At 60.7% G+C, this 57,671-nt stretch carries 36 protein-coding genes, 1 tRNA gene, 1 other RNA gene and 3 pseudogenes (2 of these 41 running past the window's edge); 33 read left to right on the top strand and 8 right to left on the bottom strand.

The window, feature by feature from the left end; genetic code table 11:
- From eptB to LB453_RS21305, 16 genes and pseudogenes are all read left to right on the top strand, one after another.
- A pseudogene (gene eptB, locus LB453_RS21380) lies at positions 1-1,550 on the top strand (kdo(2)-lipid A phosphoethanolamine 7''-transferase); its annotated part reaches 124 nt to the left of the window's first position; the annotation flags it as partial.
- Between the two features lie 131 nt (positions 1,551-1,681).
- Positions 1,682-1,758: transfer RNA gene (locus LB453_RS21375), tRNA-Pro, on the top strand.
- 33 nt (positions 1,759-1,791) lie between these two features.
- Positions 1,792-1,920: non-coding RNA, RtT sRNA (locus LB453_RS21370), on the top strand.
- A gap of 97 nt (positions 1,921-2,017) precedes the next feature.
- Positions 2,018-2,272: a hypothetical protein gene (locus LB453_RS21365; protein ID WP_146053866.1), complete on the top strand. Its 255-nt coding sequence runs from the start codon at positions 2,018-2,020 to the stop codon at positions 2,270-2,272.
- 758 nt (positions 2,273-3,030) lie between these two features.
- A complete protein-coding gene (dppA, locus tag LB453_RS21360) occupies positions 3,031-4,641 on the top strand; it encodes a dipeptide ABC transporter periplasmic-binding protein DppA (protein ID WP_103797255.1) in 1,611 nt (536 codons plus the stop codon).
- 298 nt (positions 4,642-4,939) lie between these two features.
- Entirely contained in the window at positions 4,940-5,959 is a 1,020-nt protein-coding gene (gene dppB, locus LB453_RS21355; protein WP_103797254.1) for a dipeptide ABC transporter permease DppB, read from the top strand.
- A gap of 9 nt (positions 5,960-5,968) precedes the next feature.
- Positions 5,969-6,871, top strand: coding sequence for a dipeptide ABC transporter permease DppC (dppC, locus tag LB453_RS21350; protein ID WP_103797253.1), 903 nt, complete (start codon positions 5,969-5,971; stop codon positions 6,869-6,871).
- Positions 6,872-6,882: 11 nt separating this feature from the next.
- The gene (gene dppD / locus LB453_RS21345) at positions 6,883-7,869 is read left to right on the top strand and encodes a dipeptide ABC transporter ATP-binding protein (RefSeq protein ID WP_103797252.1); all 987 of its coding nucleotides are present in this window, start codon (positions 6,883-6,885) and stop codon (positions 7,867-7,869) included.
- Positions 7,859-8,881 carry a dipeptide ABC transporter ATP-binding subunit DppF gene (gene dppF / locus LB453_RS21340; protein WP_103797251.1) on the top strand — a complete coding sequence of 341 codons (1,023 nt, stop codon included), beginning with the start codon at positions 7,859-7,861 and terminating at the stop codon, positions 8,879-8,881. The genes dppD and dppF overlap by 11 nt, the downstream gene beginning before the upstream one ends.
- Positions 8,882-9,331: 450 nt before the next feature.
- A complete protein-coding gene (gene bcsO, locus LB453_RS21335) occupies positions 9,332-9,958 on the top strand; it encodes a cellulose biosynthesis protein BcsO (protein WP_103797250.1) in 627 nt (208 codons plus the stop codon).
- Complete coding sequence (gene bcsQ / locus LB453_RS21330) at positions 9,949-10,752, top strand: cellulose biosynthesis protein BcsQ (protein ID WP_224481571.1); 804 nt, start codon at positions 9,949-9,951, stop codon at positions 10,750-10,752. The genes bcsO and bcsQ (LB453_RS21330) overlap by 10 nt, the downstream gene beginning before the upstream one ends.
- 51 nt (positions 10,753-10,803) lie before the next feature.
- Entirely contained in the window at positions 10,804-12,903 is a 2,100-nt protein-coding gene (bcsA, locus tag LB453_RS21325; RefSeq protein WP_103797248.1) for a UDP-forming cellulose synthase catalytic subunit, read from the top strand.
- The gene (gene bcsB / locus LB453_RS21320; protein ID WP_103797247.1) at positions 12,900-15,617 is read left to right on the top strand and encodes a cellulose biosynthesis cyclic di-GMP-binding regulatory protein BcsB; all 2,718 of its coding nucleotides are present in this window, start codon (positions 12,900-12,902) and stop codon (positions 15,615-15,617) included. The genes bcsA (LB453_RS21325) and bcsB (LB453_RS21320) overlap by 4 nt, the downstream gene beginning before the upstream one ends.
- 5 nt (positions 15,618-15,622) lie before the next feature.
- The gene (locus LB453_RS21315) at positions 15,623-19,435 is read left to right on the top strand and encodes a cellulose synthase subunit BcsC-related outer membrane protein (RefSeq protein ID WP_411970180.1); all 3,813 of its coding nucleotides are present in this window, start codon (positions 15,623-15,625) and stop codon (positions 19,433-19,435) included.
- Positions 19,435-19,878 carry a cellulose biosynthesis protein BcsD gene (gene bcsD / locus LB453_RS21310; RefSeq protein WP_103797245.1) on the top strand — a complete coding sequence of 148 codons (444 nt, stop codon included), beginning with the start codon at positions 19,435-19,437 and terminating at the stop codon, positions 19,876-19,878. Before LB453_RS21315 ends, bcsD begins: the two co-directional genes overlap by 1 nt.
- A gap of 12 nt (positions 19,879-19,890) precedes the next feature.
- Positions 19,891-20,895, top strand: coding sequence for a glycosyl hydrolase family 8 (locus tag LB453_RS21305; protein WP_103797244.1), 1,005 nt, complete (start codon positions 19,891-19,893; stop codon positions 20,893-20,895).
- Between the two features lie 1,234 nt (positions 20,896-22,129).
- On the opposite strand, the gene bcsG is transcribed toward LB453_RS21305, so the two are convergent.
- From bcsG to bcsE, 3 genes are read right to left on the bottom strand one after another with little or no spacing between them, the layout of a single operon-like run.
- Positions 22,130-23,797 carry a cellulose biosynthesis protein BcsG gene (bcsG, locus tag LB453_RS21300; protein ID WP_103797242.1) on the bottom strand — a complete coding sequence of 556 codons (1,668 nt, stop codon included), beginning with the start codon at positions 23,795-23,797 and terminating at the stop codon, positions 22,130-22,132.
- Positions 23,797-23,985, bottom strand: coding sequence for a cellulose biosynthesis protein BcsF (bcsF, locus tag LB453_RS21295; protein WP_103797241.1), 189 nt, complete (start codon positions 23,983-23,985; stop codon positions 23,797-23,799). The genes bcsG and bcsF overlap by 1 nt, the downstream gene beginning before the upstream one ends.
- Complete coding sequence (gene bcsE / locus LB453_RS21290) at positions 23,985-25,523, bottom strand: cellulose biosynthesis protein BcsE (protein WP_103797240.1); 1,539 nt, start codon at positions 25,521-25,523, stop codon at positions 23,985-23,987. The genes bcsF and bcsE overlap by 1 nt, the downstream gene beginning before the upstream one ends.
- A 197-nt stretch (positions 25,524-25,720) precedes the next feature.
- Between bcsE and bcsR the strand changes: the two genes are divergently transcribed.
- The 8 genes and pseudogenes from bcsR to LB453_RS21250 all read left to right on the top strand — a co-directional run bounded on the left by bcsR (position 25,721) and on the right by LB453_RS21250 (position 40,441).
- Positions 25,721-25,918: a cellulose biosynthesis protein BcsR gene (gene bcsR, locus LB453_RS21285; protein ID WP_033754498.1), complete on the top strand. Its 198-nt coding sequence runs from the start codon at positions 25,721-25,723 to the stop codon at positions 25,916-25,918.
- On the top strand, positions 25,918-26,649 hold the full coding sequence (gene bcsQ, locus LB453_RS21280) for a cellulose biosynthesis protein BcsQ (RefSeq protein WP_224481570.1): 732 nt from the start codon (positions 25,918-25,920) through the stop codon (positions 26,647-26,649). Before bcsR ends, bcsQ (LB453_RS21280) begins: the two co-directional genes overlap by 1 nt.
- Positions 26,646-29,268 (top strand): annotated as a pseudogene (gene bcsA / locus LB453_RS21275) (UDP-forming cellulose synthase catalytic subunit). Before bcsQ (LB453_RS21280) ends, bcsA (LB453_RS21275) begins: the two are co-directional and overlap by 4 nt.
- A 4-nt stretch (positions 29,269-29,272) precedes the next feature.
- Entirely contained in the window at positions 29,273-31,564 is a 2,292-nt protein-coding gene (bcsB, locus tag LB453_RS21270) for a cellulose biosynthesis cyclic di-GMP-binding regulatory protein BcsB (protein WP_224481569.1), read from the top strand.
- Complete coding sequence (gene bcsC / locus LB453_RS21265; protein ID WP_103797425.1) at positions 31,557-35,027, top strand: cellulose synthase complex outer membrane protein BcsC; 3,471 nt, start codon at positions 31,557-31,559, stop codon at positions 35,025-35,027. The genes bcsB (LB453_RS21270) and bcsC overlap by 8 nt, the downstream gene beginning before the upstream one ends.
- A 115-nt stretch (positions 35,028-35,142) precedes the next feature.
- Positions 35,143-37,170, top strand: coding sequence for a biofilm formation regulator HmsP (hmsP, locus tag LB453_RS21260; protein ID WP_199187368.1), 2,028 nt, complete (start codon positions 35,143-35,145; stop codon positions 37,168-37,170).
- A 259-nt stretch (positions 37,171-37,429) separates the two neighbouring features.
- Complete coding sequence (locus tag LB453_RS21255; RefSeq protein ID WP_103797426.1) at positions 37,430-38,716, top strand: dicarboxylate/amino acid:cation symporter; 1,287 nt, start codon at positions 37,430-37,432, stop codon at positions 38,714-38,716.
- A 240-nt stretch (positions 38,717-38,956) separates the two neighbouring features.
- Entirely contained in the window at positions 38,957-40,441 is a 1,485-nt protein-coding gene (locus tag LB453_RS21250; RefSeq protein ID WP_103797427.1) for a M16 family metallopeptidase, read from the top strand.
- Between the two features lie 4 nt (positions 40,442-40,445).
- Here the strand turns inward: LB453_RS21250 and LB453_RS21245 are convergent, their stop codons facing one another.
- Positions 40,446-41,318 (bottom strand): alpha/beta hydrolase, encoded by an 873-nt coding sequence (locus LB453_RS21245; RefSeq protein WP_103797428.1) that lies wholly within the window; start codon positions 41,316-41,318, stop codon positions 40,446-40,448.
- Between the two features lie 334 nt (positions 41,319-41,652).
- Complete coding sequence (locus tag LB453_RS21240; protein WP_103797429.1) at positions 41,653-42,585, bottom strand: sugar kinase; 933 nt, start codon at positions 42,583-42,585, stop codon at positions 41,653-41,655.
- Between the two features lie 280 nt (positions 42,586-42,865).
- Here LB453_RS21240 and pdeH point away from each other — a divergent pair, with 280 nt between their 5' ends.
- Together pdeH and LB453_RS21230 are read left to right on the top strand one after the other, a co-directional pair.
- Positions 42,866-43,639, top strand: coding sequence for a cyclic-guanylate-specific phosphodiesterase (gene pdeH, locus LB453_RS21235; protein ID WP_103797430.1), 774 nt, complete (start codon positions 42,866-42,868; stop codon positions 43,637-43,639).
- Between the two features lie 63 nt (positions 43,640-43,702).
- Positions 43,703-45,763 (top strand): annotated as a pseudogene (locus tag LB453_RS21230) (AsmA family protein).
- Here the strand turns inward: LB453_RS21230 and ppiC are convergent.
- Entirely contained in the window at positions 45,764-46,045 is a 282-nt protein-coding gene (ppiC, locus tag LB453_RS21225) for a peptidylprolyl isomerase PpiC (protein ID WP_033754522.1), read from the bottom strand.
- 74 nt (positions 46,046-46,119) lie between these two features.
- Between ppiC and rep the strand changes: the two genes are divergently transcribed.
- The gene (gene rep, locus LB453_RS21220; RefSeq protein ID WP_103797432.1) at positions 46,120-48,141 is read left to right on the top strand and encodes a DNA helicase Rep; all 2,022 of its coding nucleotides are present in this window, start codon (positions 46,120-46,122) and stop codon (positions 48,139-48,141) included.
- A 104-nt stretch (positions 48,142-48,245) separates the two neighbouring features.
- On the opposite strand, the gene gppA is transcribed toward rep, so the two are convergent.
- Entirely contained in the window at positions 48,246-49,730 is a 1,485-nt protein-coding gene (gene gppA / locus LB453_RS21215; protein WP_103797433.1) for a guanosine-5'-triphosphate,3'-diphosphate diphosphatase, read from the bottom strand.
- A gap of 8 nt (positions 49,731-49,738) precedes the next feature.
- Entirely contained in the window at positions 49,739-51,031 is a 1,293-nt protein-coding gene (gene rhlB / locus LB453_RS21210) for an ATP-dependent RNA helicase RhlB (protein WP_103797434.1), read from the bottom strand.
- Between the two features lie 117 nt (positions 51,032-51,148).
- Between rhlB and trxA the strand changes: the two genes are divergently transcribed.
- From trxA to wecC, 6 genes are all read left to right on the top strand, one after another.
- A complete protein-coding gene (gene trxA / locus LB453_RS21205; protein WP_033754540.1) occupies positions 51,149-51,481 on the top strand; it encodes a thioredoxin TrxA in 333 nt (110 codons plus the stop codon).
- A gap of 343 nt (positions 51,482-51,824) precedes the next feature.
- A complete protein-coding gene (gene rho, locus LB453_RS21200; protein WP_033754542.1) occupies positions 51,825-53,084 on the top strand; it encodes a transcription termination factor Rho in 1,260 nt (419 codons plus the stop codon).
- A 279-nt stretch (positions 53,085-53,363) separates the two neighbouring features.
- Positions 53,364-54,449, top strand: coding sequence for a UDP-N-acetylglucosamine--undecaprenyl-phosphate N-acetylglucosaminephosphotransferase (wecA, locus tag LB453_RS21195; protein WP_048784430.1), 1,086 nt, complete (start codon positions 53,364-53,366; stop codon positions 54,447-54,449).
- A 16-nt stretch (positions 54,450-54,465) separates the two neighbouring features.
- Positions 54,466-55,518 carry an ECA polysaccharide chain length modulation protein gene (gene wzzE / locus LB453_RS21190; protein WP_103797435.1) on the top strand — a complete coding sequence of 351 codons (1,053 nt, stop codon included), beginning with the start codon at positions 54,466-54,468 and terminating at the stop codon, positions 55,516-55,518.
- Entirely contained in the window at positions 55,515-56,645 is a 1,131-nt protein-coding gene (gene wecB / locus LB453_RS21185) for a non-hydrolyzing UDP-N-acetylglucosamine 2-epimerase (protein ID WP_103797436.1), read from the top strand. Before wzzE ends, wecB begins: the two co-directional genes overlap by 4 nt.
- On the top strand, positions 56,642-57,671 hold the 5' portion of the coding sequence (gene wecC / locus LB453_RS21180) for a UDP-N-acetyl-D-mannosamine dehydrogenase (protein ID WP_103797437.1). Its footprint extends 230 nt past the window's final position; 1,030 of the gene's 1,260 nt are visible here — the first part of the coding sequence; it begins with the start codon at positions 56,642-56,644; the stop codon falls past the right edge of the window. Before wecB ends, wecC begins: the two co-directional genes overlap by 4 nt.

The raw sequence follows: 57,671 nt of genomic DNA, 5'->3' as shown, positions 1-57,671 counted from the left end.
TGACTAACTGGCTGACGGCTGCTACTGAAGTGATGGCGATCGTCGTGCTGACCTTTTTCCTGATGCGTCTGCTGTCGCTGGGCGGCAAACGACTCTATCGCGTGCTGGCAACGCTGCTGGTGCTGGTTTCCGTCGCGGCGGCCTACTATATGGCCTTTTTCAACGTGGTGATCGGCTACGGCATCGTCGCCTCGGTGATGACTACCGACGTCGACCTGTCGAAAGAGGTAGTCGGCCTGCATTTCGTGCTCTGGATGGTCGGCGTCAGCGCGCTGCCGCTGCTGATGATCTGGCGTAATAACCTTAGCCAGACGCTGATAGAGCAGCTGCGCACGCCGGGACAGCGCCTTAAGCCTGCTTTGATGATGCTGCTGTGCGTGGCGCTGGTGTGGCTGCCGATCCGCTATTTCGACAAGCTGCAGAAGGCCAATGAAGAGCTTACCAATATCGATCTGCCGAGCTACGGCGGCGTGGTGGCGCACTCTTATCTGCCGTCGAACTGGCTGGCGGCGGTAGGGCTGTTTGCCTGGACGCGCATCGATGAGACGCTGGACAGCCAGGAGCTGCTCGATCCGGCGAAGAAGTTTACCTATGTCGCGCCGCCGGGCATTGATGATACCTATGTGGTGTTTGTGATTGGCGAGACTACGCGCTGGGATCATATGGGCATGCTCGGCTACGATCGCGATACTACGCCGAAGCTTTCCAAAGAGAAAAACCTGGTGGCGTTCCGCGGCGAGTCGTGCGATACCGCCACCAAGCTGTCGCTGCGCTGTATGTTCGTGCGCGAGGGCGGCACCGAGGATAATCCGGGACGCACGCTGAAAGAGAAGAATATTTTTGCCGTGATGAAGGAGCTGGGCTTTTCGTCCGAGCTGTTCGCCATGCAGAGCGAGGTCTGGTTTTACGATAATGCGGAGGTCGATAATTTCGCTTTCCGCGAGCAGATTGGCTCAGAGCCGCGCAACGCCGGCAAGTCGGTTGACGATATGCTGCTGGTGCCGGAGCTGAAGGCGTCGCTGGATCGTTATCCGCACGGCAAGCATCTGGTGGTGCTGCATACCAAAGGTTCGCACTATCTCTATTCGCAGCGCTATCCGCGCAGTTTCGCGCGCTATCAGCCGGAGTGTATGGGCGTCGATGAGACCTGCAGCAAGGCGCAGCTGATTAACGCCTACGATAACTCGATTCTTTACGTCGATAGCATGCTGGACAGCGTGTTCGATCAGCTGCGCGACAAGAAAGCGATTGTGTTTTACGCTGCCGACCACGGCGAGTCGATTAGCGAGAATATGCATCTGCACGGTACGCCGCGCGAGCTGGCGCCGCCGGAGCAGTTCCGCGTGCCGATGATGGTGTGGGCGTCAGATAAGTATCTGGCTGATGCCAGCAACCGCGCTAATTTCGAGCGTCTGCAGGCGCAGCAGCGCGTCGGCAAGACGCATCGTCACGTTGAGCTGTTCGATACGATTCTGGGCTGTCTGGGCTACAGTTCGCCGAACGGCGGTATTAAGGCGGCGAATAACTGGTGTCAGGCACCGGTCTCATCGCACAGTGACGCGCGGGATGTGACTGAGAAGCACCAGAATTTTGGCGGGCAGGCTGCTTTCCAGGCGAACGCGGCTAAACCACTAAAAAGCGGTTGACGCTGGCAATTGGGCGCAGTAACATGCGCCCCCATCGGTGAGTGGCGCAGCCTGGTAGCGCACTTCGTTCGGGACGAAGGGGTCGGAGGTTCGAATCCTCTCTCACCGACCAGATTTAAGAAACCTGCTTGAAAAAGCAGGTTTTTTTTCGTCTGTAGAAAAGAGGATGAGAACCTCCGAAGGAGGTTTGCGCCGAGCGTAGCGAGACAACGTTGCGCAGCAACGGCCCGAAGGGCGCTTATCGAAGATAAGCGTTATCCTCTCTCACCGACCAGATTTAAGAAACCTGCTTGAAAAAGCAGGTTTTTTTTCGTCTGTAGAAAAGGGTACTGCTTTTTTAAAAAGACGCTGTGGGGCAGGTGCTTACGCGGATGGCATGGACGGATCGCAAAGTCGCTGTACGCATCCCTGCGCGCTCGGCCCGCGACATCCTTGTCGCGGGACGCTTTGCTCTTCCGTCCATACCATCCTCGTTTAAGCGCTGGTGCGGTCTGTTTGAACAGGGGCTCACGACTTTTGCTGTTGCGTCCGAGCTATCTGCGTTTAAGCGCTGGTGCGGTCTGTTTGGAAATATGTTTAATGCGGCCTGTTTGCACTTGTTTTATTGTCACTCTTTTAATGGCTGAATGCGTAATCTAGTAAAAAACGGGCGCGGCCAGATTCGTTGTTCGCATAAGTTTTTGTGAGGCGTTAACAGCGAGCGTTGAAGAATTTCGCTGCCTGTTTTTCAGGAGAATATCGGCACTGTTAGTTTTGGATTTTTTCCCGCAGGTTTATAACAAACCCGATGAAATCCCTCTTTGCCGCCGCTCAGGCCTGGTGAATCTGATTATTATCCCTTTTGACGCGCCAGCGCGCGCCGCGTCTGGCCCAGACGCTTATTTTGCATCGCGTTTTTCTTATGACCTTTTTTATCGTCATGTCGATTTCTTATAGCTGTATCCCAGCATTTTCCACTACCTGGACGCGATAACGCACGCTAAATCGTTCAGTTATTCAACATTTATCGCGCAAGTGCCGGTGTTTTTTAGCGGTGATAATCACTGGCAATTATCGTTCGTCTTAGCGAGATATATGGTCTGGTGAGCAAAAACGCTGTGCAATATGCGGCAATTAACCGTGAAGGCTTTTTTTTACCGTTGCTTGCTATTCCTCACACTCTGTGTAAATAACTCGCGGCTGTATTGACGTTCATTGCAACTGTTGACAAATTGATGCGTCAATAAAGTTGCAGAAGCGGCGTGATCCGGCAGTTTCCACGGCGTCGGAAAAACACAACAAGAACGCTCCGCACTTTCGACCACGTCAGTGGTCTGCCTGAACCGCATAAAAAAAACAGAGGTCGGGCAATACACACAACAACACATCACAATGGAGCAAAAGCATGATCAACTCCCTGGCCAAATCCAGGATGCTGAAGGTCGGTCTGAGCCTGATTGCTATGACCGTCGCCGCAGGTGTTCAGGCAAAAACCCTCGTTTACTGTTCAGAAGGCTCGCCGGAAGGCTTTAACCCGCAGCTGTTCACCTCTGGCACCACCTATGACGCCAGCTCCGTACCGATCTATAACCGCCTGGTTGAGTTCAAAACGGGCACCACCGAGCTGCAGCCTGGCCTGGCGGAGAAGTGGGACGTCAGCGATGACGGCAAAACCTACACTTTCCACCTGCGCAAAGGCGTGAAGTGGCAGACCACCAAAGAGTTTAAGCCGACGCGCGAATTCAACGCCGACGACGTCGTCTTCTCGTTTGAGCGCCAGCTGGATAAAAACAACAGCTTCCACAACGTTTCTGGCGGCAGCTACGAATATTTCGAAGGCATGGACATGCCGAAGCTGATCGGCAAAATCGAGAAGGTAGACGACTATACCGTGCGCTTTACGCTGACGCGTCCGGAAGCGCCGTTCCTTGCCGACCTCGGCATGGATTTCGCGTCGATTCTGTCGAAAGAGTATGCGGACAAGATGCAGAAAGCCGGCACGCCGGAGAAGCTCGACCTGAACCCGGTCGGCACCGGTCCGTTCGTACTGCAGCAGTACCAGAAAGACTCGCGCATTCTGTATAAGGCTAACCCCGATTTCTGGGGCACTAAGCCGAAAATCGATCGTCTGGTCTTCTCTATCACGCCGGATGCTTCCGTGCGTTACGCCAAGCTGCAGAAGGGCGAGTGCCAGGTGATGCCGTACCCGAACCCGGCCGACATCGCCAGCATGAAGAAAGACACCAAAATCAATCTGATGGAACAGCCCGGGCTGAACGTTGGCTACCTCTCGTTTAACACCGAGAAGAAGCCGATGGATAACGTCAAGGTCCGTCAGGCGCTGACCATGGCGGTGAACAAGCAAGCCATTATTGATGCCGTTTATCAGGGCGCAGGCCAGGCCGCGAAGAACCTGATCCCACCCACCATGTGGGGCTATAACGACGCTATCAAGGATTACGCTTACGATCCGGAAAAAGCCAAAGCGCTGCTGAAAGAAGCGGGTCTGCCGGACGGTTTCTCCATCGACCTGTGGGCGATGCCGGTTCAGCGTCCTTACAACCCGAACGCGCGCCGCATGGCCGAAATGGTTCAGGCTGACTGGGCGAAAATCGGCGTGAAAGCCAAAATCGTTACCTACGAGTGGGGTGAATACCTGAAGCGCGCGAAAGCGGGCGAACACCAGTCGGTGATGATGGGCTGGACCGGCGACAACGGGGATCCGGACAACTTCTTCGCCACGCTGTTTAGCTGCGCGGCGGCAAAAGATGGCTCCAACTACTCGCGCTGGTGCTATAAGCCGTTTGAAGATCTGATCCAGCCGGCGCGTGCGGAGCCAGACCACAATAAACGTATCGAGCTTTATAAGCAGGCGCAGGTGGTGATGCATGACCAGGCGCCGGCGCTGATTATCGCGCACTCTACGGTATATGAGCCGGTGAGCAAAAAAGTCTCTGGCTACGTGGTCGATCCGTTAGGTAAACACCATTTCGAAAACGTCGATATCCAGGAATAATTCCTGCGGTGCGGGCCGACCTGTTCGGCCCCTGAGCGGGCGCTTGCCCGCTCGGTCGACGCGCATTTTCGGCTAACTTCTTCGAATAAAACCCAACATCTTCGCGCTGCAGGAAAGCGGCGAGCCGACCAGTCTCCGGCGTTTGCCGCGGTAGACGTCGGGTCGGGGCCATCCGGCCTGCGCAGCGAATGATGACGGTTAACGCACTTTGCGTCGCGCCCGCGATTTTTCTCGGGAGCGCGTTGTGAGCAATAGATCCCGCGCCATCCGCGGCGGGAAAAGACTGAGAATCCGGCTTATGCTGCAGTTCATACTCCGACGTCTGGGACTTGTCATCCCGACATTTATCGGCATTACCCTGTTGACCTTCGCATTCGTGCATATGATCCCCGGCGATCCGGTGCTGATCATGGCGGGCGAGCGCGGGATCTCCCCGGAACGTCACGCCCAGCTGATGGCGGCCTTTGGCCTCGACCAGCCGCTGTGGAAGCAGTACGTTCACTACATTTACGGCGTGCTGCATGGCGATCTGGGCATTTCGCTCAAGAGCCGCATCCCGGTGTGGGATGAGTTTGTGCCGCGCTTTAAAGCCACGCTGGAGCTGGGCATCTGCGCCATGATCTTCGCCGTCGCCGTGGGCATCCCGGTGGGCGTTATCGCGGCGGTGAAGCGCGGCTCTGTCTTCGACCATACCGCGGTCGGCATCTCCCTGACCGGCTACTCCATGCCAATTTTCTGGTGGGGCATCATGCTGATTATGCTGGTGTCGGTGCAGCTTAACCTGACGCCGGTTTCCGGCCGCGTCAGCGATACCGTCTTCCTGGACGACAGCAATCCGCTCACCGGCTTTATGCTGATCGACACCTTCTTCTGGGGTGAGGCGGGCGACTTCAAGGATGCGGTAATGCATATGATCCTGCCCGCTATCGTGCTCGGCACCATTCCGCTGGCGGTGATTGTGCGTATGACGCGTTCGGCAATGCTGGAAGTGCTGGGCGAAGATTATATCCGCACCGCGCGCGCCAAAGGGCTGACGCGGATGCGCGTTATCATCGTCCATGCGCTGCGCAACGCCATGCTGCCGGTGGTCACGGTGATTGGTCTGCAGGTCGGCACGCTGCTGGCGGGCGCCATCCTGACGGAGACCATCTTCTCCTGGCCGGGCCTTGGTCGCTGGCTGATCGAAGCGCTGCAGCGTCGCGACTATCCGGTAGTGCAGGGCGGCGTGCTGCTCACTGCAGTGCTGATTATCCTGGTCAACCTGCTGGTTGATCTGCTGTACGGCGTGGTCAATCCGCGCATACGACACAAGAAATAAGGGGACGTCATGTCTGTTGTTGATCCCGCAAGCGTACCCGCTGCACCTAAGCCGATGACCCCCATCCAGGAGTTCTGGCACTATTTTAAACGCAATAAAGGCGCGGTCATTGGCCTGGTCTATGTGGTGCTGATGCTGCTGGTCGCCATTTTCGCCGGCGCGCTGGCGCCGCACGCGCCCGCAGAGCAGTTCCGCGATGCGCTGCTGCATCCGCCGGTCTGGCAGGAAGGCGGCAGCTGGAGCTATATCCTCGGTACCGACGACGTGGGCCGCGACGTGCTGTCGCGTCTGATGTACGGCGCGCGCCTGTCGCTGCTGGTGGGCTGCATGGTGGTAGTGCTGTCGCTGATCCTTGGCGTTGTGTTCGGCCTGCTGGCGGGCTACCTCGGCGGCGTGGTAGACGCCATTATCATGCGCGTCGTGGATATTATGCTGGCGCTGCCCAGCCTGCTGCTGGCGCTGGTGCTGGTAGCAATCTTCGGTCCGTCGATCGTTAACGCCTCTGTCGCGCTGACCTTTGTCGCCCTGCCGCACTATATTCGTCTTACCCGCGCCGCGGTGCTGGTCGAGGTGAACCGCGACTACGTCACCGCCTCCAGCGTGGCGGGCGCGGGCATGCTGCGTCAGATGTTCGTCAATATTCTGCCTAACTGTCTGGCGCCGCTGATCGTGCAGGCGTCGCTGGGCTTCTCCAACGCCATTCTCGATATGGCGGCGTTGGGCTTTCTCGGTATGGGTGCGCAGCCGCCGACGCCGGAGTGGGGCACCATGCTCTCCGACGTACTGCAGTATGCGCAAAGCGCCTGGTGGGTGGTGACCTTTCCTGGTCTGACCATTCTGCTCACCGTTCTGGCCTTTAACCTGATGGGCGATGGCTTACGCGACGCCCTCGACCCGAAACTCAAGCAGTAAGAGGCACCGAGATGGCGTTATTAAATGTAGATAAATTATCGGTGCATTTCGGCGACGATAAGACACCGTTCCGCGCGGTTGACCGCATCAGCTACCAGGTTGAGCAGGGTCAGGTCGTGGGCATCGTCGGCGAGTCCGGCTCGGGCAAATCGGTCAGTTCGCTGGCAATCATGGGCCTGATCGACTTTCCCGGCAAAGTGATGGCGGAAAAGCTGGAGTTCAACCAGCGCGACCTGAAACGCATCTCCGAGAAAGAGCGCCGCCAGCTGGTGGGCGCGGAAGTGGCGATGATTTTTCAGGATCCGATGACCAGCCTGAACCCCTGCTACACCGTCGGCTACCAGATCATGGAGGCGATTAAGGTGCATCAGGGCGGCAACCGCCGCACCCGTCGCCAGCGCGCTATCGATCTGCTGACGCAGGTCGGCATTCCCGATCCGGCATCGCGACTGGATGTCTATCCGCACCAGCTTTCGGGCGGTATGAGCCAGCGCGTGATGATCGCCATGGCGATCGCCTGTCGGCCTAAGCTGCTGATTGCCGACGAGCCGACCACGGCGCTGGACGTGACCATTCAGGCGCAGATTATCGAGCTGCTGCTTGAGCTGCAGCAGCAGGAGAACATGGCGCTGATCCTGATTACGCACGATCTGGCGCTGGTGGCGGAAGCCGCGCACCACATCATCGTGATGTATGCGGGTCAGGTAGTAGAGAGCGGCAGGGCAGGCGATATTTTCAAGGCGCCGCGTCATCCCTATACGCAGGCGCTGCTGCGCGCGCTGCCAGAGTTCGCCGCCGATAAGGCACGGCTGGCGTCGCTGCCGGGCGTGGTGCCGGGCAAATATGACCGGCCGCTCGGCTGTCTGCTGAATCCGCGCTGCCCCTACGCCACCGATCGCTGCCGTAAAGAAGAACCTGCCTTACGCGACATTCCGGGGCGTCAGTCCAAATGTCACTATCCGCTGGATGATGCCGGGAGACCGACCTATGAGTCTTGAGAATACCAGGCAGGATTACCTGCTGCAGGCGATTGACCTGAAAAAACACTATCCGGTGAAGAAAGGCCTGTTTGGCCAGGAGCGCCTGGTAAAAGCGCTGGACGGCGTCTCCTTTAATCTGGAGCGTGGTAAAACGCTGGCGGTGGTCGGCGAGTCCGGCTGCGGTAAATCGACGCTCGGCCGCCTGCTGACCATGATTGAAACGCCAACCGAAGGCCAGCTCTACTGGCACGGTCAGGATCTGCTGAAGCACGACCCGCAGGCGCAGAAGCTGCGCCGTCAGAAAATCCAGATCGTGTTCCAGAACCCCTACGGTTCACTTAATCCGCGCAAGAAAGTCAGCCAGATCCTTGAGGAGCCGCTGCTGATCAATACCGCGCTGAGCAAGGCGGAGCGGAGAGAGAAGACGCTGGAGATGATGGCGAAAGTCGGCCTGAAAACCGAGCATTACGACCGCTATCCGCATATGTTCTCCGGCGGCCAGCGTCAGCGTATCGCCATCGCGCGCGGGCTGATGCTGGAGCCCGATGTGCTGATCGCCGACGAACCGGTCTCAGCGCTCGACGTTTCCGTACGCGCGCAGGTGCTTAACCTGATGATGGATTTACAGCAGGAGATGGGGCTCTCTTACGTCTTTATCTCGCACGATCTCTCAGTGGTAGAGCATATTGCGGATGAGGTTATGGTGATGTACCTCGGCCGCTGCGTAGAGAAGGGCAGCAAAGAGGCGATCTTTAGCAATCCGCGCCATCCTTACACTCAGGCGCTGCTGTCAGCCACGCCGCGCCTCAATCCAGACGACCGACGCGAGCGCATCAAGCTGAACGGCGAGCTGCCCAGCCCGCTTAATCCGCCGCCGGGCTGCGCCTTTAACGCGCGCTGCCGTCGCCGCTTCGGCACCTGCGTGCAGCTACAGCCGAAGCTGAAGCGCTACGGCGAGCAGCAGATCGCCTGCTTCGCCGTCGACCAGGATGAGAACCAGCCGGTCGGCGCGGCGGAAGGCATCGTATAAAACAGAGGCTCCGTAAGGAGCCTTTTTACTGGCCACTCTTCACCCTGCCTGATAGATCCCCAGCCGCCACAACCCTGCCCGCCGTAAAAGATTATCGCCGCTGACGTGAGCGGCCGTAGCGACGCTTTCCCTGAAGCGCCAATGTGCCGTTAGCTCTGCATTAATAAAAAACGCAATAAAGCCTCAACAGGCAACTGGCTGCGATATAACAGGTTAAAGGGTAAATTTTATTATTGAACCTCACATGGCCGCTTATCTGTTTTAGTTAAGGTCAATTTATTAATTTATTGGTAAAGCTGATAAAAAAAGCGCTGGCGGCTTTTCAATTAATCATAAAGATAAAACTCTTTTGTTGAATGTGCGCTTTTTATAATCAGATTTTTCTCACTGAGCCTAAATGAATGTGATATATTCCTGGCAAAATTTTCCCTGAATGCAGGCCACGGCCCGATGAAAAACTATGACGATTTGCAGCGTTTCAAGGAAAAAACGCAAACGCTCGATATCGCCTTTAAAGATATGTCAGGCCAGCTGCAGCAACCCGCCGAAAATAGCCAGTGGGCGCTTATTCGTCAGCTGGCGAATGAAGACGCCTCTACGCCGTTCAGCGGCAGCCAGCGTATCGATCTGCCGCAGCCGCGGCCGCTGCGCGGCGATGAGTTTCACGCGCCGGCGACCTCGCCGCTGATGCGCCAGCCGGCGGCTGCGCTGCCCGCCGCGCGCGGCAGCATTCTCGACAGCCTGACGGACCGCGCGCCTGCCGCTGCGGCGCGCCGTTCTTCGCTCTTTCCGGCACCCCCTGAAGCCGCGCCGCGGCCCGCCGCCGCGCCGGTTTCTATTGCGCCCGTTCAGGCGCCTGGCCTGTCCGCCGCGCCGGTTTCCATTGCGCCCGCTCAGGCGCCTGGCCTGTCCGCTGCGCCGGTTTCCATTGCGCCCGTTCAGGCGCTTCGCCCGCCGTTAGCCGCGCCTGCGCCGCGCTTTGGCGGCCTGTTCCGCGCGCGCCACAGCGAGCCGGCCAGCCTGCCGAAAGAGACCCTGCTCAAACCGTTACTGGAGAAGATTGCGCTATGCCGTTAGTTTGTGTGTGCTCGCCGAAAGGGGGAGTCGGAAAAACCACGCTGGCGGCCAATCTGGCCTGGGGATTAGCGCGGTCGGGCAGCAAGGTATTAGCGATCGATTTTGACGTGCAGAACGCCCTGCGTCTGCACTTCGGCGTGCCCCTTAACGATGGCCGCGGCTTTGTCGCGCGCTCGGAAGAGCAGGCGGACTGGAGCCAGTCGATCCTCACCACCGGCGGCAATATTTTCGTTCTGCCCTACGGCGAAGTGACCGAGCCGCAGCGTGAACGCTTTGAAGAGAACCTGGCGAAAGATCCCCATTTCCTGCGGCGCGGGCTGGATACGGTGCTGAACTATCCCGGCCTGGTGATCGTCGCCGACTTTCCGCCCGGCCCCGGCCCGGCGCTAAAAGCGATGAGCGCGCTGGCGGAAATGCATCTGGTGGTTATGCTGGCCGATACCGCCTCGGTTTCGCTGCTACCGCAAATTGAAAATAACCGCATGATTGGCCAGCCGCTGAATAATCAGCTGGGGCACTTCTTCGTGCTGAACCAGAGCGACAACCGCCGCAATATCAGCCGCGACGTCACCGCCTTTATGCAGCAGCGGCTGGGCGATAATTTACTGGGCGTGGTGCACCGCGATGAGAGCGTGGCGGAAGCCAACGCCTCACAGCAGTCGGTCTACGATTTCAGCCCCGCGTCCGCCGCCGCGTTCGATATTGAACTGATCGGAAAACGCGTGGCGAATATCCTTAATATTTCCGTCGGCAACGGTGAAGTTCAGGCACCAATCCGCAGCAGCCACTATTAATTCCCTGGCGTTGCCAGGCTATAAAAAACAGCGCTTTTCCCAGGGTGAATCATGAATAAAATCGGGTTTTACCTGTTGCTGCTGGTGCTTGCACCAGTGGCAGCGGTAATCGTCATTACGCCGATGGACAGCCAGAAACAATATATATTTGGCTTAATCAGTATTTTAATGATGTTTTTACTGGGGATTATCAAGAGCCGTAAAATAACGGTAGTGATGGTTATTCTCTCCGCGCTGATGTCCACCCGATATATCTGGTGGCGCACCACGGAGACGCTCCATTTTAATTCCGAAACAGAGGCGATTCTCGGCATCGGCTTATATCTTGCCGAGCTTTATGTCTGGCTTATTTTAATTCTTGGCTTTCTGCAAACCACCTGGCCGCTGAAGCGCACCATTGAACCGCTGCCGGATGATGTCAGCCTGTGGCCGACCGTCGACGTCTACGTGCCGACCTATAACGAAAGCCTCGACGTGGTGCGCGATACGGTACTGGCGGCGCAGTGCATCGACTATCCGCGCGACAAGCTGAAGGTCTACCTGCTGGATGACGGCAAGCGGCCGGAGTTTGCGGTTTTCGCCGCCGACGTCGGCGTCGGCTACATTACGCGCGACGACAACAGCCACGCCAAAGCCGGCAACCTGAACCACGCAATGAAAATCACCAAAGGCGAGCTGATCTGCGTGTTTGACTGCGACCACGTCGCTACGCGCACTTTCCTGCAGGCCACCGTCGGCCCTTTTCTGACCGATCCTAAGCTGGCGCTGCTGCAGACGCCGCACTACTTCTACTCGCCCGATCCCTTTGAGCGCAACCTGCGCGCGGCGCGTACTATTCCCAACGAAGGCGCGCTGTTTTACGGCCCGGTGCAGCAGGGCAACGACAACTGGAACGCGACCTTTTTCTGCGGCTCCTGCGCGGTGATCCGTCGCGCGGCGCTGGAGGAGATCGGCGGCTTCGCGGTGGAAACGGTGACGGAAGATGCCCATACCGCGTTAAAAATGCAGCGTCGCGGCTGGGGCTCGGCGTTCCTGGCGATCCCGCTGGCGGCCGGTCTTGCTACCGAGCGTCTGGGCCTGCACGTGGTGCAGCGCACCCGCTGGGCGCGCGGCATGACGCAGATTTTCCGCGTCGACAATCCGCTGCTGGGACGCGGCCTCAAGTGGCAGCAGCGCCTCTGCTACCTCAACGCCATGCTGCATTTTCAGTTCGGCCTGCCGCGCGTGGTGTTCCTTACCGCGCCGCTCGCCTATCTGTTGTTCAATCTCAATATCATCCACTCGTCAGCGTCGCTGATCTTCGCCTATGTGCTGCCGCATCTGGTGATGTCGCTCTACGTCAATTCGCGCATGAACGGCCGCTTTCGCTACACCTTCTGGGGCGAAATCTACGAAACCGTGATGTGTTTCCACCTGGTGATCCCGACGCTGCTGACCCTGCTGTCGCCCAGGCACGGCAAGTTTAACGTCACCGACAAAGGAGGCCTGCTCGATCAGGGCTTCTTCGATTTTCATATTGTACGCCCGCACGTCATCGTGGCGGCGCTGCTGGCCATCGGCATCGCCGCAGGCGTGGTGCGCGCGGTGATGCACGACTACTTTGGCGTCGACCCTTACGTTATTGCCCTGAATGTCGGCTGGGCGCTCTTTAGCCTGATTATCCTGATGGCGGCGATTGCGGTGGCGCGCGAGACGCGGCAGGTGCGCAAGACCATCCGCATCGAAGTAGAGATCCCGGCGATTATCCACTACGCCAGCGGCATTTCATCGCGCACCCGCACCAGCGATCTCTCGATGGGCGGCGCGCAGCTGGATGCGCCGGATAACCGTCATGAAAGCGATGAGATTGAAGAGATCGATCTGCTGCTGCAGTTGGGTGCCATCACCATTCCGGTGAGCAAAATTTCCGGCGACGACAAGTCGATTCGCCTGCGCTTCGCCGCGATGCCGCTGGCGCGTCGGCGCGAGCTGGTGCGCGTGGTGCTGGCGCGTGCCGACGCCTGGCTTCAGCCGGAGTATAAAAAAGACAATGCGCTGCTGTCGCTGGGCACCATTATTCGCACCGTGTTCGAGCTGTTCTGGCTGACCTGGAAGGACCGACGCGGCAAAGGGCGCGCTGATGGCGCGGCAAAAGAGGATAGCGCAGCATGAAAATCCAGAATTACGCTCTGCTGGCGGCGGCGCTGTGGCTGAACGCCGGCTGGGCGGAGATGCCCGCTAACTCTGCCGCGCCGGTTAATAGCGCCGCGCCTGCTGCGCCGGAATCGGCTGTGCCTGCCGCGCCGGTTAATAGCGCCGCGCCTGCTGCGCCGGAGTCGGCTGTGCCTGCCGCGTCGGTTAATAGCGCCGCGTCCGCTGCGCCAGAGTTGGTTGCGCCTGCCGCGCCGGTTAATAGCGCCGCGCCTGCTGCGCCGGAGCCGTCTGTGCCTGCCGCGTCGGTTAATAGCGCCGCGTCCGCTGCGCCGGAATCGGCTGCGCCAGCCATCTCTGAATCGGCCACGTCTGCTGCACCGGAATCGGCTGCGCCCGCCGTGCCGGAGTCAGCCGCATCCTCAACCCAGCAGGAGGGCGCGCTGTCTGACCTGCCGCTGCCGTCGGGGCTGGATCAGGCCGATCCGCAGCTCTCGTCCGCCGCCTCTGCCGTGCCCTTTGTGCCGGGCCAGCCGATAGTGGCACCTGCGCCGCCCGTGGCGCTGAACCAGCCGATCAGCAGCACCATCTCTGTGGCGCAGATGGGCCAGCAGCAGGGCATTATCCTGAGCGGCGGCCAGCTGCAGTCCGGCATCGTTTTTACCCTGCCGGGCGATGAGGTCATCACCAACGCACACCTCAATCTGTCGCTGCGTGTCTCTCAGGCGCTGGCGGCGCGCAACACCTCGCTGCAGCTGATGCTCAACGGCCAGCCGCTCGGCACGCTGCCGCTTGGCGCCAGCGACAGCGACGTCAGCGACTATCAGCTGGAGATCCCCGCCGCGATGGTGGTGGCCAGCAATAACCTCAGCTTCAAAATTAACGATGCGGATAAGCTGCTGTGTGAGAAAGAGAGCGCGCAGAACTATCAGGTGACTATCCTGCCGAAAACCACGCTGAGCCTGGAAGGGCAGCAGCTGAATATTGGTACGCGCCTGCGCAACTTCCCGCGTCCGTTTATCGATCCGCTGCGCATGACGCCCGCGTCGGTCGCCATGGGCTTCGCCAGCAACGTCACGCCGGACACGATAACCGCCGCCGCGCTGGTGGCGTCGTGGCTCGGCATTCAGAGCGACTATCGCACCATCCGCTTCCCGGTATCGCGCGGCGAGCTGCCAGAGCAGAACGCCATTCTGTTCGGCCATCCGGGGGATCGTATCGGCACGCTGACCCTGCCGCAGGCGAGCGGCCCGCAGCTGACGCTGATAGATAACCCCAATAACCCGGTCTACAAACTGCTGCTGGTGACGGGGGAGGATGACGACCAGCTGCGTCAGGCGGCGCTGCGTCTCACCACGCAGCCGCTGAACACCGACGCCAGCAGCCTCGCCGTTCAGCCGCAGCCGCCTGTCAGCCGCCAGCTCTACGACGCGCCGCGCTGGATCAACACCAGCCGCCCGGTGCGCCTGAGCGAACTGCTGGACCCGAACCAGAACCTGACGTCGACCGGCCTGTGGCACGATGCGCTGCGCGTCAACTTCCGCGCCGCGCCGGACCTCTTTCTGTGGGACGGCGATACCGTGCCGGTAAACCTGAACTATCGCTTTCCTTCGGAAAGCTGGATCGACGAGAGCAGCTCGTTTCTTAACGTTATGCTGAACGACACCTTCCTGCGCAACCTCACGGTAAACAAAGTGGGTTTGCTTGAGCAGGCATGGCACCGTCTGGGCGGCGACGCCCGTCAGGAAGAGTATCAGCTGCATCTCGAGCCCTGGCTGATTTACGGCGACAACCAGCTATCGCTCTACTTCAATATCCGGCCAAAAGCGGACGCCCCATGCGGCGTGCTGCTTAACAACAACATTAAAAGCCGTATAGAAGAGGAGTCGTGGATCGACCTGAGCCACACGCGCCACTTCACGCTGCTGCCGAATCTCTCCTACTTTGTCGGCGCGTCGTTTCCCTTTACGCGGCTGGCGGACTTCAGCCAGACCACGCTGCTGATGCCGGAGAAGCCGAGCAACGCCGAAATCGCCACGCTGCTCGATCTGGCGGCGCGTGCGGGTAACGCCACCGGCGCGGCGCTGACGCAGAATCAGGTGATGTTCGGCCTGCCGAGCGGCGGCACGCATCTGGCGCGGCTGGCGAAAAGCGACGTGCTGGCGATCAGCACCACCGGCGACAGCCGTTTCAATCAGCAGATGCTGGCACACTCGCCGTTTGAGGCCAGCGGCGCCACCTTCGGCGTAAAAACGCCCTCGACCCTGGATAACGTGCGCAGCTGGCTAACCGGCGACTGGTATCGCCAGCCGCTGGACGCCGATCGCTACTTCTCTTCGAACGAGGCGTGGCGCGGCTTTATCAGCTATCGCTCGCCCTGGAATCGCGAGCGCACCGTCGTAATGACGGTGGCCACCAGCGATGAACAGCTGCTGCGGCTGCATGGCGATTTGAACTCGGCGCGCATTAACGCGGCGATCCGCGGCGATACTGCGATTATTACCGATGAAAACGGCATTCGCAGCTTCCGCGTTGGCCCGCAGTATCCGAGCGGCGAGATGCCCTGGTACATGATGGTGGTCTGGTACGCCAATCAGCATTCCGTGCTAATGGCGCTGGCGGCGCTGGTGCTTGCCGGGCTGGCGGGTATGGCGATATTCGCCATGCTGCAGCGCCATGCGCGGCGTCGACTCTCTTCGCACCACGCGCGCGAATCCGGTAAGAAGTCAGGATAAATATAATGAAAACAATGATAAGCACCGGTATTCGTCGCGCGCTGCTGCTGGGAGGCGCGCTATCGCTCTCGCAGCCGCTGCTGGCGGCGGAAAGCGCCAACCCGGCGCTGCAGGCGCTGTTCGATCAGGCGGCCTACTGGCATCAGAAAGCGCATGACGATTTAGCCCGATCCGCGCTGCAAAAAGTGTTGATGGTGGAGCCGAACAACGCTCAGGCGCTCTATCTGCTGGCGCTCTACTCGCAGCAGGGCGGCGACGTCGAAGGCGCGGCGCGCTACCGCCAGCAGCTGAGCAGCGTTTCGCCGCAGGATGCGCGCCTGAGCGAGCTGGATAACGCGCGCCAGATGCAGACAATCCCGCAGGCGCAGCTGGCGCTGGCACGTCAGCAGGCGCGCAGCGGCAATATCGCCGCGTCGCTGCAGACGTGGCGCAACACCTTTAACGGCAGCGAGCCGCCCGCCAGCGTGGCGGCGGAGTACTACCTGACGATGGCGGGTGACCGCACTCTGCTGCCGCAGGCGGTCGACGCCCTGCGCCAGTTTGCGGCAACGCATCCGCAGGATACCGGCGCCAGGCTGGCGCTGGGCAAAGCCCTGACCTATCAGGACGCAACGCGCCGCGAGGGTGTCGACCTGCTCGGCACGCTGGCGGACGGCAGCGCAGAGGCGGATCGCTCACTGCGCCAGGCGCTGCTCTGGCTTGGCCCGCAGCCGGATGACGCTGCGCGCTATCAGACCTGGCAGCAGCGCCATCCGCAGGACGCGGCGGTGATGGCGTACTACCGTAAAAATGTCGGCGGTGCCGAGAAGGGGGCAGGCTTTAGCGCCCTCAGCAGCGGCGACGTCAGCGGCGCGCAAAACAGCTTCGAGAAAGTGCTGAGCGCCAATCCGCAGGATGCTGACGCGCTGGCGGGCATGGGCTACGTCGCGCAGCGCGGCGGCCGCTACGACGAAGCGGCCGACTATCTGCAGCGCGCCGCCCAGCTTGGCGGTGAGCGAGGCGCTGAACGGCAGCAGCAGGCGAGCGACGCGCGCTTCTATGCGCAGCTGGCGGCGGCGCAGCAGGCGTTGAAAAACGGCGACAGCGCGCAGGCGCTCTCGCTCAGCGAGCCGCTGACCCAGGCGGAAGGTGAAAAAGGCACCGCCGCACAGCTGTTTCGCGCCGACGTGCTGCGCCGCAGCAATCAGTTCAGCGAGGCGGAGCGCGCCTATCGCGCCATTCTGCAACGCGATGCGGACAACCGCAGCGCGAAAGAGGGGCTGTTCTATGTGCTGCGCCAGCAAAACCGCGGCGGCGAGGCCAGTGCGCTGCTCCCGTCGCTGCCCGACAGCGTGCGTCAGAGCGTGGCGCCGCGCGCGAGCGGCGGCGGCAGCGACCCGATCCGTCAGCAGGCGAAGCGCGAACAGCAGGCGGGCAACGTCAGCGCGGCGATCGCCACGCTGCAGCAGGGCATTCAGCGCTATCCCAGCGACGGCTGGCTGCGCCTTGACCTGGCGCGCCTCTACCGCGCGCAGGGCGACACGCCGCAGGCCGCCAGCGTAATGCAGTTTTCGATGCGCGACGGCGCAGGCGTCGGCGAGCGCTACGCCGCCGCCATCAACGCCAGCGAAAGCGGCGGCTGGCAGCAGGCCAGCGCGCTGCTGGCGCGCATTCCCGCCAGCGCGCAGACGCGCGATATGCGCGAGCTGGCGCAGCGCGTTAACTTCAATCTGCAGATGGCCACCGCCGATCGCTATCTGGCGCAGGGCGCGAACGCCGCCGCCGCCAATACGCTAAGAGCGCTGGCGCAGACGCCTCCGGCGAACCCGGCTGATGCTGGCAGTCTGGCGCAAAAGCTCGCCAGATCGGGCGACGTTGCGACCGCCGTCGCTATCGTGCGCGGCAATATGCAGCGCGGCGTGCAGGGCAACGCAGGCGACTACGCGGCGCAGGTTGCCGTGCTGAACCAGGCGGGGCTGGCCAGTGAAGCGCAGCGCTTCCTCGACGCGCCAGAGCTGCAGGCGCGCAGTACGCCGACGCAGCTGGCGGGCATTCGCAACGGCTACGTTATCAACGAGGTGGATCGCCTGCGCGAACAGAAGCAGTACGCCGCCGCCTATGACAAGCTGATCGGCGCGCTGCAGCACGACCCGCAGAACCGCGACCTGATGTTCGCCATGGCGCGCCTCTATCAGGACGGCAAGATGAACAAAGAGGCGGGCGTGGTCTACGACTATCTGTTGACCCAGGACACCGCGACTCAGGACGCGCGCGTCGGCGCGATTAACGTGGCGCTGGCGCAGCACAATCTGCCGCGCGCCAACGATCTGACGCGCGGCCTGCAGGCGCAGCAGACACCAGAGCGCCTGCTGTTGCTGGCGCGCGTCGCCGATGCGAATGGCGATCGCGCTCAGGCGATAAGCTATCTGCGCAGCGCGCGCGGCCAGCTGACCGGCCTGCAGCACGCGCAGCAGGGCGAAACGCCGACCCTCGGTGGCCTGGCGCTGGCGGCCAATCCCTTTATCGATCGCAGCGCCTCGCCGGTGGGCCATACCTTCTCCAGCTACGGCAGAGTGCTGCCGTGGCAGCGTGCGCCGGCTGGCGACGCCAGCAGCGGCGACGGCGTCACCCTGGCGAACGGCATGAACCTGCCGCTGCAGCAGGCGCGCACGCTGCATCAGATCGACACCATGATGGACGGGCTGCAGGAGAAAACCAGCAGCTGGGCGCAGAGTCAGGTGCAGGTGCGCGCGCGTGACGGCGAGTCGGGCCTCAGCAAGCTGACCGAGGCGAAAGCGCCGTTGACCTTCTCAACCGTGCCCTTTGGCGACGCGCGCTTCGATTTTATGATGACGCCGGTTTCGCTCACGGCGGGCAGCGCGGCGGGCGACGCCTGGCGTCGCTTCGGCAGCAACGCTCTGGAGCAGGCTAAAGTAGCGGCCGCCGCCGGCGCGACAGTCGCCGACGTGCCGGATGCCTCCACCGATTCGCAGCACGCCTCGGGCGTGGAGCTGAACCTGGCGCTGAAAGGCGACAGCTATAAAATCGACCTCGGCAGTACGCCGCTGGGCCAGCATCTCAGCACGCTGGTGGGCGGCGTGCAGTGGTCGCCGAAACTCACCGACTTCCTGACGCTGATCCTCACCGGGGAGCGCCGCGCCATGACCGACAGCCTGCTCTCGTACGTTGGCGTACAGGACAAAGCGAGCGGCAAACGCTGGGGCAGCGTCACTAAAAACGGCGGCAACGCGCTGCTGAGCTATGACAACGGCGATGCGGGCTTCTACGTTGGCGGCGGTGCCTATAGCTATATCGGCGAGAACGTGGCGAGCAACGATAGCCTTAGCGCCACGGCGGGCGCTTACGTACGGCCTTTCCACAGCGACGATGGCGAACTGAAGGTTGGCATGAGCCTGTCATGGATGGATTTTTCGAAAAACCTCAGCTATTTCAGCTACGGTCAGGGCGGCTACTTCAGCCCGCAGAACTATACCGCGGTCTCTTTCCCGCTGGACTTTACGCGTAAGTTCGACGATCTGAGCGTGAAGATCGGCGGTTCGGTAGGTTATCAGTCCTACAGTCAGGATCGCAGCGCCCTTTTTCCGAACGATCCTGCCATGCAGTCGCAGATGGAGTCCTATGCAGCGAGCGGCGTAGTGAAGAGCGCCTGGTATAGCGGCGACAGTAAAAACGGCATCGGCTACAACCTGCACGCCGGCGCGGATTACAAGGTCAATAAAGCGGTCACGGTGGGCGGCCAGCTGGGCTACGACACCTTCGGCGACTACAGCGAAAGCAGGGCGCAGCTCTACTTCCGCTATCTGTTTGGAGATAACTAATGAGCGAGCATAGGGGCGCGGCAAGCCATACGCATCAGCCTGGCTGGTTCGATCTGGTCAGCGTAATGATTGAAGGCATGCTCGCCAACGCGGGCAAAGAAGAGGCGGAAGCGTTTCTCTACGGCATGGGCGATTCGCTGGCGGCGCGCTATCCTTTGCCTGATGCGCGCACCGTGCAGGATCTGGAGCGTGAAATGAATTTGCAGCTGGCCCGCTTTAGCTGGGGCTTTGTTCAGCTGCAGCCGCAGGATGCGGCGATTCTACTGAAGCATCATGCGCTGCCCGCGGGCGACGGCGCGCTGGATGCGCAAAGCTGGCAGTCGGCGCTGGCCGCCGTGCTGGCAGGACTTTATGGCGGCTGGCTGCGCGCGCAGGGCGGTGGCGCGGCGGTTTTGGTGACGCTGGAGCTTAACGACGGCAATACGCTGCACTATCGGTACTAACGGAGCGACGAAATGACAAAGCCAGCCTGGCTCAGATGGATGATTTTTTTCATGGTGATGATGGTAAGCGCGCAGGCTTCGGCCGACGGCTGGAGCACCTTCAAAAGCCGTTTTTCCACCCCGGAAGGACGTATTGTCGACAACGCCAACAATAACGTCAGCCATACCGAAGGGCAGGGCTACGGCATGCTGCTGGCGGTGGCGAACGACGATCGCGCCACATTCGATAAGCTGTGGGGCTGGACGCGCCAGCATCTGCTGAACACGCAAAACGACCTTTTTTACTGGCGCTATATCCCCGACGCCGCCGAACCGGTAGCGGACAAGAATAACGCCTCCGACGGCGACGTGCTGATCGCCTGGGCGCTTCAGCGTGCGGCCGATAAGTGGTCGTCGCAGACCTATCAGCAGGCGTCGGATCGCATTCAGCGCGCTATCGTGAAGCACAACGTAGTGAGCTTTGCGGGGCGTACGGTGATGCTGCCGGGTGCTCAGGGGTTTAACAAAACCAGCTATGTAGTGCTCAACCCCTCCTATTTTATTTTCGAGGCCTGGCGCGACTTTGCCGAGCATAGCCATCTCAAGGTGTGGAACACCTTGATTAATGACGGGATGGATCTGCTGGGCGAGATGCATTTCGGCAAAACGGGCCTGCCCCTCGACTGGGTGGCGCTGAATGCCGATGGCTCGGTGGCGCCGGCGGTGGGCTACTCGAACCGCTTTAGCTATGACGCGGTGCGCATACCGCTTTATATCTGGTGGTACGACCCGCAGAGCCTGCGTCTGGTGCCGTTTCAGAACGTCTGGCAGCGCTACGGCCGCCTGACGACGCCGGCCTGGTTCGACGTGCTGGGCAACAGCAACGCGCCTTACAATCTCGACGGCGGCCTGCTGGCGATCCGCGATTTGACGCTGAATGAGACCGGCTATATCAGCGACCGGCTGGCGCCGGATCAGAACTATTTCTCCGCCAGTTTGCAGTTGCTGGTGTGGCAGGCGCTTCAGGAGAAGCGCTGACGGGAGAGGGGCTCACCGCGGCGAGCGGGCGCGTTTTGTCCACTACGCGGACGGGGGGTGGCTGCTGCGCAGGCGGATTCTGAGCGGGTTTTGTTCGGCTGGCGGGGTGGCTGCTGCGCAGGGGGCTCTGAGCGGGTTTCGTTCGGCTGGCGGGGTGGCTGCTGCGCAGGGGGCTCTGAGCGGGTTTCGTTCGGCTGGCGGGTTGGCTGCTGCGCAGGCGGCTCTGAGCGGGTTTCGTTCGGCTGGCGGGGTGGCTGCTGCGCAGGCGGCTCTGAGCGGGTTTCGTTCGGCTGGCGGGGTGGCTGCTGCGCAGGGGGCTCTGAGCGGGTTTCGTTCGGCTGCGGGTTGGCCGCTGCGCAGGCGGCTCTGAGCAGGTTTCGTTCGCCCGGCAGCCGGGCAGTTTCATTTCGCCCTCTGCGGGCGACCGAGCAGGGCCGCTAGGCGCCGGCCCTGCACCCGCGCCCCGGGCCAGCTCACCCGCCCGCTGCGCGGGTCCCTTCGCTCTGTCAGGATTTCTGACGGACCGCGCAGGACAGGCCGTCCTGGCCTGGCCCGCGCTTTCGGCGACGTCCTGTCGCCTCATCCTGAAATCCTTCCTCCGCTCAGCGGCTGCGATGGCCCCCACAATCCCCGCTGCACGTCCTGACTCTTAAAGGCGCGACCTTATCGCTGAAAGCGTGAACCTTGCATACAGACGACATAGTCGTTAATAAAACCGCAACCCTATCGCTGCAAGCGTGAAGCATGTATTCAGACGACACAGCCGTTAATAACAACCGCAACCTTATCGCTGTAAGCGTGAATCATGTATTCAGACGACACCGTCGTTAATAAAAACCGCAACCTTATCGCTGTAAGGGCGAACCCTGCATACAGACAACGCAGCCGTTAATAAAAAACAAGGAAATTACAGGCGGGGCAGTATCAGAGGCATCCGACACGCTGAGGCGCGCACGGCGGCCAGGACGAGCCGACAGGACGTCGGCGAGAGGGAGGGCCAGGCCAGGACGGCCTGTCCCGACCGGTCCGTGGGGCCGACGTAAGCAACGAAGGGACCGCGCGGAGCGTGGCGTGGAGGCTGCCGGAAGCCGGGATTGTTAAGGGGCTGGCGAGCCCCTTAACACGCACGCCGGCAGCGGAGCTGCTGAAACTCCCTGCCGCCTGGCGGGCGGAACCCGCTCAGAGCTGTTCGCGCAGCGAACCTAACCCCTGCGCAGCAGGCTCACACCCTCATCTACTGCGGATAGGCGACCCAGTCGCCGCCGTTCAGCCGGATCCAGGGCTTGCCCTGATACATCACCACCACGGCATTATCATTCTCCGACACTACCGGCGTCTGCGGCAGCTTATCCGCCAGCACCGACATATTCACATTCGGCGCGTTAAACACCTGTCCATCCACCACGCGGGAAACCAGCTCGGAAATCGCCAGCAGGCTGGTCGGCGTATCAATAGTCAGCGGCTGACCCTGATGCGGCGCTTTCATGCCAACAAACTTAATGCCCACCGGCACATGGGTAATGCTCGGACTCGGAATATCGCGCAGGCCGGACATCTGCATCTTGTCCCCCTGCAGCGCCGCGCCGTGCTCCGGCACCACCAGCACCATCACGCGTCGACCCGACTTCTCCAGGTTGGTGAGGAAGGCGTCGAGCTGGTCGAACAGCAGCTGCGCGCGCGGCTTCCACGGCGCGGTTTTGGTGCTGCCGAGATCGCGCGTGCCGTCATGCAGCGGGATCAGGTTATAGAAGGTGGCGCTGCGCGCGTCGCTGCTCTTGCTGCGGTCATCCAGCCAGCGCTGCATCAGCTGCGCATCTTTATATACCGGCGAGCCGTCGAACGAGGTCAGCTCCGACGCGATGCCTGCCTGCGACATCAGCGGCGCCTGAAGATTGCCGTCGTTGCGCAGCTCTTTGAGATAGTTACCAAACACGCCGGTGTGGTCCATCATCAGCTGCTCTTTGAAACCCAGCTTCGCCAGGTTATCAAACAGATAGCAGCGCGCATCGGTCGGCTTATAGAGATCGCTGTGCGACGTCTGGCCGCAGCTGGCGCGCAGCAGACGGATCCCCGCCGGACCGCTGTAGCCGGTAGCGGAGTTGTAGTTGTTCAGCACGATATCGAAGTGCTGCCACAGCGGATGGCTGCGCAGCTGCGAGACGTCGATATCCGACCAGGCGAGCGAACAGATATTCACCACCAGAATATCGAAGGGCTGCGAATCCGCAGGCAGGCTGTCGGGAAAACGGGTCACGCGCTTGCGTTCGCTGTCGTAAAAACGGTTCAGCCAGGCGGTCAGGTTGGCGCTGGTGGGCGGCGCCGACTGATCGAGACCGTCCGGCGCGCTGGCCGCCGGGCTCTGTCCGGCCGCGGGCGTCTGATTCAGCACCACCTCCGGCGTAGCGGATTTAGTCGGCAGCAGCGACAGCGCAGGACCGGCGATGGTCAGCACGTTAAGCCAGATCAGCATCAGCGAAACCAGCACCGTCACGCGGATCCACTGCGACACAAACAGATAGAGCACCAGCAGCGCAAAGGCGGCGCCGACCATCTGCCAGTTGATAAAGCGGTTAACCAGATCGAGCAGATAAGCGCCGGAGAAACCCGCTACCTGGTTGCCCTGACTGAGAATGCTCTCCAGTCCCGGCAGCCAGGTGTCATGCCAGAACAGACCGAAGCCGATGGGAATTGAAATCCAGCTGCGCAGGCGGTGCAGACGCGGGGAGGGCAGCGGGAACAGCAGCCAGGCCAGGAACACCAGATTGCTCAGGGCGTGGAAATTGAGATAGCCGTACCACAGCAGGCCGAACTTGAGCAGAAAGTAGAAGTTCCAGCCGCCCAGTCCGCGCCAGTAAGACCACAGGCGAGAAGAGTGGGCAGAAGTGGGTTGATCGTTATTCATTAATGATTTGCATCCTTTTTCGAGGACTTACGCTGCCAGTGACCTTCAGACTTTAGCGCACGCGCGGGCAGCAGGCGATTCAATATGCCGTTCCAGCGGCTCGGCAGCCATTGCCGATATAACGGCTTTAAAAACAGTAAAATAACTAAGGCCAGCAGCGCAATCTGCACCCAGTCCATCAGGTTCATCAGCTTTTCATCTCCGGCAGTAATGTAATCGGCTGCGGCGCGCTGCGTTCGCGCGTTTCAACCGGTTCCTCTGCAATCTGCGCGGGCTGAGTCTGCGGCGCGATATCCTGCAGCGCATTTGGCGTCAGGTTCTTGATATTATTGATTTCAGCGAGAATTTGATTGTCCTCAAACCAGACCATCCGGTTAGCAAAAATCTCGTCGTGCGGCAGCGAAAAGATAAATTTCAGCGCCGTATCGAGATCGTTATAGCGGCAGGAAGAGAGAAACAGGATGACGCGATCGTCCAGCACCGTTACCAGATCGCCGAAGCGACGCGGCTTGCACAGCGTCAGAATCTGCTGCGGTCGCAGCTGTGGCACCGGGCGCAGCGCCACCAGCAGACCTTTGTCATTGTCCGGCAGCAGGGTGTTGCCGATCAGCTGTCCCACCGCCTGACAGAAGGCGTCGAGGCGCAAATAGCCTTTCTCCTGCAGCGGCTGCAGCGCGGCGGTCAGCGCATCCAGGTTAGCGGGCACGCGGCGGTTGAAGACCTGGCCCTGCAGGCCCTCCAGCGTGGTCAGGAAACGCGACATGGTGGCGCTGGCGGAGACGATGGCGCTAACGCCGCACGCCAGCAGCAGACGTTCGTCGCTGTAGCGCAGGCTGGTGCCCATTTCGCGCACCACGATTTTTAAACCGTTGCCGCGCGCGCGGCGCAGGCTGTGCACCATTTTCGCCAGCTCGCCGATCAGGTCGCTGCGGGTCAGGCTGAAAATCACCGTTGCGGCGCTCGCCTGCTGGGCGCGGAAAAAGACCTGTTCGTTATCATCAAACAGCTGCCACTGACGCGAAAGCGGCGGCGCACCCTCCAGCACTATTTTATCGGCAAGATAATGTTGCTCGTCGTTTAAGCTGAGCGGCTCCTGCTTTTCATTTTCATTGACGGCATAAAAGCGATCGTCTTTGCAGTCAAGACGAATGGCGCGGTCGGCGAGCAGCCGATCGGTGGTGTACCACCAGTTAATTCGATATTGCCAGCTATCCTGTTGAAAAGCTAAATGAGCCAGGCCATCAAGCTGGCGAAAATAACGCTGAAGATTATTGCGCAGGTTAATTATTGTTGCGCCGGAGGTAACCATTAAAAGCGTCATCTGCTTTTTAATCAGCACCCGCCGCATGCGCTTTATCCACGAGGTTAACTCTGCGTCGTCGAGTTTATCCCACTGCGCCGCGCTGCTGTTAAAAATCACCAGCCCGTTTTTACTGCCGAGCTTACGGGAAAAATCGCTCTCCAGACGCAGCAGGCTGCTTTTGTTTTTAGGCAATGAAAACAGCGGGATACGATCGGGCCCGCCCGCAGGGTCCGGCGTCAGAAGATCGCGCGGCTTTTCATCTGCGCTGATAAGGGTGACGGATTGCTGCGCCAGAATCGCCTGACGGATAAAAGCGCGTGCATCTTCCTGACGCGCGCAGGTTACCCAATAACAGCCGGGCGTTTGCAATACCGTTAATTCAGGCTGAACCTGTAACAGCCCCAGCGCAAAGGAATTTTTCATGTTGAATTCGCGATTTGTTCAGTCCAGGCTAGCTTATTATAGACAGGGCAGGATGCAACCTGAGAAATTTAAAAATACGTTATGACAGACGGGTTCGCATTGATCTATCATCGCGCCGATTCAGGCGATGTCGAGTTAACGCCTGCGTAAATATAACCGCCTTTTACCTGAAGTTGTTTTATCCGTGGCGAAAAGTAATGAAAAATGAAAATGCTTATACTCTGGTCGCGTCTGACGGCCAGCGTCAGGATGATATTAGCGCCTTGCGCGACGCCTTTTCTCTGCAGGCTTTTCGCTATATCGACATCGCTCGCGAAGAGCGGCTGGCGAACATTGTTGCGCGCTGGCCGCTGTTAGCTGAAACCTCGGCTGAACAGCCAGGACGGTCGCGCTAATGCCGCTGATCGCGCTGCAAGGCGTACGCGGCGGCACGGGCGCAACCTCGCTCAGCGCTGCGCTCGGCTGGGCGCTGACGGCGCTGGGGGAACGCGCGCTGCTGATTGACGGTTCCCCGTCGAGCCAGCTCGGCGCTCACTTCAATCTGCCCGCGCTACCGGCAAAAGGCTGGATGCAGGCGCTGCTCGGCGGTGATGCCTGGCAGGAGGCCGCGCTGCGCTATCCCGATGGCCCTGATCTGCTGCCGCATGGCTCGCTGACCCATCAGAAAGATTTTACTTTGCTGCGCCAGCAGGCGGACATCGCCGCGCCGCTGCTTGATGCGCTGCCGGACCTGCAGCGTCGCTATCAATGGATAATTTTTGACCTGCCTGCGGATCCGCTGCCCTGGCATGACGCGCTCTCTGCGCGCCTCGACGGCGTGGTGCGCGTGCTGACGCCCGACGCCAACTGTCATCTGCGCCTCTTTCAGCAGGCTTTTACGCCGCATACGCGCTTTCTTATCAACCAGTTCAACGCCAACAGCCGCCTGCAGCAGGATCTGCATCAGCTGTGGGTCGCGTCGCTGAATAACCTTATCCCGCTGCTTATCCATCGCGACGAAGCGCTGGCGGAAGCGCTGATGATGAAGCAGCCGGTAGGGGAGTATCGCCCGCATGCGCTGGTCAGCGAAGAGATCACCACGCTGGCGAGCTGGCTGCTGCTTCATCTTACTGGAGAACAGCCGTGAACCCGCTGCGCTGGCTGCTGACCGCGCCGGTCTGGCAGGCGCTGCATTTGCGCTACGCGATGGGGCGTGACCACGGCGCGTCCCGCTTCGCCAGCGGCCTGAATGTGTTCTGGTGCGCGCTGGGCTGGGCGCTGCTGCGTTTTGAGACGCCGGGCTGGCAGCGCATTATTCAGGATCGCCGTCGTCTCTATCCGCATATCTCGCCGGAGCGCCCGCGCCCGTTAGATATTCTGCGCTATCTGGTCCAGACGCTGTGGCTGATCGTTATCCTGCCGCAGGATGAGAGCGGCCGCAGCGAGCGCCAGCGCTTTAAGGGCTTTCAGTCGCTGTTCCGCTGGCGTCAGCGCAGCTATCAGTGGCTCGACAGCCTGACCGCCCGCGTGCAGAACGGCAACGTTGACGCGCGTCTTGAACAGCGGCTCCAGCGGCTCTCGCCGCTGGCGCGTCGCCTCGGTTTTATCGGCGTGGCGCTGTTCGCTTCGCTGCTGGCGCTGCTCTGCATCAGCCAGCCGTTCGGGCTGCTGACGCAGTTTATCTTCGTGGTGCTGCTCTGGAGCCTGGCGATGCTGGTGCGGCGCGTGCCGGGCCGCTTCCCGACCATGATGCTGATCGTGCTGTCGCTGACCGTCTCCTGCCGCTATCTGTGGTGGCGCTACACATCGACGCTGAACTGGGACGATCCGCTTAGCCTGGTGTTTGGCCTGCTGCTGATCGTCGCGGAAACCTACGCCTGGGTAGTGCTGGTGCTGGGCTATTTTCAGACCCTGTGGCCGCTTAACCGTCAGCCGGTCTCGATGCCCACCACCCTCGACCAGTGGCCGAGCGTCGACCTGCTGGTGCCGACCTATAACGAGCCGCTCAGCGTGGTTAAGCCGACGATTTACGCGGCGATGGGCATCGACTGGCCGAAAGATCGGCTAAATATCTATCTGCTCGACGACGGTAGCCGCGAGGAGTTTCGCGAATTCGCCGCCAGCGTCGGCGTGAACTATGTGGTGCGTCCGACCCACGAGCACGCCAAGGCGGGCAATATCAACCACGCGCTGAAAACGCGCTGCCGCAGCGAGTTTGTCTCGATTTTCGACTGCGACCACGTGCCGACGCGCGCCTTTCTGCAGATGACCATCGGCTGGTTTATCAAGGATCCGAAGCTGGCGATGCTGCAGACGCCGCATCACTTCTTCTCGCCCGATCCCTTTGAGCGCAACCTGGGCCGCTTCCGCCGCACGCCAAACGAAGGCTCGCTGTTTTACGGCCTGGTGCAGGACGGCAACGATACCTGGGATGCCACCTTCTTTTGCGGCTCCTGCGCCGTGCTGCGCCGTGCTGCGCCGCAGCGCGCTGGATGAGATCGGCGGCATTGCGGTAGAAACCGTGACTGAAGATGCGCATACCTCGCTGCGCCTGCACCGACTCGGCTACGCCTCGGCCTATATCCGCATCCCCCAGGCGGCGGGGCTGGCGACCGAGAGCCTGTCGGCGCATATCGGCCAGCGTATTCGCTGGGCGCGCGGCATGGTGCAGATTTTCCGCCTCGATAACCCGCTGTTCGGTAAAGGACTGAAGTGGGTGCAGCGCCTCTGCTACGCCAACGCCATGCTGCACTTTCTCTCCGGCATTCCGCGCCTGATCTTCCTGCTGGCGCCGCTGGCGTTTCTGCTCTGTCACGCCTACATCATCTACGCGCCCGCGCTCGCCATCGCTATCTACGTGCTGCCGCATATGCTGCACACCAGCCTGACCAACTCGCGCATTCAGGGGCGCTGGCGTCACTCTTTCTGGAGCGAGGTGTATGAAACCGTGCTGGCCTGGTATATCGCCCGGCCGACCACTGTCGCCCTGTTCAACCCGCACAAAGGTAAATTCAACGTGACGGCGAAAGGCGGTCTGGTCGAGGAGCACCATCTCGACTGGGTGATCACCAAACCCTATATGTTCCTGGTGCTGCTCAACCTGGCGGGCGTGGGGATGGCGTTCTGGCGCATGAACTACGGTCCGGCCAATGAGGTGCTGACGGTCTGGGTGAGCCTGGTGTGGGTGATCTACAACATGGTGATCCTCGGTGGCGCGGTGGCGGTTTCCGTCGAAGCGCGGCAAATCCGCGAGGCGCACCGCGTGGAGATCGCCATGCCCGCCGCTATCGCGCGCGAAGATGGCCATATGCTGCCCTGCACGCTGCGCGACTACTCCGACGGCGGCGTGGGCGTCGAGCTGCGCGAGGCGAATGCGCTGAAGGAAGATGAAAAAGTCTGGCTGCTGCTGCGCCGCGGTCAGCAGGAGTTCAGCTTTCCCTGCCGCGTGCAGCGCGTCTTCGGCCTGCGCGCCGGTATTCGTCTGCATCAGCTGACCACCCAGCAGCATATCGAATTTATCCAGTGTACCTTCGCCCGCGCCGATACCTGGGCGCTGTGGCAGGACGGTTTCCCGGAAGATAAACCGGTGCAGAGCCTCGCCGATATTATGATCCTCGGCTTTAAGGGCTATCTGCGCCTGGCGGAATATGGTCCGCCGCAGTTACGTCGGTTGTTTAACCTGCTTACCGCTGGGGTGAGCTGGCTGGCCTCGCTGTTGCCGCAGGGCATCGGACGGACGTCCGCTTCAAAAAACGTATTGAGTTGATGATATGACGATGACGAGAGTAAACGGTTGGTTTACCGCCCTGCTGCTGGGCTCCGCAACGCTAAGCTGCGCCGCCGCGCAGGACGCCGTAACGGCGAATCCCGCCGAGCCGGCGCCAGTACAGGTCGCGCCGCAGGATTCCGGCGCGCCGCTGCGCGACAGCCGGCTCGACTTTACCAGTCTGGCACCGCCGCCGGGCAGCATGACGCTGAGCGGCACGCAGCCGGACGGACAGATTGAGTTCGGCGTGCGCAGCGACGAGGTGGTCACGCGCGCGCTGCTGAATCTCAGCTATCGTCCCTCGCCCGCGCTGCTGCCGACGCTGTCGCAGCTCAAGGTCTATCTTAACGACGAGCTGATCGGCCTGATTACCGTTACGCCGGACCAGCTCGGCAAAGAGAACCAGACCCAGCTGGCGATCGATCCCCGCTTTATCAGCGACTTCAACCGCGTGCGCTTTGAGCTGGTGGGCCACTACACCAACATCTGTGAAAATCCGGCCAGCAGCACCATCTGGTTCGATATCGGCAAAGAGAGCGGTATCGATTTGACGCTGCAAAAGCTGCCGCTGAAAAACGATCTGTCGCACTTTCCTGAGCCCTTTTTCGACGCGCGCGACAAGCGGCCGCTGACGCTGCCGGTTGTTTTCGCCGCGCAGCCGGACGTAACGCAGCAGCGCGCCGCCGGGATACTCGCCTCCTGGTTCGGCAGCAAAGCCGCGTGGCGTGGCCAGCACTTTCCGGTGCTCTACAACCAGCTGCCGCAGCAGCAGCACGCCGTGGTGTTCGCCACCAACGACGCCCGCCCGGACTTTTTGAAAGATCTGCCGCCGGTGAGCAAGCCCACGGTGGAAATCGTCAGCCAGCCCGACAATCCCTATGAAAAAATGCTGCTGATTCTGGGGCGCAACGATGAGGATCTGCTCACGGCGGTGCAGGGCATCGCCCAGGGCGAGCTGCTGCTGCGCGGCGACATCTCAACCATCGACAGCGTAAAACTGCTGGCGCCGCGCAAAGCCTATGACGCGCCGAACTGGGTGCGAACCGACCGTCGCACCACCTTTGCCGAGCTGACGCAGTATGAGAACCAGCTGCAGTCCGACGGTATGCAGCCCAATCCCATCGGCCTGACGCTCAATCTGCCGCCCGATCTCTTCCTGGTGCGCGCGCGCGGCATCGATATGGATCTGAGCTATCGCTATACCGCGCCGTTCCAGGCGGACGGTTCGCGCCTGGCGGTACACCTGAACAACCAGTTCATCCAGGATTATCCGCTGCCGCCGAAAAATACCGCCGGCCAGCAGCTGCTGCGCATTCCGCTGATCCAGGGGCTGCAGGACAACAACCGCCAGCTGACCATCCCGGCGCTGCGCCTCGGCGTGGTAAACCAGCTGCGTTTCGACTTCGACTACGCCAACACCATTATCAGCGGCACCGCCGACGGACGCTGTGAGAACGTTACGCCGGTCAGCCATCACGTGGTGGTGGACGACAGCTCCAGCGTCGATTTCTCCGGCTACCGTCACTATATCGAGATGCCTTCGCTGCGCGCGTTCGCGGGCGCGGGTTTCCCCTTTACGCGCTACGCCGATCTGGCGCAAACGCTGGTGCTGGTGCAGCCGAAACCTGACGCGCAGCAGGTCGGCACGATGCTGAATGCGCTGGGCAATATTGGCGCGCAGACCGGCTATCCGGCGCTGCGGGTGCAGTTTAGCGATGACTGGAGCAAGGCGAAGTCGCAGGACGCCGATCTGCTGATGATCGGCGATATCCCGAAAGATCTTCAGGATGACCGCCGGATCGGTGCGCTGGTCGACGCCGCCGCCAGCTGGATAAATTCGCCGACGCGTCAGGCGGCCACCGATGTCGGCAGCGTCAGCGACGGCGATCGCGCGGTAGAAAGCACCACCACCATCGGCTCTCGCGGCCCGCTGGCGACGGTGATCGGCTTCCAGTCGCCGTTTAACGATCAGCGCAGCGTGGTGGCGCTGCTGTCGGACGGCAGCCCGCGCGCCTGGCAGCTGCTGAACGACGCGCTGACCGACAGCGGCAAGCGCGCCGCGATTTTCGGCTCTGCCGCCATTATCCGCGAGTCGGGCGTTAACAGCCTGCGCGTCGGCGACAACTATTTCGTCGGCCATCTCCCCTGGTGGGAGCGCCTGTGGACGATGCTGTCGACCCATCCGTTCTGGCTGGCGCTCTGTGCGGTCTTTGTCGTGGTGCTGTTTGCGCTGATGACCTGGCGCCTGATGCGCATCATTACGCGCCGCCGTCTGCTTGACGATGAAGATGAATAAATCGAGCGCGCTGCGGGCGAGTCTGTTGCTGAGCGGCGTGCTGGGCGCGCTGCCGGGTCTGGCCGCGCCCGACGCCAGACCGGAAGTCTCGCCGGTGGAGTGGCTGCTGACGCAGGTCCGCACCGGCGAATCGACCAGTAAATACGATCTGGTGCAGCAGGCGCTCTACCGGCTGGAGAAGATCGATCCCGATAATCCGCAGGTGCTGGCGGCGCGTCTGCGTCTGGCGCTGCATCAGGGCGATATCGCTGCCGCGCAGACGCTGCTGACGCAGCTGAAAAAGGTGGCACCCGATTCGGCGGCAACGCGCGAGTCGGCCGTTGGCATGGCGCTGGTCTCCTCTGAGGGTCGGCAGAAGCTGCAGCAGGCGCGCCTGCTCGCCACCTCCGGCCGTCTTGCGGAGGCGAAAAGCGCCTATGACGCGCTGTTTAACGGCGTCTTCCCCGATGCGAACACCGCACTGGAATACTGGCGGCTGGCGGCGCGCATTCCCGGCCAGGAGGAGGCTGCCTGGCAGCAGCTGCAAAAGCTGGAGCAGCGCTATCCCGGCAATATCGGCGTCGAGCTGCAGCTCGCGCGCATGGCGTTCGATCGCCAGCAGCCGACCCAGGCGGTCGAGCAGATAAAGCAGCTGGCGAAGAGCAGTGCCGGTCGCGACGCCGCGGCAGATCTCTGGCTGCAGCAGATCAACAGCCAGCCGGTGAGCGACAGCAGCGTGGCGCAGCTGAAAACCTATCTGACCATCTTTACCGACGGCGACGCGCAGCAACAGGGGCAGGAGGCGCTGGCGAAGCAGCAGGCGCTGCTCGCCGATCCCGCCTATCGCGAGCGTATGCGCGGCCTGGGGCTGGTGGACGCGGGCGGCGGAGCCGAGGCTATCCCGGCGCTGAACGTCGCCCTGAAGGCGAACCCCAACGACGCAGACCTGATGGGCGCCATGGGCCAGGCGCAGGCGCGCGCCAACAACCGCGCCGCCGCCGTTCTCTGGCTGGAGCGCGCGATTCAGGCCGGTCAGCAGAGCACCCAGGTGGGCAAGTGGCAGTCGCTGCTGCAGACCAACCGCTACTGGCTGGCGATCGACCAGGGTGACAAAGCGCTGGCGCAGCGCGATATCGACGGCGCAGAACGCTTCTATCGCGAGGCGCAGACGCTGGATAGCAGCGACAGCTACGCCCTGATTGGCCTTGGCGATGTGGCGCTGGCGCGCAATAACGCGCCGGGCGCCGAACAGCTCTTCCAGCGTGCGCTGCAGCTCGACGCCAGCAACACCACCGCGGTTCGTCGCCTGGCGGGGCTCTATCAGACCCAGTCGCCGGCGCGCGCGATGGCCTTTATTAACGGTCTGCCCGCCGCGCAGCAGCGCGCGCTGGCCGACACGCTGCGCGCCCTGCGCAGCGACAGCCTGCGCGCCGAGGCTGACGCGCTGGCACAGCAGAGCCGCTGGCAAGCGGCGGCGGAGAAATATCGCCAGGCGCAGGCCTTATCGCCGGATGACGTCTGGCTCAGCTACCGGCTGGCTGGCGCGCTGCGCAACGGCGGGGCGCCGCAGCAGGCGGATGCTGTGATCGCGACGCTGCAGCAGCAGCATCCGCGGGATGCGACCGCGCTTTATGCGTCGGCGCTCTATCTCTCCGGCACCGATAATGACGAGGCGGCGCTGGCGACGCTGCGCCGCCTGCCGGAAGCGCAGTGGAGCAGCAATATGCGCGAGCTGGCGGAACGCCTGACGCAGAATAAGCTGTTTGCGCGCGCTGAGGCGCTGCGCGCGGCAGGGCAGGAGAGCGACGCCATCGCACTGCTGCGTCAGCAGCCCGCCTCGAACCGCCGCGATCTGACGCTGGCCGACTGGGCGCTGGCGCGCGGCGACGCGCAGCAGGCGCTGGCGATGTATCAGCAGGTGCTTGAGCGGGAGCCTGCCAACGGCGATGCCTCGCTCGGGCGTATCGAAGCGCTGGTGGCGCTGCAGCGCAGCAGCGAGGCGCGCGCGGCGCTGAAGGCGCTGCCGCCCGCGCAGGCGAGCCTGAACGCCGATCGCCGCGTGGCGCTGGCGTGGCAGGCGGTGGGCGACACCACCCAGGCCGCCGCGCAGTTCGCGGGCCTGAAGCAGCGCGCCGCGGCGCAGCCACCCTCGCAGGACAAAGCACTGGTCTACCGCGATGCGGCGCGGCTTGAGCGCGCGCAGCAGCAGCCTGACGCCGCGCTGGCCGACTATCGGCAGGCGATGGCCGCCAGCGGCATCGGCGACGGCGATAATGTCAGCCGCCTGACGCGCAATAACCCGCAGGATGACTGGCTGAAGCGCAGCATCCGCAGCGACACCGCCGATCTCTATCGCCAGCAGGACACCACGCTGATGCTGGAGCAGGACTATTCGCGCAACAAGGGCACCGCCGGCGTCTCCGATTTTAGCGCCCATACCACCATGCTGCAGGCGGAGACGCCCCTTGCTGACGGCCGCGGCTTCCTGCGGCTCGATCGCGTTCAGATCTCGGCGGGCACCTTCTCTAGCACCAACGGCACCTTTGACGAGACCTTCGGCAGCTGCGACGACGCCAACTCAGGCGGCTGCAGCCGCTACGCCAGCCAGCGCGACGAAGGCACCGCGCTGGGCGTCGGCTGGAGCAATGAGGTCTGGTCAGCGGATCTCGGCACGACGCCGCTCGGCTTCGAGGTAACCAACTGGGTCGGCGGCGTCAGCTGGAAAACCGACGTGAAAGAGGTGGGCGTAACGCTTACCGCCTCAAGACGCCCCATCTCCAGCTCGCTGCTCGCCTATGCGGGCGCGCGCGATCCGGCGGCCAACGGCGGCAAAACCTGGGGCGGGGTGGTGGCGACCGGCGGCAGCGTTGGGCTGAGCTACGATCGCGGCGGCGCACACGGCGTCTGGGCCGATATCAGCGCCCATCAGATCACCGGCGAGAACGTGGCGGACAACAGCCGCGAACGCCTGATGGCGGGCTATTACTACAAGCTGATCAATAGCGATAACCGCCGCGCCACGGTGGGTCTTAACACCATGCTCTGGCATTACCAGAAGGATCTCAGCGACTATACCTTCGGCCAGGGGGGGTACTACAGCCCGCAATCCTATCTCTCCTTTTCCGTGCCGGTCACCTGGCGGCAGCGCACCGGGAACTGGTCGTTTGACCTCGGCGGCTCGGTCTCCTGGTCGCATTCGAAAACCGACGCGCAGCAGCGCTATCCGGTTAATCCCGGCTTTACGCTGGCGAGCAATCCCTCTTCGGCGAGCAGCAGCGGGGGCGGTGTCGGCTATACTTTACAGGCCGTCATCGAGCGACGCGTCACGCCGCACTGGTTTATCGGCGCTGGGGTGGATATTCAGCAGGCGAAGGACTATACCCCGAGCCACGGGCTGCTCTATGTGCGCTACTCCGCCGCCGGCTGGGATGGCGATCTCGATATGCCGCCGCAGCCGCTTACGCCTTACGCCGATTTCAAATAATCGCTGGGCCGCGCAAAACTCGGACTCTGACAGGCAGTAAAAAAAGTGAGTTCCAGGATATACTTGCTGCGCACTTTCCTGTCTGATAGCAGTGCTTTTTAGCCTGGAGAAGATTTTGCGCGTCAGCCGTTCACTTACGATAAAGCAGATGGCGACGGTTTCCGCGGTGGCGCTGATTACCGTCTCTGTCTTTATCGTTATTCAACTCTTCCATTTTGTGCAGCAGCGCAGGATCGACTACGCCCAGCAGATGGAGAATATCGCCCATACGGTGCGCCAGCCGCTCTCCGAGGCGGTATTAAAGGCGGATATCGCCCAGGCCGAGCACATCCTGCAGACCCTTAAGCCCGCTGGCGTCCTGTCGCGCGCCGACGTGGTGCTGCCCAACGCTTTTCAGGCGCTGCACGCCAGTTTTGAAAACGAAAAGCCGATCCCGCTGCTGATTGCCCGCCTGTTTGAGCTGCCGGTGCAGATCACCCTGCCGCTCTATTCGGTTGAGAGCAGCGGGTCGCCTAAGCCGCTCGCCTATCTGGTGCTGCAGGCCAATTCGACGCGCGTTTACCAGTTCATCCTCAGCACCGTCTCTACCATGGTCACCACCTATCTGCTGCTGGCGCTGATCCTGTCGGTAGCGATCAGCTGGTGCATTAACCGGCTGGTGGTGCATCCGCTGCGCAGCATCTCGCGCGAGCTGCAGGAGCTGCCGCCGCAGGCGATCCTGACCCACAAGCTGACGCTGCCCGCCAGCCATCGCGACGATGAGATCGGCATGCTGATCCGCAGCTATAACCGCAACCAGCAGGTGCTGGAGTCGGTGCATGACGAGATGAGCCGGCTGACCACCCATTATGCCGTCACCGATCTGCCCAACCGCGCGCTCTTTCTGGCGCTGCTCGACCAGCATACCCGCAGCCACAGCAAAGGCTTCGGGCTGATGGTGATCCGCATCGAAACGCTGCAGGAAGCCAACGGCGTGCTGAGCGACGAGCAGCGCGACACCCTGATGCTGACGCTGGTGGAGAAGATCCGCAGCACCGTTGACGACCATACTCTGCTGGCGCAGACCGGGCCGAGCGACTTCGCGCTGCTGATGAAACGCGCCGGGACGCCGTTTCGCGCCATGCGGCTGGCGCGCAATCTGATGATCCGCCTGAACCAGCCGGTAACGCTGCACCAGCTGCAGCTGCGGCCCAACGCCAGTATCGGGCTGGCGCTCTATGATGAAGAACGCCTCTCCGCCAATGAGCAGCTCGATCGCGCCACGTCGGCGATGATGTCGGCGCGCCATTTAGGCAAAAACCAGATCCTCTTCTTTGACGCCGCGCTGACCGAGCGCGCGCAAAAGCGCCTGACGCAGGAGCATGACATTCTGCAGGGGCTACAGGATGAGCAGTTCCGGCTGTTCCTGCAGCCGCAGATCGATATGCAAACCGGCGAGCTGGTTGGCGCCGAGGCGCTGCTTCGCATGCGCATGCCGGACGGCAGCTACGGCCTGACGGAGGAGTTTATCGCCAGCGCGGAGGAGATTGGCGTCATCGCCGCCATCGGGCGCTGGGTGTTTGAAGAGGCGTGCCGCATTCTCGCCGGCTGGCAGAAGCACGGCATACTTATCCCGCTTAGCGTTAATATCTCCGCCGTGCAGCTGCGCGACGCCAGCATGGTGCATCACCTGCAGGGCCTGCTGCAGCGCCATCAGATCGCGCCCGGCAGCTTTGTGCTGGAGATTACCGAAACCGCGCAGATCGGCGATGCCGAAGTGGCGATGGCGCTGCTGCGTTCGCTGCAGACGGTGGGCGTCGCGGTGGCGCTGGACGACTTCGGCATGGGCTACTCCAATCTCAACTACCTGCATCAGTTCAAGTCGCTGCCGGTCAATAAGCTGAAGATGGATCGCAGCTTCGTCGCCGCGCTGCCGGATGACGACACCATGGTGCGCATCGTGGCGGCCATCGCCGAGATTATCGATCTCGACGTTATCGCCGAAGGCGTAGAGACCGCCGAGCAGCGCGACTGGCTGCTGGCGCGCGGCATCCATATCGGCCAGGGCTATCTCTATGCCGAAGCGCTGTCGCTGGAACGCTTTACGCAAACCTGGCTGCCGGCGCTCGCCTCCAGCCAGAACTCGCCCGCCGCCGATGATTAATTGCACCCTTTCTCAACAGGCGCGCCCGGCGGGAGTTGCTGCCTGATTCGTTGATTTTGCGCGTTTTTTAGTTACAAAAGGTCGTGCTGAAGCGTTTCAGTTCATAGTTGCGTTTCCAGAAAACCCTCGGCCTTTGTAAGCCTGTATTAATCCCGTTAACAGGGTGTTATTTTTTGCCAACCGCCAGCGCCGGGGCGTGCGCTGCTTGCGGACACAATAAAACGACAACCTCACAACCCTGTTGTAGTGGACACCTTTTATGAAAACCTCACTGTTTAAAAGCCTCTATTTTCAGGTGCTGTTAGCCATCGGCATCGGCGTTCTGTTAGGCCATTTCTATCCAGAGTTAGGCACGCAAATGAAGCCGCTTGGCGATGGCTTCGTTAAGCTGATCAAGATGATCATCGCGCCCGTGATTTTCTGTACGGTCGTGACCGGGATCGCCGGCATGGAGAGCATGAAAGCGGTGGGGCGTACCGGTGCGGTCGCGCTGCTCTATTTTGAAATCGTCAGCACCATCGCCCTGATTATCGGCCTGGTGGTGGTTAACGTGATTCAGCCCGGCGCTGGCATGAACATCGACCCGGCGACGCTGGATACCAAGGCGATCGCGGTCTATGCCCAGCAGGCGGAGCAGCAGGGCATTGTTCCCTTCCTGCTGGACGTTATCCCTGGCAGCGTTATCGGCGCCTTCGCCAGCGGCAACATTCTGCAGGTGCTGCTGTTCGCGATCCTGTTCGGCTTTGCGCTGCATCGTCTCGGCAGCTCCGGCACGCTGATCTTCAACGTTATCGAGAGCTTTTCGAAGGTTATCTTCGGCATTATCAATATGATTATGCGCCTCGCCCCTATCGGCGCGTTCGGCGCAATGGCCTTCACCATCGGTAAATATGGCGTCGGCTCACTGGTGCAGCTCGGCCAGCTGATCGTCTGCTTCTATATCACCTGTGCGCTGTTCGTGGTGGTGGTGCTGGGGCTTATCGCACGCGTCGCCGGCTTCAATATCTTCCGCTTCGTCGCCTATATCAAAGAGGAGCTGCTGATTGTGCTCGGCACCTCTTCCTCTGAGTCCGCGCTGCCGCGCATGCTGGATAAGATGGAGAAGCTGGGCTGTAAGAAATCGGTGGTGGGGCTGGTGATCCCGACCGGCTACTCCTTCAACCTCGACGGCACCTCGATTTACCTGACCATGGCGGCGGTGTTTATCGCCCAGGCCACCAACGCGCATATGGACATTTTCCATCAGATTACCCTGCTGGTGGTGCTGCTGCTCTCTTCGAAGGGCGCGGCGGGCGTGACCGGCAGCGGCTTTATCGTGCTGGCGGCGACGCTGTCGGCGGTGGGGCATCTGCCGGTGGCGGGTCTGGCGCTGATCCTCGGCATCGACCGCTTTATGTCCGAAGCGCGCGCGCTGACCAATCTGATCGGCAACGGCGTGGCGACGGTGGTGGTGGCGAAGTGGGTTGGCCAGCTCGATGAACATCAGCTGAAGGCGACGCTTTCTGGCGACGCAAAAGCGAAAAAACTGCCGGAAACCTCTGCATAAGTACAGCTTTACAGCAAAATCCCTCTAAATGCCCGCTGTCGCTTGCCCTGACAGCGGGCATTTGCATAATAATGCCCACTTATTTTTTTCATGGTTTTTCACTTCGTTGCGCGACTTCCTGGCCTTCACGTGGTCAAAGACTCTGTTGTCGAAAAACGACGCGGCTAAAACGAGAAAAACTCACCGCGTATTACAACGGCGAATGTGCCAGTGATAACGACTTTTAGATTAGAGGTTCACATGCAGGGCACCAGAATTCGGCTTTTGGTTGGGGGGGTAGCATGGATGGCCGCCAGTTTTGGCGCCTGTGCCGAAACGCTGCAGCCCGATCCAGCCTGGCAGGAAGGGAAACTGGATAACGGATTAAGCTGGCAGCTGCTGACCACGCCGCAGCGCCCCAGCGATCGCATTGAACTGCGCATGGTGGTGAATACCGGCTCGCTGGTGGAAACCACCCAGCAGACCGGCTTCAGCCACCTGCTGCCGCGTCTGGCGATGGTGCATAACGCCGCGCTCGACACCAACCAGCAGCGCGCGCTGTGGCAGCAGGCGATGGACCCGCAGCATCCGCTGCCCCCCGCGATCGTCTCCTACGACTTTACCCAGTACAACCTTAGCCTGCCCAACAACCGCCCGGAACTGCTGAAAGAAGCGCTTAACTGGCTGGCGGCGACGGCGGGCAAAATGTCTATTAATGAGCAGGTGGTCAACACCGCGCTGAGCGCCTCCGATCCTACTGCGACCTGGCCCGCCAGCACTCAGGATGTGCTGTGGCGCTACCGCCTGAAGGGCTCCACCCTGCTGGCGCACGACCCGGCCGAACAGCCGCGCGCGCCGATCGACCTGAGCGCGCTGAATGACTTTTACCAGCAGTGGTATACCCCGGACGCCATGACGCTCTACGTGGTGGGCAACGTCGAAAGCCGCAGCCTGGCGGAGCAGATCAACAAAGCCTTCTCTTCGCTGACCGGCAAGCGCAGCAATCCCGCGCCGCTGCCGACCCTGTCGCCGCTGCCGCACCAGCCGATTAATCTGGTCAACGGCGCGATGAGACAGGATCGTCTGGCGCTGATCTGGGATACGCCCTGGCAGCCGATTCGCGATTCGCAAAACCTGCAGCGTTACTGGCAGAGCGATCTGGCGCGCGAGGCGCTGTTCTGGCATCTGCAGCGCACGCTGGGCGACAGCAAAACGCAGAACCTGCAGATCGGCTTCGACTGCCGCGTGCTCTATCAGCGCGCCCAGTGCTCGGTTAATCTCGACGCGCGCAACGATGCGCTGGAGTCGGGCCTGAACCTGGTGGCGCGCGAGCTGGCGGTAGTGCGCGACAAAGGGCTGCCGCAGGAGGAGTTCGACGCGCTGATGGCGCAGAAGCTGCTGGAGCTGAACAAGCTGTTTGCCACCTATGCGCGCACCGATACCGACGTGCTGATGAGCCAGCGCCTGCGTTCGCAGCAAAACGCCGTGGTGGATATCGCGCCGGAGCAGTATCAGAAGCTGCGTCAGGCATTTCTGAGCGAGCTGACGCGCGATCGGCTGAACCAGGAGCTGCGTCAGCAGCTGTCGCAGGAGCTGACTATGGTGCTGATGCAGCCGGAAGGCGAAGCGGAGACCAACGTGAAGAGCCTGCAGGCAATCTGGGACAAAGTGATGGCGCCGCCAGCGACCGCCGACGCCGCCCCGCAGGAGAGCAGCGCCAGCGACAGCGCGCCGCCTTCTTCCTGATCCGTCAGGTTTTTGCCCTGAGCCACTCGGTGACCAGCATCGGCCAGCTGGCAAGGGGCAGATCCGCCACGCCACGGATGCCGAATCCGTGGCCGCCTTTCTGGTAAAAGTGCAGCTCTGCGGGCACCTTGTGTTCGCGCAGCGCGCTGAAAAACGCCATGCTGTTGTTCACCGAGACCGTTTCATCATCCGCCGCGTGGATCAGCAGCGTCGGCGGCGTCTGCGCGTGTACCCGCGTCTCCAGCGAATAGGCTTCGATGGTTTTCGCATCGGGCCAGGCGCCGAGCAGCCGCGTGCGCGAACTCTCATGGGTCACGCCGTCGCGCATGCTGATCACCGGGTAGACCAGCACCATCGCGTCGGGACGCGGCGAGAGGCTGTCCGCGGCGTCCTGCACCGGATAGATTTTTTCGGCGAAGCGCGTGCCCAGACTGGCGGCGACGTGGCCGCCGGCCGAGAAGCCCGTTATCACGATATATTTCCCGTTCAGGCCGCGCTGGGCGCGCTCGCGCAGCACGCGCACCGCGCGCTGTGCATCAGCCAGCGGCGCGTCTGCGCCTTCGTGATGGCCGTCGTAGGGCAGCCGATAGGTCATCACCGCCAGGGTGTAGCCCATCGCGGTAAAAAAGGTCGACAGCGCGCTGCCTTCGCGGTCGATCAGCACGCGCTGATAGCCGCCGCCCGGCGCCACCAGCAGGGTGATGCCATTGGACTCTTCGGGATGCCAGATGGCGATCTCCGGGCAGCGCACGCCGGTCGCCGCGCGATCGTAAGGCTCATACTCTTTTGCCAGATCGACGATCTGCGGCTGCGCGCGCGAATCGCTGGCGCCTGGCGCGTCGCCATTTGGCCAGATATTGATAATTTCTGTGTGCATAAAACGGTCCTGATGCGAGAAGTGTTGTCGTTTTTTTGTCGCGGCCGGCTAAACAGCGTCCTGCTGTTGTTGAGGAAAAGATGGTCTTTTTTGCGGCAGTCGTCCATCCGAAAACGGCCCGGAGCGGTGGATTCAGACTATGCCTGGAGCAAAGGATTAGCGGGGATTCAGGTGGCAAAAAGCGGCCCGGCGCAGGCGTAAAAATCAGCGCCAGCGTTAATTTTTTATTAACGGCGATTCGCCGTGGAGTGTCGGGCGCTAACGCAAATTGCCGGTGGTTTCGGCCGCACATGCGGCGGAGCGGGATTATCCGCCCCGCTCAGCGGAACCAAAGCTATGCCGGCATCGCCGACAGCGGAATGATCGCCCCGCGATGCTGGATCACCGTGCTGGCCGTCAGGTGCCCGCGCGCGGCCGCCGCCTGGGGCGAACCGCCCGTCAGGCGCTGCGACAGGTAGCCGGCGCTGAAAGAGTCGCCCGCCGCGGTGGTGTCGATGATGCGGGCCGCATCAAGGCGCACGGCAGGCACCTCAATCAGCGCATCGTCGCCGATGGCGATCAGACAGGCGTCCGCGCCGCGCTTAATCACAATCTCGCTGGCGCCTGCGGCGCGCGTGCGCTCAATCACCGCGCTCAGCGGATGCTCGCCCCACAGCAGCTGTTCGTCATCCAGCGTCAGAAAGGCGATATCGGTGCGCTGCAGCATGGCGCTGTAGGCCTGCTGCGCGCTTGCCTGGTCGGCCCACAGGCGCGGGCGGTAGTTGTTGTCGAAAATAACCTGGCCGCCGTTAGCGCGGCAGCGGTCGAGCAGCGCCATTAGCTTCTCGCGGCTGCTGGCAGGCAGAATCGCCAGCGAAATGCCGCTCAGGTAGAGATAGTCGTAGTGCGCCAGCTCGTCGACGATAGCGGCAGATTGCGGGCCGTCGAGCCAGTAGCGCGCGGCGGCGTCGCTGCGCCAGTACCAGAAGGTGCGCTCGCCCTTATCGTCGGTTTCAATGACATACAGGCCGGGCATTTTGTTTTCCAGCCGCTGGATCAGGCGGGTGTCGACCTTCTCCTGCTGCCAGGCGGCGATCATCTGATCGCTAAAAGAGTCGATGCCCAGCGCCGTCACATAATCGACGCTGAGCTGCGCCTTATCGACCTGGCGCGCCAGATAGACCGCCGTATTCAGCGTATCTCCGCCAAAGCCGCGTTTAATGCTCTCACCCTTCTCGGACAGCTCAATCATGCACTCGCCGATAACGGCTATTTTTTTATGCGTCATGGTATTTGGCCTGTAGTGAAATAGTCTCTTAGTCTCGCGTCTGGTATGGCAGACGTCAATGCTTTTTAAAACACCGTTTTAATTCCACTTAAGGTAAAAAAAGCCTGTCTTCGCGGCGATTTAGCGGCCAAAGCCGGGCTTTTTTTCACGATTGCGCCCGATTCTGATTGGTACACTCTGGAGTCTTATGTGGCCAGCAGGCGGACCGAGACAGGGCGGGCACAGCCGATACTTGCCGCCGGGCTGACGCATGGCACTTGCCACCAACCAGGAAAAAACCATGGTGATGAAGAATATTAGTCATCGGCTACCTTCTTCAACTGACATCAACCCACAGCAGGAAGCGCGTCTCTTCTGGCAGCAATGCCAACGATTCTACACTTTCCAGCCGATATACCAGGTATCGGGCCGGTTGCTGGCAATTGAAATCCTGACCGCGGTCACGCATCCAGCCGCGCCGGAAAAGAGACTCTCGCCAGAAGCCTATTTTGAGGCGCTGGCGATTAACCAGCGTTTGCATGTCGTCCATGAGCAGCTGGCGCTGCTGAAAGCGTGGCGGCCCTTTTTTTGCGACAACCAGGTTGTGGCGTCGGTGAATATCGACGGTCCCACGCTGATGGCGATTCAGCAGCATCCGCCGATTCGGCGCCTGATCGCCGAGCTGCCGTGGGTGCGCTTCGAACTCACCGAACACCACGCGCTGCCGCAGGAAGAGATGATCGCGCAGATGCCGGAGCTGGGGCCGCTGTGGCTGGACGATTTCGGTTCCGGCATGGCCAACTTTTCCGCGCTGACGGAGCTGAAGTATGACTACATCAAGCTGTCGCGCGAGCTGTTTATCCTGCTGCGTCGAACCGAAGAGGGCAAAGCGCTCTTTTCGATGCTACTGGCGTTGATTAACCGCTACTGTAACGGCGTTATCGTCGAAGGCGTCGAGACCGAAGAGGAGTGGCGGCAGGTGTGCAGCTCGCCCGCAATGGCGGCGCAGGGCTACTTTTTTTCAAGGCCGGTCCCTTTTTCGCAACTTAACCATCTGCCGCTTCAGCTTGTCTGATGCCGTTCCACCTCGTCTCGACTATCTTTAACGGAGACTGTGGAGAGGCAAGGAGGAAGCGAGATGTCGCGCACGGGAAAAGTTGTTAGCTGGATAGTCGGGATTTTTTTGTTGCTGATTGTGGTGGTGGTGATCATCATCGCGACCTTTGACTGGAATCGTCTCAAGCCCACCATCAACCAGAAAGTTTCGACGGAGCTGAATCGTCAGTTTGCGATTCGCGGCGATCTCGGCGTTGTCTGGGAGCGCAACCGCGAGTAGCCGGGCTGGCGAAGCTGGATACCCTGGCCGCACGTGCACGCGCAGGACATCATATTAGGCAATCCGCCCGAGATGGCGGAGATCACGATGGTGCATCTGGAGCGCGTCGACGCCACCCTCGCGCCGCTGGCACTGCTGCATAAAGAAATTTACCTCCCGTGGATCAAACTCCAGCAGCCCGATGCGCGGCTGATTCAGACCGCCGACAAAAAGAACAACTGGACCTTTAATCTCGCCGGGAGCGACAACCCTGACGCTAACGCGACGCCGTCCGCCTGGTCATTCCGCCTCGACAATATCCTGTTCGATCAGGGGCAGCTGCGCTACCGCGATGCGGTCAATAAAGCCGACGTGACGGTTAAAATCAATCCGCTCGGCAAGCCGGTGCCTTATGGGCAGATTGCCGGCGGCAGCGACGCGCAGAAAGGCGCGGGCGACTTTGTTTTTGGCTGGCAAGCGCGCGGCACCTATAACAACGAGCAGCTGGAGGGGGAAGGCAAAACCGGCGGCATGCTCTCGCTGCGCAGCAAAAATACGCCGTTCCCGATTCAGGCCGATATCCGCAACGGCTCGACGCGCGTGCAGGTCACGGGCGGCATTCAGGATCCGATGAATCTCGGCGGCGTGAACGTGCGGCTGCGCTTCTCCGGCGATACGCTGGCCAATCTCTACGGTCTGACCGGCGTGCTCTTGCCCGATACGCCGCCCTATGAAACCGACGGCCATCTGACCGCCCGCTTCGCCGGCAAAAACGGGCCGGAATACCACTACGAAAACTTCAACGGCCATATCGGCGACAGCGATATTCACGGCACGCTCACCTACACTCAGGGCAAACCGCGTCCGGCGCTGGTGGGCGAGCTGAGTTCGAAACAGCTGCGTATGGCGGACCTGGGGCCGCTGATCGGCGTCGATTCCGGCAAAGGCAGCGCTAAAACCGAGCAGGCGAAGACGAAGCGCGGTGAAAAGTCGACGCAGCCTGCCGATCGGGTACTGCCGCACGACACCTTTGATACCAAAAGCTGGGACGTAATGGACGCCGACGTGAAGTTCACCGGCAAGCGCATCGAACATGGCAGTTCGCTGCCGTTAAGCGATCTCTATACCCATCTGCAGCTAAAAAATGGCGATCTGCTGCTCGATCCGCTGCGCTTCGGCATGGCGGGCGGCACGCTGAACAGCACCATTCGTCTGGAAGGGGATAAATCGCCGATGCGCGGCCGCGCCGATATCCACGCGCGTCGCCTGCACCTGCGTCAGCTCTTCCCAAACGTCGAAGCGATGCAGCGTAGCCTGGGCCAGCTAAACGGCGACGCCAGCTTTACCGGCAGCGGCAATTCGGTGGCGGATTTGCTGGCGACCAGCAATGGCCAGCTGAAGCTGCTGATGAATAACGGCTTAATCAGCCGCAGCCTGATGGAGATCGCCGGGCTGAACGTCGGCAACTACGTGGTTGGCAAGCTGTTCGGCGACGATGAGGTGCGCATCAACTGCGCCGCGACCGATGTGAAGCTGCAAAACGGCGTGGCGACGCCGAACCTGTTTGTGTTTGATACCGAAAATGCGGTGATCAACGTTACTGGCAACGCCAACTTCGCCAGCGAGCGGCTGGATCTGTCGATTAACCCCGAGAGTAAAGGCATCCGCATCGTAACGCTGCGTTCGCCGCTTTACGTGCGCGGCACCTTTAAAAATCCTGACGCCGGGGTTAAGGCCGGGCCGCTGCTGGCGCGCGGTGCCGCTGCCGTCGCGCTCGGCACCGTGGTCGGTCCTGCCGCCGCGCTGCTGGCGTTGATCAGTCCAAGCGACAATGAGGATAACCAGTGCAGCACTGTGCTGCAGCAGATGAAAAGCAAAAAGTGATCAGCTGCGGTAGAGCACTTTAATGATGTGATAGCCAAACGCGGTTTTCACCGGCCCGAAAGGTTTTATCAGCGGGCAGGTGAAGACCGCTTTATCAAAGGCCGGCACCATCTGGCCCTGTCGGAATTCCCCTAAATCGCCGCCGTTGCGCCCGGATGGGCAGGTGGAGTGTTTCTTCGCCAGCTGCTGAAAACTGGCGCCCTTTTCCAGCTTCGCCAGCAGTTCGTTAGCCAGCGCTTCCTCTTTCACCAGGATGTGTAAAGCCGCCGCGGTTTTCGCCATGATAGTCCTCTGATTGTGTATACTGACCGCCCATTATTTCATCCTCCTCTCTTTTTACTGAGCGATTTTTTACTATGCGTTTAAACCCCAGCCAACAACGCGCCGTCGAGTTTGTTACCGGCCCCTGTCTGGTGCTGGCGGGAGCGGGATCGGGCAAAACCCGCGTCATCACCAATAAGATTGCCCATCTGATCCGCGAGTGCGGCTATCAGGCGCGTCATATCGCGGCGGTTACTTTTACCAATAAAGCCTCGCGCGAGATGAAAGAGCGCGTCGCCCAGACGCTGGGAAAAAAAGAGGCGCGCGGCCTGATGATCTCTACCTTCCATACGCTGGGACTGGAGATTATCAAGCGCGAATACGCCGCGCTGGGCATGAAGTCCAATTTCTCGCTGTTTGACGATACCGACCAGCTGGCGCTGCTGAAGGATTTGACGCAGCCCTGGCTGGAAGAGGACAAGACGCTGCTGCAGCAGCTGATTTCCACTATCTCCAACTGGAAGAACGACCTGGTCGATCCGCCGCGCGCCGCCGCGCTGGCGCGCAGCGAGCGCGACAATATCTTCGCCCACTGCTACAGCCTCTACGATCAGCATCTGAAATCGTGCAACGTGCTCGACTTCGACGATTTAATCCTGCTGCCGACGCTGCTGCTGCAGCGCAACCAGGAGGTGCGCGAACGCTGGCAGCAGCGCATTCGCTATCTGCTGGTGGATGAGTATCAGGATACCAACACCAGCCAGTACGAGCTGGTGAAGCTGCTGGTAGGCGCACGGGCGCGCTTTACCGTGGTTGGCGACGATGACCAGTCGATCTACTCGTGGCGCGGCGCGCGGCCGCAGAACCTGGTGCTGCTGAAAGAGGATTTCCCGGCGCTGGAAGTGATCAAGCTGGAGCAGAACTACCGTTCGTCGCAGCGCATCCTGAAAGCGGCGAATATCCTGATCGCCAATAACCCGCACGTGTTCGAAAAGCGGCTTTTCTCCGAGCTTGGCCTCGGCAGCGAACTGAAAGTGCTGACCGCGAACCATGAAGATCACGAGGCGGAGCGCGTGACGGGCGAGCTGATCGCGCACCACTTTATCAATAAAACGCAGTATAAAGATTACGCGATCCTCTATCGCGGCAACCATCAGTCGCGCGTCTTTGAAAAGATGCTGATGCAGAACCGCATTCCCTATCGCATCTCCGGCGGCACCTCCTTTTTCTCGCGGCCGGAGATCAAGGATCTGCTCGCCTATCTGCGCGTGCTCACCAATCCAGACGACGACAGCGCGTTTCTGCGCATCGTTAACACGCCGCGCCGCGAGATTGGCCCGGCGACGCTGCAAAAGCTGGGCGAGTGGGCGAACCTGCGCAATAAAAGCCTGTTTAATGCCAGCTTCGACGTTGGCCTGGGGCAGACGTTAAGCGGACGCGGGCTGGAACATCTGCAGCGCTTTACCCACTGGCTGCAGGAGATTGTGCAGATGACCGAGCGCGAGCCGGTCAATGCGGTGCGCGATCTGATCCGCGGCATCGACTACGAAAGCTGGCTGTTTGAAACCTCGGGCAGTCCAAAAGCGGCCGAGATGCGGATGAAGAACGTCAATACGCTATTTCAGTGGATGACGGAGATGCTGGAAGGCAGCGATATCGATGAGCCGATGACGCTGACGCAGGTGGTGACGCGCTTTACGCTGCGCGACATGATGGAGCGCGGCGAGAGCGACGAAGAGCTCGATCAGGTACAGCTGATGACGCTGCACGCCTCGAAAGGGCTGGAGTTCCCCTACGTCTTTCTGGTCGGTATGGAAGAAGGGCTGCTGCCGCATCAGAGCAGCATCGATGAGAACAACATCGAAGAGGAGCGCCGCCTGGCCTACGTCGGCATCACTCGCGCGCAAAAAGAGCTGACCTTTACGCTCTGCCGCGAGCGCCGCCAGTATGGCGAGCTGGTGCGCCCGGAGCCGAGCCGCTTTTTGCTGGAGCTGCCGCAGGATGATGTCGTCTGGGAAACCGAACGCAAGGTTGTCAGCGCCGAAGAGCGGATGAAAACCGGGCAAACGCGGGTTGCCGGGCTGCGGGCGATGCTGGAGAAGGCGAAAAAGGGCTAACTACTGCTTCTGCTGCGCCCTGTCAGCGTATTAACTGGCGGATAAGACAGGCGTAATAGCCCTTTTAACGGGGCTGTTATGCGTATCTGTGGCTGATAACCGTTTTAAGACAGCTGCAGCAGCCAGTGGACATAGGACTGGTAATGGCTCTCTTGCTCCAGCAGCTCGGCGCGCAGCGGATGCGCTTCCAGCCAGCCCGAAGGCAGCGTGAGATGCAGCGTATCGTCGTCAGCCTGTAACCGCACCGCGGGCAGGGTATCGTCGCGACGACGGCTGGAGAAAAGGATCGCCAGCCGCAGCAGGCGACACAGACGCTCGGCAAGACGGGGCGGAAGAGCGTTTTGCTGGGTCAGCAGCGCTAAATCGATGCTGCCGCTCTGGTTCTGCAGCAGGCAGGCCAGCAGTTTTTTCTGCGCGGGCGTAAAGCCGGGCAGATCGAGATGGCGCACCAGATAGGCGGCGTGCTGCGGAGCCTGGCGAAAATCGACGCTAAGGCCGATTTCATGTATCGCACTGGCGCTGAGCAGCAGCTCCCGGCAGCGCTGATCCAGTTTCCATACCGCGCTCACCTGGCGGAAAAAGATGTCGGCCAGCTGACGCACGCGCGCCGCCTGTTCTACATCGATAGAAAAACGGCGCTGGACGTTTTGCAGCGTGCGGCTGCGAATATCGCGATCGACCGGCAGATGCAGCATGCCGTACACCAGCCCTTCGCGCAGCGCGCCGCCGGCCAGCGTCATGCTTTGGATGCCAAGCTCCTGAAACACCGCAATCAGAATCGAGAGGCCGCTGGGGAACACCAGCGCGCGCTCCAGCGTTAAGCCCTCAATCTCCAGCTCTTCCAGCTTGCCGCACTGAATGGCGCGCTGCTTGAGCTGCTCCAGCTTGCTGAGGGTGATGCGTTCATCCATGCCCTGCGCCACCATAATCTCCTGCAGCGCCTGTACGGTGCCGGAGGCGCCGACGCAGGCTTCCCACCCGTGGGCGCGCAGCGGCGAGGCGATGGGGCGGATCATCTCGCGCGCGGCCTGCTCGGCAGCGTCGAAATTCTCTTTCGCCAGGTGACGGTCGCTGAAGAAGCGCTCCAGCCAGGTGACGCAGCCCATAGAGAGGCTAAACAGAACGGAGGCGTGCGAGCCGTCGCCGGTGGCCAGTTCGGTACTGCCGCCGCCGATATCGACCACCAGCCGCTTGTCCGAGCCGCCGGTGGTGTGCGCAACGCCCTGATAGATCAGGCGCGCTTCCTCTTCGCCGCTAATAACGTTAATCGCGCAGCCAAGGATCTGCTGAGCGGTAAACAGGAATTCGCTTGCGTTAGCCGCAAGGCGCAGCGTGGCGGTGGCGACCACGCGGATTTGTTCGGACGGAATATCCTGCAGCTGTTCGGAGAAGAGCTTCAGACACTCCCAGCCGCGCGTCATCGCCTCAGCGGAGAGGTGGTTATTTTTATCCAGGCCGGCCGCCAGACGCACCTTGCGCTTAATGCGCGCGACGGTCTGAATGCTTCCGGATACTTCGCGCACCACCAGCATATGAAAGCTGTTGGATCCCAGATCAATCGCAGCATAGAGTGACGATGCGCTTAGCATAATGTGGATTAACCTGAACGTTTACGGTTGTTGTTACGCGGCGCTCCACGACGATTCGCGTTGTTGCCGCCGCGGCGCGGACCGTTGCCGGTGCGGGCGCGAGCCAGACGCTTCGGTGGGGGCAGGTTATCCATCAGCGCGTCGCTGTTGTACTTGCTCACCGGAATGCTGTGGCCAATATACTCTTCAATCGCCGGCAGGTTCAGGGCGTACTCTTCACAGGCCAGGCTGATCGAGTGTCCGCTGGCGCCAGCGCGGCCGGTACGGCCGATACGGTGAACGTAATCTTCGCGATCGTCAGGCAGGTCGTAGTTAAAGACGTGCGTGACCGCAGGGATATGCAGGCCGCGCGCCGCAACGTCGGTCGCCACCAGGATATCGACATCCCCTTTGGTGAAGTCGTCCAGAATGCGCAGGCGCTTCTTCTGCGGCACGTCGCCGGTCAGCAGGCCGACGCGATGGCCGTCCGCCGCCAGATGGCCCCAGATATCTTCGCAGCGATGCTTGGTGTTGGCGAAGACGATAGCGCGATCCGGCCACTCTTCTTCCAGCAGCGTCTGCAGCAGGCGCATTTTTTCTTCGTTTGACGGGTAGAAAAGCTCTTCTTTAATACGGTGACCCGTTTTCTGCTCTGGCTCTACCTCAACGTACTCGGCGTTGTTCATATGTTCGAACGCCAGTTCGCGCACGCGCCAGGAGAGCGTGGCGGAGAAGAGCATGCTCAGACGCTGCGTTGCAGGCGGCATGCGGCGGAATAGCCAGCGAATATCTTTAATAAAGCCGAGATCGAACATGCGGTCGGCTTCGTCCAGCACCAGCACCTGGATCGCGCCGAGGTTAATGTGGTTCTGTTTCGCGTAATCGATTAAACGACCGGTGGTGCCAACCAGGATGTCGACGCCGTCGGCCAGCACTTTCAGCTGCTTGTCGTAACCGTCGCCGCCGTAAGCCAGGCCCAGCTTCAGACCGGTGGCCTGCGCCAGCGGTTCGGCGTCGGCATGGATCTGCACCGCCAGTTCGCGCGTCGGCGCCATGATCAACGCGCGTGGCTGGTTGATCTGACGGCCTTCCTGGGCAGGGTGAGTGAGAAGATGATGAAACGTTGACGTTAAAAACGCCATCGTTTTGCCGGTACCGGTTTGCGCCTGGCCTGCAACATCACGCCCTGAGAGCGTAAAGGGCAGAGCTAACGCCTGAATAGGCGTACAGTTATGAAAGCCTTTTTTATCAAGGGCTTCCACGACCAGAGGGTGCAGGGCGAAGTCGGAAAACTTCTGTTCTGTTAAGTGTGTTTTGCTCATAGTGTGGTAGAATATCAGCTTACTATCGCTTTACGAAAGCGTATCCGATGAAATAAAGTCAACCTTCGTTGGTAAACTTTACGCCAATTCGCCAGGCATAATCTTGTGGAGTAATACATGAGCAGCGATAAAATCGTTCACCTCACCGATGACAGTTTCGATGCAGACGTTCTGAAAGCAGAAGGTGTCACACTGGTAGATTTCTGGGCTGAATGGTGTGGTCCTTGCAAAATGATCGCCCCGATTCTCGATGAAGTTGCCGAAGAGTACGACGGTAAGCTCACTATCGCCAAGCTGAACATTGACGATAACCCGGGCACCGCGCCGAAGTACGGCATCCGCGGCATCCCGACGCTGCTGCTGTTCAAAAACGGTGAAGTCGCCGCGACTAAAGTCGGCGCGCTGTCTAAAAGCCAGCTGAAAGAGTTCCTGAACGCCAACCTGGCGTAAGGACGAGAACGTTCGGCGGTGGCGAATTTTCTTCCACTGCTGGACGTTCGCATTTTAGCGTGCTAAGTTACTTTCACTGCATTACGCACTTACCTTGTAGTTTGCATCTAAAGATTTCCTTTGTTAAACCCTGAAGCACGTTCCGTATACAGCGGTTTAGCAATTCTGACGGTTAGCACCAACTTTGGCATCGCATTTCAACCGTCTCTCTCGCTTCCAGTCGCCATCCCTGACGATGATCGTCGAGAAGAGTTGAAAGCGCCATTAACAGGCATGGAATATTAAGCCATACCATTCACGACCAACATTTCGAGAATTACCCCGAGTTTAAGAACCCATCACTATGAATCTTACCGAATTAAAGAATACGCCGGTTTCTGAGCTGATAACCCTCGGCGAAAATATGGGGCTGGAAAACCTGGCGCGCATGCGCAAACAGGATATTATTTTCGCCATCCTCAAACAGCACGCGAAAAGCGGCGAAGACATCTTCGGTGATGGTGTGCTGGAGATATTGCAGGACGGATTTGGTTTCCTCCGCTCCGCAGACAGCTCTTACCTCGCCGGTCCCGACGACATCTACGTTTCTCCCAGCCAAATTCGCCGTTTTAACCTTCGCACTGGTGACACCATCTCCGGCAAAATTCGTCCGCCGAAAGAGGGCGAGCGTTACTTTGCGCTGCTGAAGGTTAACGAGGTTAACTACGATAAGCCTGAAAACGCACGTAATAAGATTCTGTTTGAAAACCTGACGCCGCTGCACGCCAATAGCCGTCTGCGCATGGAGCGCGGCAATGGTTCGACGGAAGACCTTACCGCACGCGTGCTGGATCTGGCTTCGCCGATCGGCCGCGGCCAGCGTGGTCTGATTGTTGCACCGCCGAAAGCGGGTAAAACCATGCTGCTGCAGAATATCGCGCAGAGCATCGCCTATAACCATCCAGACTGCGTGCTGATGGTGCTGCTGATTGACGAGCGTCCGGAAGAAGTTACCGAGATGCAGCGTCTGGTCAAAGGTGAAGTCATCGCCTCTACCTTCGACGAACCGGCATCACGCCATGTTCAGGTTGCCGAAATGGTAATCGAGAAGGCGAAGCGTCTGGTTGAACACAAGAAAGACGTTATCATCCTGCTCGACTCCATCACCCGCCTGGCGCGCGCCTACAACACCGTGGTGCCGGCATCAGGTAAAGTCCTGACCGGTGGTGTTGACGCCAACGCCCTGCATCGTCCGAAGCGCTTCTTCGGCGCCGCGCGTAACGTGGAAGAGGGCGGCAGCCTGACCATTATCGCAACCGCGCTGGTTGATACCGGTTCGAAGATGGACGAAGTGATTTACGAAGAGTTTAAAGGCACCGGTAACATGGAGCTGCATCTCGCGCGTAAAATCGCTGAAAAACGCGTCTTCCCGGCCATTGACTACAACCGTTCCGGTACGCGTAAAGAAGAGCTGCTTACTTCCCAGGAAGAGCTGCAGAAGATGTGGATCCTGCGCAAAATCATTCACCCAATGGGCGAAATCGACGCGATGGAGTTCCTCATCAACAAACTGGCGATGACCAAAACCAACGACGAATTCTTCGACATGATGAAGCGCTCGTAATCTTGCCCGGCTAACCGAGACGGTGAAACCGACTTTTTTAGCCTAAATGCGCAGGAAATCGCCCTGACGCCACGTCTTAACGTGGCGTTTTTTATTTGTGCGCATTAGGATTACCGCTGGCAGGAGTATTTATAATGACTGCGGCGGCAGTGCGCAAAAAATCACCATGCGCGCGTAGTCGGAAGCAGAATTCGGACTCGGGATGAAAGGCAAAAACATGCAGTTTGTTTATCCTGTCCCTGATTTTAGCTGAGAGCGTTAAACGTGAATTTACTCACTATGAGTACTGAGCTGGGCCTTACTTTTCTATTTTCTTTAGTCTTTATCTTTTTTGCGCGTAAAGCAGCTAAAAAAATAGGTCTGGTTGATACGCCCAACTCCCGTAAACGTCATCACGGCGCCATCCCCCTGGTCGGCGGCATTTCCGTTTATGCCGGCATCTGCTTTATGTTTCTTATCACTCGCTTCTACCTGCCGCACGCCACGCTCTATCTTATCTGCGCCGGTCTGCTGGTGCTGGTTGGCGCGCTCGACGACCGTTTCGATATCAGCGTAAAAATCCGCGCCGTGGTGCAGGCCGCCGTGGCGGTGGCGATGATGGTGGGCGCCAAACTCTATCTGCTCAGCCTCGGCTTTATTATCGGCCCGGTAGAGCTGGTGGTCGGGCCGTTCGGCTACGTGCTGACGCTGTTCGCCGTCTGGGCGGCGATTAACGCCTTTAATATGGTGGACGGCATCGACGGCCTGCTGGGCGGGCTCTCCTCGGTCACCTTTGCGGCGATGGGCATTATTCTCTGCTTCGACGGTCAGTACAGCCTCGCCGTATGGTGCTTTGCGATGATTGCCGCCACGCTGCCCTATATTCTGCTTAACCTCGGTTTTCTCGGCCGCCGCTACAAAGTCTTTATGGGCGATGCCGGCAGCACCATGATCGGCTTCACGATTATCTGGATCCTGCTGGAAACCACCCAGGGATTAAGCCATCCGATTACGCCCGTGACCGCGCTCTGGCTGATCGCCATTCCGCTGATGGACATGGTCGCGATTATGTATCGCCGCCTGCGTAAAGGCATGAGCCCCTTTTCCGCTGACCGACAGCATATTCACCACTTGATCATGCGCGCCGGCTTTACCTCGCGTCAGGCGTTTGTCTTGATCACCGTGGCGGCCGCTATTCTCGCCGGCATTGGGGTGCTCGGCGAATATCTCGCCTTTATCCCCGAATGGGTGATGCTGGTGCTGTTTATGGTGGCCTTTATGTTTTACGGCTACTGCCTGAAACACGCCTGGCGCGTGGCGCGCCTCATCCGTCGTATAAAGCGTCGCCTGAACGCTCACCGCGACGCCAAGAAAAAATTACCCTGATAAGGATTGCCTTGTGATGACCTCTGAGGTTGCAGATAACGAACTGGATATTAGCGGCCTGGGCTGCACCTTATGGCGCGGCAAGCGCTGGATTATCGGCCTGGCGCTGCTTTTCGCGCTGGTTGCGTGGCTGGCTTCACTGCTGATGAAACAGGCGTGGAGCACCACGGCGATCACCGATCGTCCCACGGTGAATATGCTCGGCGACTATTATGCGCAGGAGCAATTTCTGAATAATCTCGACGTGCGCAACAACACGCTCAATCTGGCGGCGCCCTCGCCGACCATTATGGATGAGGTCTATCAGGAATTTATTATGCAGCTGGGCGCCTGGGATACGCGCCGCGACTTCTGGCAGCAGACGGAATATTACAAAAGCCGCCGCTCAGGCAACGCCCATAACGACGCCGCGCTGCTGGACGATATGGTCGCCAATATCCAGTTTTTGCCCGCCGACGCGGCGCACAATTCGCGCGACAGCGTTAAGCTCATCGCGGAAACCGCCGGGGACGCTAACAATCTGCTGCGCCAGTATATCGCCTTTGCCAGCGAGCGCGCGGCGCGCCACCTTAACGGCGAGCTGAAAGGTGCCTGGCAGGCGCGCAGCGAGCAGCTGCAGGCGCAGGTAAAACGCCAGGAGGATGTGGCGAACGCCGTTTTCCAGCGCCAGCAGCACCGTCTGCAGCAGGCGCTTAAGGTCGCCAGCCAGCAGGGCATTCATGAAAACCGCTCGCGCGACGCGCGCGAACCGATCGCCGACAGCGACCTCTTTCTGCTGGGCGAGCCGCAGCTGCAGGCGCAGCTGGAAACCCTGCAGGCAACCGGACCGAGCTACGATATCAGCTATGATCAGAACAGGGCGATGCTTACCACCCTGAGCGCCGGCCCGACGTTGAACCGAACCTTCCAGACCTACCGCTACCTGCGTACGCCGGAAGAGCCGGTTTCGCGCGACAGCCCGCGTCGCCTGTTTATGATGGTTATGTGGGGCGCGTTAGGCGCATTAACGGGCGCTGGCGTGGCGCTGGCGCGTCGTTCCTCCGTCAGACCAGCGAGAGAAACCGCGTGAAAGTGCTAACAGTATTCGGGACCCGCCCGGAGGCGATAAAAATGGCGCCGCTGGTGCAGGCGCTGGCGCAGGATCCTGCGTTTGACTCTCGCCTGTGCGTTACGGCGCAGCACCGCGAAATGCTCGATCAGGTGCTGCGGCTCTTTGCGCTGCAGCCAGATTACGACCTGAACGTCATGCGTCCTGAGCAGGGGTTAACGGAGATCACCTGCCGCATTTTGCAGGGCATGAAAACCGTGCTGCTCGACTTTAAACCTGACATCGTGCTGGTGCACGGCGATACCACCACTACCCTTGCCGCCAGCCTGGCGGCGTTTTACCACCAGATCCCGGTCGGTCATGTTGAGGCGGGGCTGCGCACCGGCGATTTGACGTCGCCGTGGCCGGAAGAGGGCAACCGCAAGCTGACCGGCCATCTTGCCCGGTTGCACTTTACGCCAACCGAACGCTCGCGCCAGAATCTGCTGGCGGAAAATTTGCCTGACGCGCGCATCTTCGTCACCGGCAATACGGTGATCGACGCGCTGCTGTGGGTGCGCGATCGGGTTATCGCCGATCCCGGCCTTAACGCGCAGCTCGCCGGATGCTATCCCTTCCTCGACAGCGAGAAGAAGCTGGTGCTGGTTACCGGCCATCGGCGCGAGAGCTTTGGCGAAGGCTTTGAGCGTATCTGCAGCGCGCTGGCGCGCATCGCCCGTCAGCATCCCGACGCGCAGATCGTCTATCCGGTACACCTTAACCCCAACGTCAGCGAGCCGGTTAATCGCATCCTCAGCGGCATCGACAATATCGTGCTGATCGAGCCGCAGGAGTATCTGCCTTTCGTCTGGCTGATGAACCGGGCCTGGCTGATCCTTACCGATTCCGGCGGCATTCAGGAAGAGGCGCCCTCGCTGGGCAAACCCGTACTGGTGATGCGCGACGCGACCGAACGGCCTGAAGCGGTGGATGCCGGCACCGTGAAGCTGGTCGGCACCGACGTGGAAAAAATCGTGGCCGAAGTCGGCCTGCTGCTGACCGACGAAGCGGCGTGGCAAACCATGAGCCGCGCGCATAACCCTTACGGCGACGGCAACGCCTGTCAGCGTATTCTACAAGCCTTAAAAGATACCCGAGTTGACCTATGAGTTTTGACACCATTTCCGTGATTGGGCTGGGCTATATTGGGCTGCCGACCGCAGCCGTTTTTGCGTCGCAAAAGAGAAACGTCGTGGGGGTCGATATCAACGCTCACGCGGTAGAAACCATTAATCGTGGCGCGATCCATATCGTCGAACCCGCGCTGGATAAAGTGGTCCACGACGCTGTCGCCCAGGGTTATCTGCGCGCCACCACGCAGCCCGAAGCGGCCGATGCTTTCCTGATCGCCGTGCCGACCCCCTTTATGGCGGATCATCAGCCCGATTTGCGCTTTGTGAAGGCGGCGGCGGAATCGATCGCGCCGGTGCTGAAAAAGGGCGACCTGGTGATTCTGGAGTCCACCTCGCCGGTCGGCACCACGGAGCAGATGGCGGAGTGGCTGGCGGTCACGCGTCCGGATCTGCGCTTCCCGCAGCACGGCGGCACGCCCGATATCTTTATCGCCTACTGTCCGGAGCGCGTGCTGCCGGGCAAAATTATGCAGGAGCTGATTCACAACGACCGCGTGATTGGCGGCATGACGCCCGCCTGCTCGGCGCAGGCCAGTGCGCTCTACCATATTTTTCTGCAGGGCGAATGCGTGGAAACTAACGCGCGCACGGCGGAACTGTGCAAGCTGACGGAAAACAGCTTCCGCGACGTTAATATCGCTTTCGCCAATGAGCTGTCGCTGATTTGCGCCGATCAGGGGATTAACGTCTGGGAACTGATCGCGCTGGCGAACCGTCATCCGCGCGTTAATATCCTGCAGCCGGGGCCTGGCGTCGGCGGACACTGTATTGCGGTCGATCCCTGGTTTATCGTGGCGCAAAATCCGTCGCTGGCGCGCCTGATCCGCACCGCGCGGGAAGTGAACGACAGCAAGCCGCACTGGGTGCTCAGCCAGGTTAAAGCGGCGCTGGCCGACTGTCTGACCGAAAGCGGCAAGCGCGCCGACGAGATTGTGATCGCCTGCTTCGGGCTGGCGTTTAAACCCAATATCGACGATCTGCGTGAAAGCCCGGCGATGCAGG

Origin of the sequence: Pantoea agglomerans (assembly GCF_020149765.1) — a bacterium.
GTDB classification, from domain to species: domain Bacteria; phylum Pseudomonadota; class Gammaproteobacteria; order Enterobacterales; family Enterobacteriaceae; genus Pantoea; species Pantoea alvi.
This window is presented reverse-complemented; position numbering and strand designations above follow the sequence as displayed.

What these genes read in the sequence shown, in the direction of transcription:
- LB453_RS21365 (WP_146053866.1), top strand. Translation starts at nt 2,018, where the DNA reads ATGGCATGGACGGATCGCAAAGTCGCTGTACGCATCCCTGCGCGCTCG.
- dppA (WP_103797255.1), top strand. Translation starts at nt 3,031, where the DNA reads ATGATCAACTCCCTGGCCAAATCCAGGATGCTGAAGGTCGGTCTGAGC.
- dppB (WP_103797254.1), top strand. Translation starts at nt 4,940, where the DNA reads ATGCTGCAGTTCATACTCCGACGTCTGGGACTTGTCATCCCGACATTT.
- dppC (WP_103797253.1), top strand. Translation starts at nt 5,969, where the DNA reads ATGTCTGTTGTTGATCCCGCAAGCGTACCCGCTGCACCTAAGCCGATG.
- dppD (WP_103797252.1), top strand. Translation starts at nt 6,883, where the DNA reads ATGGCGTTATTAAATGTAGATAAATTATCGGTGCATTTCGGCGACGAT.
- dppF (WP_103797251.1), top strand. Translation starts at nt 7,859, where the DNA reads ATGAGTCTTGAGAATACCAGGCAGGATTACCTGCTGCAGGCGATTGAC.
- bcsO (WP_103797250.1), top strand. Translation starts at nt 9,332, where the DNA reads ATGAAAAACTATGACGATTTGCAGCGTTTCAAGGAAAAAACGCAAACG.
- bcsQ (WP_224481571.1), top strand. Translation starts at nt 9,949, where the DNA reads ATGCCGTTAGTTTGTGTGTGCTCGCCGAAAGGGGGAGTCGGAAAAACC.
- bcsA (WP_103797248.1), top strand. Translation starts at nt 10,804, where the DNA reads ATGAATAAAATCGGGTTTTACCTGTTGCTGCTGGTGCTTGCACCAGTG.
- bcsB (WP_103797247.1), top strand. Translation starts at nt 12,900, where the DNA reads ATGAAAATCCAGAATTACGCTCTGCTGGCGGCGGCGCTGTGGCTGAAC.
- LB453_RS21315 (WP_411970180.1), top strand. Translation starts at nt 15,623, where the DNA reads ATGAAAACAATGATAAGCACCGGTATTCGTCGCGCGCTGCTGCTGGGA.
- bcsD (WP_103797245.1), top strand. Translation starts at nt 19,435, where the DNA reads ATGAGCGAGCATAGGGGCGCGGCAAGCCATACGCATCAGCCTGGCTGG.
- LB453_RS21305 (WP_103797244.1), top strand. Translation starts at nt 19,891, where the DNA reads ATGACAAAGCCAGCCTGGCTCAGATGGATGATTTTTTTCATGGTGATG.
- bcsG (WP_103797242.1), bottom strand. Translation starts at nt 23,797, where the DNA reads ATGAATAACGATCAACCCACTTCTGCCCACTCTTCTCGCCTGTGGTCT.
- bcsF (WP_103797241.1), bottom strand. Translation starts at nt 23,985, where the DNA reads ATGAACCTGATGGACTGGGTGCAGATTGCGCTGCTGGCCTTAGTTATT.
- bcsE (WP_103797240.1), bottom strand. Translation starts at nt 25,523, where the DNA reads ATGAAAAATTCCTTTGCGCTGGGGCTGTTACAGGTTCAGCCTGAATTA.
- bcsR (WP_033754498.1), top strand. Translation starts at nt 25,721, where the DNA reads ATGAAAAATGAAAATGCTTATACTCTGGTCGCGTCTGACGGCCAGCGT.
- bcsQ (WP_224481570.1), top strand. Translation starts at nt 25,918, where the DNA reads ATGCCGCTGATCGCGCTGCAAGGCGTACGCGGCGGCACGGGCGCAACC.
- bcsB (WP_224481569.1), top strand. Translation starts at nt 29,273, where the DNA reads ATGACGATGACGAGAGTAAACGGTTGGTTTACCGCCCTGCTGCTGGGC.
- bcsC (WP_103797425.1), top strand. Translation starts at nt 31,557, where the DNA reads ATGAATAAATCGAGCGCGCTGCGGGCGAGTCTGTTGCTGAGCGGCGTG.
- LB453_RS21255 (WP_103797426.1), top strand. Translation starts at nt 37,430, where the DNA reads ATGAAAACCTCACTGTTTAAAAGCCTCTATTTTCAGGTGCTGTTAGCC.
- LB453_RS21250 (WP_103797427.1), top strand. Translation starts at nt 38,957, where the DNA reads ATGCAGGGCACCAGAATTCGGCTTTTGGTTGGGGGGGTAGCATGGATG.
- LB453_RS21245 (WP_103797428.1), bottom strand. Translation starts at nt 41,318, where the DNA reads ATGCACACAGAAATTATCAATATCTGGCCAAATGGCGACGCGCCAGGC.
- LB453_RS21240 (WP_103797429.1), bottom strand. Translation starts at nt 42,585, where the DNA reads ATGACGCATAAAAAAATAGCCGTTATCGGCGAGTGCATGATTGAGCTG.
- pdeH (WP_103797430.1), top strand. Translation starts at nt 42,866, where the DNA reads ATGGTGATGAAGAATATTAGTCATCGGCTACCTTCTTCAACTGACATC.
- ppiC (WP_033754522.1), bottom strand. Translation starts at nt 46,045, where the DNA reads ATGGCGAAAACCGCGGCGGCTTTACACATCCTGGTGAAAGAGGAAGCG.
- rep (WP_103797432.1), top strand. Translation starts at nt 46,120, where the DNA reads ATGCGTTTAAACCCCAGCCAACAACGCGCCGTCGAGTTTGTTACCGGC.
- gppA (WP_103797433.1), bottom strand. Translation starts at nt 49,730, where the DNA reads ATGCTAAGCGCATCGTCACTCTATGCTGCGATTGATCTGGGATCCAAC.
- rhlB (WP_103797434.1), bottom strand. Translation starts at nt 51,031, where the DNA reads ATGAGCAAAACACACTTAACAGAACAGAAGTTTTCCGACTTCGCCCTG.
- trxA (WP_033754540.1), top strand. Translation starts at nt 51,149, where the DNA reads ATGAGCAGCGATAAAATCGTTCACCTCACCGATGACAGTTTCGATGCA.
- rho (WP_033754542.1), top strand. Translation starts at nt 51,825, where the DNA reads ATGAATCTTACCGAATTAAAGAATACGCCGGTTTCTGAGCTGATAACC.
- wecA (WP_048784430.1), top strand. Translation starts at nt 53,364, where the DNA reads ATGAGTACTGAGCTGGGCCTTACTTTTCTATTTTCTTTAGTCTTTATC.
- wzzE (WP_103797435.1), top strand. Translation starts at nt 54,466, where the DNA reads ATGACCTCTGAGGTTGCAGATAACGAACTGGATATTAGCGGCCTGGGC.